The sequence below is a fragment of the Paraburkholderia caballeronis genome, assembly GCF_900104845.1.
In the GTDB taxonomy this organism is placed as follows: domain Bacteria; phylum Pseudomonadota; class Gammaproteobacteria; order Burkholderiales; family Burkholderiaceae; genus Paraburkholderia; species Paraburkholderia caballeronis.
Map to the genome: position 1 here is coordinate 1,202,933 of NZ_FNSR01000001.1, position 56,035 is coordinate 1,258,967.

General features: G+C 66.3%; 52 protein-coding genes, 4 tRNA genes, 2 pseudogenes and 1 riboswitch (1 of these 59 only partly in view). Of the genes and pseudogenes, 29 read left to right on the top strand and 29 right to left on the bottom strand.

Translation table 11 applies throughout. From position 1 onward, the window contains the following. Positions 1–139: 139 nt before the first annotated feature. Together BLV92_RS05335 and BLV92_RS05340 are read right to left on the bottom strand one after the other, a co-directional pair. Positions 140–1,501, bottom strand: coding sequence for a cytochrome-c peroxidase (locus tag BLV92_RS05335; protein ID WP_090542918.1), 1,362 nt, complete (start codon positions 1,499–1,501; stop codon positions 140–142). Between the two features lie 106 nt (positions 1,502–1,607). Then, positions 1,608–4,130 (bottom strand): alkaline phosphatase family protein, encoded by a 2,523-nt coding sequence (locus tag BLV92_RS05340; protein ID WP_090542920.1) that lies wholly within the window; start codon positions 4,128–4,130, stop codon positions 1,608–1,610. Positions 4,131–4,700: 570 nt separating this feature from the next. Between BLV92_RS05340 and map the strand changes: the two genes are divergently transcribed. The 6 genes from map (at position 4,701) to BLV92_RS05370 (ending at position 8,904) form a co-directional block, all read left to right on the top strand. Further along, on the top strand, positions 4,701–5,486 hold the full coding sequence (gene map, locus BLV92_RS05345; protein ID WP_090546846.1) for a type I methionyl aminopeptidase: 786 nt from the start codon (positions 4,701–4,703) through the stop codon (positions 5,484–5,486). A gap of 120 nt (positions 5,487–5,606) precedes the next feature. Further along, complete coding sequence (locus tag BLV92_RS05350) at positions 5,607–6,143, top strand: GNAT family N-acetyltransferase (protein WP_090542922.1); 537 nt, start codon at positions 5,607–5,609, stop codon at positions 6,141–6,143. A 211-nt stretch (positions 6,144–6,354) separates the two neighbouring features. Continuing rightward, a complete protein-coding gene (gene minC / locus BLV92_RS05355; RefSeq protein ID WP_090542924.1) occupies positions 6,355–7,194 on the top strand; it encodes a septum site-determining protein MinC in 840 nt (279 codons plus the stop codon). A gap of 67 nt (positions 7,195–7,261) precedes the next feature. After that, positions 7,262–8,077 (top strand): septum site-determining protein MinD, encoded by an 816-nt coding sequence (gene minD / locus BLV92_RS05360; protein ID WP_090542926.1) that lies wholly within the window; start codon positions 7,262–7,264, stop codon positions 8,075–8,077. A gap of 14 nt (positions 8,078–8,091) precedes the next feature. Then, positions 8,092–8,346, top strand: coding sequence for a cell division topological specificity factor MinE (gene minE, locus BLV92_RS05365; protein ID WP_090542927.1), 255 nt, complete (start codon positions 8,092–8,094; stop codon positions 8,344–8,346). A 246-nt stretch (positions 8,347–8,592) separates the two neighbouring features. Continuing rightward, entirely contained in the window at positions 8,593–8,904 is a 312-nt protein-coding gene (locus tag BLV92_RS05370; protein WP_090542928.1) for a YXWGXW repeat-containing protein, read from the top strand. 213 nt (positions 8,905–9,117) lie between these two features. On the opposite strand, the gene BLV92_RS05375 is transcribed toward BLV92_RS05370, so the two are convergent. Beyond that, positions 9,118–10,518, bottom strand: coding sequence for a chloride channel protein (locus BLV92_RS05375; RefSeq protein ID WP_373681891.1), 1,401 nt, complete (start codon positions 10,516–10,518; stop codon positions 9,118–9,120). A gap of 173 nt (positions 10,519–10,691) precedes the next feature. Between BLV92_RS05375 and waaC the strand changes: the two genes are divergently transcribed. Both waaC and BLV92_RS31985 read left to right on the top strand, forming a co-directional pair. Next, a complete protein-coding gene (gene waaC / locus BLV92_RS05380) occupies positions 10,692–11,717 on the top strand; it encodes a lipopolysaccharide heptosyltransferase I (protein ID WP_090542932.1) in 1,026 nt (341 codons plus the stop codon). A 257-nt stretch (positions 11,718–11,974) separates the two neighbouring features. Continuing rightward, positions 11,975–12,133 carry a hypothetical protein gene (locus BLV92_RS31985; protein WP_167626997.1) on the top strand — a complete coding sequence of 53 codons (159 nt, stop codon included), beginning with the start codon at positions 11,975–11,977 and terminating at the stop codon, positions 12,131–12,133. A gap of 16 nt (positions 12,134–12,149) precedes the next feature. On the opposite strand, the gene BLV92_RS05385 is transcribed toward BLV92_RS31985, so the two are convergent. From BLV92_RS05385 to BLV92_RS32320, 8 genes and pseudogenes are all read right to left on the bottom strand, one after another. Continuing rightward, on the bottom strand, positions 12,150–12,329 hold the full coding sequence (locus BLV92_RS05385) for a hypothetical protein (RefSeq protein ID WP_090542934.1): 180 nt from the start codon (positions 12,327–12,329) through the stop codon (positions 12,150–12,152). A gap of 165 nt (positions 12,330–12,494) precedes the next feature. Then, complete coding sequence (locus tag BLV92_RS05390) at positions 12,495–13,811, bottom strand: MFS transporter (RefSeq protein WP_090542936.1); 1,317 nt, start codon at positions 13,809–13,811, stop codon at positions 12,495–12,497. Between the two features lie 430 nt (positions 13,812–14,241). Then, positions 14,242–14,747: pseudogene (locus tag BLV92_RS05395) on the bottom strand (energy transducer TonB family protein). A 110-nt stretch (positions 14,748–14,857) separates the two neighbouring features. Beyond that, positions 14,858–15,070 (bottom strand): hypothetical protein, encoded by a 213-nt coding sequence (locus tag BLV92_RS05400; protein WP_090542938.1) that lies wholly within the window; start codon positions 15,068–15,070, stop codon positions 14,858–14,860. A 128-nt stretch (positions 15,071–15,198) separates the two neighbouring features. Beyond that, positions 15,199–15,621 (bottom strand): hypothetical protein, encoded by a 423-nt coding sequence (locus BLV92_RS05405; protein ID WP_090542940.1) that lies wholly within the window; start codon positions 15,619–15,621, stop codon positions 15,199–15,201. A gap of 426 nt (positions 15,622–16,047) precedes the next feature. Then, a complete protein-coding gene (locus BLV92_RS05410; RefSeq protein ID WP_090542942.1) occupies positions 16,048–16,719 on the bottom strand; it encodes a DUF4760 domain-containing protein in 672 nt (223 codons plus the stop codon). Between the two features lie 141 nt (positions 16,720–16,860). Continuing rightward, positions 16,861–17,256 carry a hypothetical protein gene (locus BLV92_RS05415; protein WP_090542944.1) on the bottom strand — a complete coding sequence of 132 codons (396 nt, stop codon included), beginning with the start codon at positions 17,254–17,256 and terminating at the stop codon, positions 16,861–16,863. 57 nt (positions 17,257–17,313) lie between these two features. Then, the gene (locus BLV92_RS32320) at positions 17,314–18,195 is read right to left on the bottom strand and encodes a hypothetical protein (RefSeq protein WP_177197973.1); all 882 of its coding nucleotides are present in this window, start codon (positions 18,193–18,195) and stop codon (positions 17,314–17,316) included. 674 nt (positions 18,196–18,869) lie between these two features. Between BLV92_RS32320 and BLV92_RS05430 the strand changes: the two are divergent. After that, positions 18,870–19,130 (top strand): annotated as a pseudogene (locus tag BLV92_RS05430) (transposase); the annotation flags it as partial. Positions 19,131–19,858: 728 nt separating this feature from the next. Here the strand turns inward: BLV92_RS05430 and BLV92_RS05435 are convergent. From BLV92_RS05435 to rph, 4 genes are all read right to left on the bottom strand, one after another. After that, positions 19,859–19,948 (bottom strand) — tRNA-Ser (locus tag BLV92_RS05435). A gap of 54 nt (positions 19,949–20,002) precedes the next feature. Next, positions 20,003–21,220, bottom strand: a complete 1,218-nt coding sequence (hemW, locus tag BLV92_RS05440; RefSeq protein WP_090542947.1) for a radical SAM family heme chaperone HemW — start codon at positions 21,218–21,220, stop codon at positions 20,003–20,005. Continuing rightward, entirely contained in the window at positions 21,217–21,849 is a 633-nt protein-coding gene (rdgB, locus tag BLV92_RS05445) for an RdgB/HAM1 family non-canonical purine NTP pyrophosphatase (protein ID WP_090542949.1), read from the bottom strand. Before rdgB ends, hemW begins: the two co-directional genes overlap by 4 nt. Continuing rightward, entirely contained in the window at positions 21,842–22,591 is a 750-nt protein-coding gene (gene rph, locus BLV92_RS05450; RefSeq protein ID WP_090542951.1) for a ribonuclease PH, read from the bottom strand. Before rph ends, rdgB begins: the two co-directional genes overlap by 8 nt. 285 nt (positions 22,592–22,876) lie before the next feature. Between rph and BLV92_RS05455 the strand changes: the two genes are divergently transcribed. The 5 genes from BLV92_RS05455 (at position 22,877) to BLV92_RS05475 (ending at position 27,834) form a co-directional block, all read left to right on the top strand. Further along, positions 22,877–23,803 (top strand): YicC/YloC family endoribonuclease, encoded by a 927-nt coding sequence (locus BLV92_RS05455; protein ID WP_090542953.1) that lies wholly within the window; start codon positions 22,877–22,879, stop codon positions 23,801–23,803. 12 nt (positions 23,804–23,815) lie between these two features. Beyond that, positions 23,816–24,508 (top strand): guanylate kinase, encoded by a 693-nt coding sequence (gene gmk / locus BLV92_RS05460; RefSeq protein WP_090542955.1) that lies wholly within the window; start codon positions 23,816–23,818, stop codon positions 24,506–24,508. A gap of 38 nt (positions 24,509–24,546) precedes the next feature. Then, positions 24,547–24,750 carry a DNA-directed RNA polymerase subunit omega gene (rpoZ, locus tag BLV92_RS05465; RefSeq protein WP_006025620.1) on the top strand — a complete coding sequence of 68 codons (204 nt, stop codon included), beginning with the start codon at positions 24,547–24,549 and terminating at the stop codon, positions 24,748–24,750. A 91-nt stretch (positions 24,751–24,841) separates the two neighbouring features. Continuing rightward, entirely contained in the window at positions 24,842–27,208 is a 2,367-nt protein-coding gene (locus BLV92_RS05470; RefSeq protein ID WP_090542957.1) for a RelA/SpoT family protein, read from the top strand. A 137-nt stretch (positions 27,209–27,345) separates the two neighbouring features. Continuing rightward, a complete protein-coding gene (locus BLV92_RS05475; RefSeq protein ID WP_090542959.1) occupies positions 27,346–27,834 on the top strand; it encodes a phage protein NinX family protein in 489 nt (162 codons plus the stop codon). Between the two features lie 93 nt (positions 27,835–27,927). On the opposite strand, the gene BLV92_RS05480 is transcribed toward BLV92_RS05475, so the two are convergent. After that, positions 27,928–28,004, bottom strand: a tRNA-Arg gene (locus BLV92_RS05480). A 70-nt stretch (positions 28,005–28,074) separates the two neighbouring features. Continuing rightward, a tRNA-Arg gene (locus tag BLV92_RS05485) sits at positions 28,075–28,151 on the bottom strand. A gap of 113 nt (positions 28,152–28,264) precedes the next feature. Here BLV92_RS05485 and greB point away from each other — a divergent pair. Further along, on the top strand, positions 28,265–28,831 hold the full coding sequence (gene greB, locus BLV92_RS05490; RefSeq protein WP_090542960.1) for a transcription elongation factor GreB: 567 nt from the start codon (positions 28,265–28,267) through the stop codon (positions 28,829–28,831). 104 nt (positions 28,832–28,935) lie between these two features. Here the strand turns inward: greB and BLV92_RS05495 are convergent, their stop codons facing one another. Beyond that, entirely contained in the window at positions 28,936–30,108 is a 1,173-nt protein-coding gene (locus BLV92_RS05495) for a porin (protein ID WP_090542962.1), read from the bottom strand. 538 nt (positions 30,109–30,646) lie between these two features. Beyond that, complete coding sequence (locus tag BLV92_RS05500) at positions 30,647–30,877, bottom strand: hypothetical protein (protein ID WP_090542964.1); 231 nt, start codon at positions 30,875–30,877, stop codon at positions 30,647–30,649. A 399-nt stretch (positions 30,878–31,276) separates the two neighbouring features. Between BLV92_RS05500 and BLV92_RS05505 the strand changes: the two genes are divergently transcribed. Continuing rightward, entirely contained in the window at positions 31,277–31,480 is a 204-nt protein-coding gene (locus BLV92_RS05505; protein WP_028205165.1) for a cold-shock protein, read from the top strand. Between the two features lie 259 nt (positions 31,481–31,739). Then, entirely contained in the window at positions 31,740–32,903 is a 1,164-nt protein-coding gene (locus BLV92_RS05510; protein WP_090542966.1) for an exonuclease domain-containing protein, read from the top strand. Between the two features lie 38 nt (positions 32,904–32,941). Here the strand turns inward: BLV92_RS05510 and BLV92_RS05515 are convergent, their stop codons facing one another. The 5 genes from BLV92_RS05515 to BLV92_RS31395 all read right to left on the bottom strand — a co-directional run bounded on the left by BLV92_RS05515 (position 32,942) and on the right by BLV92_RS31395 (position 37,113). Further along, a complete protein-coding gene (locus BLV92_RS05515) occupies positions 32,942–33,532 on the bottom strand; it encodes a chorismate mutase (RefSeq protein WP_090542968.1) in 591 nt (196 codons plus the stop codon). Between the two features lie 225 nt (positions 33,533–33,757). Next, positions 33,758–33,907 carry a hypothetical protein gene (locus BLV92_RS31990; RefSeq protein WP_166676750.1) on the bottom strand — a complete coding sequence of 50 codons (150 nt, stop codon included), beginning with the start codon at positions 33,905–33,907 and terminating at the stop codon, positions 33,758–33,760. Positions 33,908–34,425: 518 nt separating this feature from the next. Beyond that, on the bottom strand, positions 34,426–35,271 hold the full coding sequence (locus tag BLV92_RS05520) for an amidohydrolase family protein (protein WP_090542970.1): 846 nt from the start codon (positions 35,269–35,271) through the stop codon (positions 34,426–34,428). Next, positions 35,268–36,425 (bottom strand): FMNH2-dependent alkanesulfonate monooxygenase, encoded by a 1,158-nt coding sequence (gene ssuD, locus BLV92_RS05525; RefSeq protein WP_090542972.1) that lies wholly within the window; start codon positions 36,423–36,425, stop codon positions 35,268–35,270. Before ssuD ends, BLV92_RS05520 begins: the two co-directional genes overlap by 4 nt. A 451-nt stretch (positions 36,426–36,876) precedes the next feature. Continuing rightward, positions 36,877–37,113, bottom strand: a complete 237-nt coding sequence (locus BLV92_RS31395) for a hypothetical protein (RefSeq protein WP_134047043.1) — start codon at positions 37,111–37,113, stop codon at positions 36,877–36,879. Positions 37,114–37,163: 50 nt separating this feature from the next. On the opposite strand from BLV92_RS31395, the gene BLV92_RS05530 reads away from it, so the two are divergent. The 11 genes from BLV92_RS05530 to BLV92_RS05580 all read left to right on the top strand — a co-directional run bounded on the left by BLV92_RS05530 (position 37,164) and on the right by BLV92_RS05580 (position 49,701). Then, a complete protein-coding gene (locus tag BLV92_RS05530) occupies positions 37,164–37,655 on the top strand; it encodes an RNA polymerase sigma factor (RefSeq protein ID WP_090542974.1) in 492 nt (163 codons plus the stop codon). 62 nt (positions 37,656–37,717) lie between these two features. Next, positions 37,718–38,671 carry a FecR family protein gene (locus BLV92_RS05535; RefSeq protein WP_167626998.1) on the top strand — a complete coding sequence of 318 codons (954 nt, stop codon included), beginning with the start codon at positions 37,718–37,720 and terminating at the stop codon, positions 38,669–38,671. A gap of 300 nt (positions 38,672–38,971) precedes the next feature. Then, the gene (locus tag BLV92_RS05540; RefSeq protein WP_167626999.1) at positions 38,972–41,167 is read left to right on the top strand and encodes a TonB-dependent siderophore receptor; all 2,196 of its coding nucleotides are present in this window, start codon (positions 38,972–38,974) and stop codon (positions 41,165–41,167) included. Between the two features lie 99 nt (positions 41,168–41,266). After that, positions 41,267–41,911 (top strand): energy transducer TonB, encoded by a 645-nt coding sequence (locus BLV92_RS05545; RefSeq protein ID WP_090542979.1) that lies wholly within the window; start codon positions 41,267–41,269, stop codon positions 41,909–41,911. 28 nt (positions 41,912–41,939) lie between these two features. Next, positions 41,940–42,662 carry a MotA/TolQ/ExbB proton channel family protein gene (locus BLV92_RS05550; protein ID WP_090542981.1) on the top strand — a complete coding sequence of 241 codons (723 nt, stop codon included), beginning with the start codon at positions 41,940–41,942 and terminating at the stop codon, positions 42,660–42,662. A 1-nt stretch (position 42,663) separates the two neighbouring features. Next, on the top strand, positions 42,664–43,074 hold the full coding sequence (locus tag BLV92_RS05555) for an ExbD/TolR family protein (RefSeq protein ID WP_090542983.1): 411 nt from the start codon (positions 42,664–42,666) through the stop codon (positions 43,072–43,074). 15 nt (positions 43,075–43,089) lie between these two features. Next, positions 43,090–44,394 (top strand): thioredoxin family protein, encoded by a 1,305-nt coding sequence (locus BLV92_RS05560; RefSeq protein ID WP_090542985.1) that lies wholly within the window; start codon positions 43,090–43,092, stop codon positions 44,392–44,394. A gap of 46 nt (positions 44,395–44,440) precedes the next feature. Further along, entirely contained in the window at positions 44,441–45,907 is a 1,467-nt protein-coding gene (tldD, locus tag BLV92_RS05565; RefSeq protein WP_090542988.1) for a metalloprotease TldD, read from the top strand. 22 nt (positions 45,908–45,929) lie between these two features. After that, complete coding sequence (locus BLV92_RS05570; protein WP_090542990.1) at positions 45,930–47,696, top strand: ABC transporter ATP-binding protein/permease; 1,767 nt, start codon at positions 45,930–45,932, stop codon at positions 47,694–47,696. An 80-nt stretch (positions 47,697–47,776) separates the two neighbouring features. Beyond that, entirely contained in the window at positions 47,777–49,147 is a 1,371-nt protein-coding gene (gene pmbA / locus BLV92_RS05575; RefSeq protein ID WP_090546848.1) for a metalloprotease PmbA, read from the top strand. A gap of 71 nt (positions 49,148–49,218) precedes the next feature. Then, a complete protein-coding gene (locus BLV92_RS05580) occupies positions 49,219–49,701 on the top strand; it encodes a DUF2239 family protein (protein WP_090542992.1) in 483 nt (160 codons plus the stop codon). Positions 49,702–50,026: 325 nt separating this feature from the next. Here BLV92_RS05580 and BLV92_RS05585 read toward each other — a convergent pair. The 3 genes from BLV92_RS05585 to pepN all read right to left on the bottom strand — a co-directional run bounded on the left by BLV92_RS05585 (position 50,027) and on the right by pepN (position 54,044). Continuing rightward, positions 50,027–50,102: transfer RNA gene (locus BLV92_RS05585), tRNA-Thr, on the bottom strand. A 62-nt stretch (positions 50,103–50,164) separates the two neighbouring features. Beyond that, a complete protein-coding gene (locus BLV92_RS05590; protein WP_090542993.1) occupies positions 50,165–51,181 on the bottom strand; it encodes a class 1 fructose-bisphosphatase in 1,017 nt (338 codons plus the stop codon). A gap of 172 nt (positions 51,182–51,353) precedes the next feature. Next, on the bottom strand, positions 51,354–54,044 hold the full coding sequence (gene pepN / locus BLV92_RS05595) for an aminopeptidase N (protein ID WP_090542995.1): 2,691 nt from the start codon (positions 54,042–54,044) through the stop codon (positions 51,354–51,356). A gap of 312 nt (positions 54,045–54,356) precedes the next feature. On the opposite strand from pepN, the gene BLV92_RS05600 reads away from it, so the two are divergent. Then, positions 54,357–55,064 (top strand): DUF4136 domain-containing protein, encoded by a 708-nt coding sequence (locus BLV92_RS05600; RefSeq protein ID WP_090542997.1) that lies wholly within the window; start codon positions 54,357–54,359, stop codon positions 55,062–55,064. 54 nt (positions 55,065–55,118) lie between these two features. Here BLV92_RS05600 and BLV92_RS05605 read toward each other — a convergent pair whose 3' ends face one another. Together BLV92_RS05605 and guaD are read right to left on the bottom strand one after the other, a co-directional pair. Further along, positions 55,119–55,691, bottom strand: coding sequence for a TMEM165/GDT1 family protein (locus BLV92_RS05605; protein ID WP_090546849.1), 573 nt, complete (start codon positions 55,689–55,691; stop codon positions 55,119–55,121). Positions 55,692–55,747: 56 nt separating this feature from the next. Next, positions 55,748–55,922, bottom strand: a riboswitch (yybP-ykoY riboswitch). A 39-nt stretch (positions 55,923–55,961) separates the two neighbouring features. Then, positions 55,962–56,035, bottom strand: the end of a protein-coding gene (gene guaD, locus BLV92_RS05610; RefSeq protein ID WP_090542999.1) for a guanine deaminase. Its footprint extends 1,258 nt past the window's final position; 74 of the gene's 1,332 nt are visible here — the last part of the coding sequence; its start codon lies off the right edge, out of view; its stop codon occupies positions 55,962–55,964.

The window sequence follows — 56,035 nt, forward strand, 5'->3', positions numbered from 1 at the left end:
GACCTTGGTGCGACCCTGGTGCGACGAAGCCGCGCCTGTCGTCGCCGCCGCTGGGTGCGCCGGTTGGCCCGAAGGCGGCGGCAGGTCCGCGTCGCGGGCACCCGCTGCCGGGCACCCGCCGCCGGTCGCCCGCAGCCGTTCAGCGGGCTGCGACCTTCGGCCCGCCGGCGGTCGCCGAATAACCGTCGTTCAGCGTCTTCATGAACGCGATCACGTCGCGGATCTCCGCTTCGTTCAGCGCCGGTTTCGAGCCGGCGCCGCGATCGAACGGCGCGTCGACGTGATCGATGTTGTCGCGATACGCGGGCGGCAGGTCGTCGTACTGGTCGATCCGGCCGTCCGCGCGCTTCGGATACCACTTCTGCGGCGCGATGTCCCGCTCGACGTAGAAGTGCATCACGTCTTCGAGCGTATGGAACCGGCCGTTGTGGAAGAACACCGAGCGCGCCGCCGCGTTGCGCAGCGTCGGCGACTTGAACAGCCCGCAGAAGTCGGTTTCGTTCGTGAGGTCGCGCCGGTACGGCCCGCACAGGCCGAGGTCGAAATACTTCGGATCGTGCGTCGCCGGCACTTCCGGGTTGCGCGGTACGCCGAGCGACGCGTACGAGAAGTCCGCGAACTGCGCGGGGCGGCCGCCCGGCCCCGGCGTATCGATATGGCATTTCGCGCAGTTGCCCTTGTTCGGGTCGTTGAACAGCGCGTAACCGCGCAGTTCCTGCGCGGTGAAGTCCGCGTGGCCGGACATCACCGCGTCGAACTTGCTGGTGTACGGATGGAAACTCTCGTCCTCGGTCTCGAACGCTTCGAGCGCGTTGCCGATCCGGTCGAACGCCTGCTTCGGGTTCGCGAAGATCTCCGCGCCGAACACCTGGCGGAACGTGTCCGCATACGGGCCGCGCGCGAGCTTCGCGACGACGGCCGACGGGTCGGTGTTCGCCATCTCGTTCGGGTCGAGCATCGGCCGCGCGGCCTGCTCGTGCAGCGACGCCATCGAGCCGTCGCGCATGAAGCCGCCGGTCGGGCCTTCGTCCTGGGTGTCCTCGGACGCCGGGTTGTAGAAGTGGCGCGTGAAGAGCGGCGTGAACGTCAGGTAGCGCAGCGACGGCACCGTGCGCGTGCCGGGCCGGTGCAGGTCCGGACCGCCCAACTGCACCGCGAGGCCGTTCGGCGGCCCGTATGCGTGGTCGGGGCTGTGGCAGCTCGCGCAGGACATCTTGCCGGACGCGGACAGCGACGGGTCGAAGAAGATCTGCTTGCCGAGCATCGCCTCGGCGCTCAGCTTCGCCGGCACGGCCGGGTAGCGTATCCAGCGCTGCAGCGGCTTGCCGCCCGAGACTACCGGCGCGACTGCGGGCGGGTGGGGGTGCGCGCCGTTTGCCGCGGCGAACGCCGCGCCGGGCTGCGCGGCCTTCAGCGGCGCGGTTGCCGCCGCCGCGGCCAGCGCGGCCGCCAGGGCGATGCCGGTCCATCTGCTGGCCGGCCTGAAACCGTCTCGAATCATGTGGGCTGCTTCGTGTTGCATTGAAAATGGCGGAGCCGCGCTCCGCCATCGATCGGGGCGCCGCGTCGTGCCACGCACGCGGCGCCCGTCGTTGCCGCCGGTGCGGTCAGAAGCTGAACATCGGCATCAGGTCGCCGATCGCGGTGCTGTTCGCCGGCAGATACGCGTTCTGCTGCGACGCGACCGGGTTCGGCAGGCGGTCGCGGCTGCGCTTCGACAGCGGCGGCAGACGCCAGTTGCGCTCGATGAATTTCAGCACCGACGCGTGATCGTAGTACGTGTGATCGACCATCCCGGTGCGCGCATACGGCGACACGACGAGCATCGGAATGCGCGGGCCGTCGCCGAAGAAGTCGAGGTTCTGGATCGGGCCGGTGTCGAAGTGGCCGCCGCCTTCATCGGTCGTCACGAGGATCGCGGTGTTCGCCCACAGCGCCGGGTTCGCCTGCACTTCGCCGACCACGTGCTGGAGGAACGCTTCGAGCGTCGCGGGCGCCGAGTAGCCGGGGTGGCCGCTGTCGAGGTTCTTCGGCACGACATACGACACGGACGGCAGCGTGCCGCCGGTGATGTCCCGGTCGAGCGACGTCAGGTCGTTCAGGTTCGCGTTCAGCGCCGGGTTCGTGATGACGTTCGTCGATGCGACGAGCGGATCGCCGATGTTGTTGTACTGCGCGGCCTGCGCCTCGCCGACCGCGGCCGCCTGCGGCAGCGTCACGCCGGCCTGCGCGGCCAGCGCCGTCAGCAGCGCGGCTTCGGCGGTCACGTCGGCCGCGTCGCGCGCGCCGGTGTACCACTTCCACGACACCTTGTGCTGCGCGAGCGATTCGGCGATGGTCGGCACCGTCTGCGGCGGATAGTTGAAGTTGTTCGGGCCGATCGGCGCGGGCGTGCCGTCCGTCTCGTAGCCGGGGTTGTAGTTGTTCACGAGGTAGAACTTGCCCGGCTCGCAGTTGCTCGGCACGTTCTTCGTCGCGAGGTAGCTCAGGATCGTGCCGACGCCCGGCTGCGACGCGTCCGAGCAGTTCACGTACGAACCGCCTTCGTAGCCGTCCTGGGTATAGAAGTTCGGGGTTCCCGACAACGGGTTCGGGTTCTCGATCTGGTTCGCGGGCGGCGTCGCGACCGCGCCGGCGCTGTTGAACCACGGCATGTCGCCGGTCGCGATCTGGAAGAAGTTCATGCCGGTGCCGCCCATCACCGACTGGTGATAGTTGTCGCTGATCGCGAACTGCTGCGCGAGCGACTTGAAGTACGGCGCGTCGCCGGCGGACATGTTCATGAAGCCCATCAGCTCGCCGCCCTGCGCGGGGTTCTGCGGCGTGATCTGCAACTGCGACGAGTCGTCGGACACCGTGTCGCCGCCCTGGCCGACCGTCGTCGCGACCCACGTGAACATGTCGAGCTTCGAGTTGTCGCCGCCGGTCTGCTGCCACATCTGGAAGAAGCGGTGCACGGGGTCGCCGGTGCTCGCGTACAGCGTGATGCCGAACGCGGGCGGGATGTTGTCGGACGTCGCGTACGGCACGTACTTGCTGATCTGGAACGGGCCGTTCGGCAGGTTCGCCGGGAAACGCGCGTCGGGCGTGCCGCCGGCCGTCGTCAGCGTCGTCGGGTTCAGGATGCCGGTCGTCTCCGGCTGCGGCAGCACGGAGAACGGCGACGAGCGCGTCGGGTTGATCGTGTACGCGGTCTGCGTCGCGCCCTGGTTCTGCGCGGCGCGCGAGAAGTTCGGGCCGGGCGAGCCGTCCGCGTTGATGATCCCCTCGGACAACAGGTTCTTCACGGTCTGGCCGGACGGCGGCACGTAACCGCCGAACAGCCCGTCGAACGTCTGGTTCTCGCCGACGATCACGATCACGTGCTGGATCGGCGTGGTCGTCGGGCCGTTGTTCAGCGCGAGCGCGGCCGCGACCGGGCCGGCCTGCAGCGGCGCGGGCATCGCGCCGGTCAGCGGCAACTGCACCGCCTGGTGCGTGCTGCTGTTGCTGCCGCCGGTGCCGACGCCGACGTTGACCGTGTTGGTATGCACGGTGAAGTGCGCGATGTCGAACAGGTTGTCGAGCGGGTTGCTGGAGTTCGCCTCATACGACGCGTTGCCGAACGGGTCGGAGACGGCGTTCGCCGGCACGCCGAACGCGGTGTACAGCGGCTGCAGCACGCCGTTCACGTCGGTGGCCGCCTGCTTGATGCTGGTCGACGAGATTTTCGCGCCGCTGATCTGCGTCGCGGTCGGCGCGCTGGTCAGCACTGCGCCGAACAGCCGCTGCGTGACGATCGTCGTGAGCGGGTTCAGGTTCGCGATCGCCGCGCCCGACGACGCCGGGTCGATCACCGACGACAGCACGGTCGGCGTGCCGTCGGCGTCGGTCACGGGGACCGTCAGCACGAACGGCGCCTTGCCGGTGACGACGACCGAGTAGTGGCCGTTCGAATCGGTGACGGCCGATTGCGCGGCCTTGCCGGTGCTGTCGGTGAGCGTGACCGGCACGCCGACGACCGGGATGCCCTGGGCGGCGACGCCCGAGACGGTGACGGTGGACGACGACGGGTGGTCGTCGGAGCCGCCGCAGCCGGCGAGGCTCAGAAGGGCCGCCGAGCAGGCGAGCGTGAGTGCGCGCAGTTTCATGGTCTTGTCGATGTGCAGGGTGGGGTGATCGAGTTGTCGTTGTCGGGGCGCTCTGCCGCTGTGCGTTTTTGGGGGGCGGAGCCTCGCTGCCGCCCAATACTTGCAGCGCCATATGACACTGATGCGTAACCGGGGCGATGACGGCCTCTAACGGGCGACGATTTGCGCGCGGCGAGGAGCGTGTTGCGTGCGGGCGTCGGCCTGGGGCAACGGTCGGGCGGGGCGGTGACGCCGGTTTGATCGTCTTGCGCGGGGCCTCGCGAGTCGGTCAGCGGGGCGGCACAAGTCTCGTTTCGTCTGATTAATCAAGCTATTGATTCGTAAGAAGTTGTCGGCAGTGGGTCGCCCTCGTGCCGGTTCGCGCGGTGCCCGTCCGGCCGATGTCTTTGCCCGGAGCGCCCAGGTCCGCCCGCGTGCGGCCGCCCCGCCGTGCCATCGCAGCCGCGCGCGTCGGCTGCGTCCCGCGTCGTCGTTCCGGGCCGCACTCTGTACAATCGCTGGATCGACAACTCCGGCGGCGCCCGCTTTTCGCGCCGCCGCGCCATTCCCGTTTTCCGTTTCCAGTCCACGATGGCCATTACCTACAAGTCAGCCGCCGACATCGAGCGTCTGCGCATTTCCGGCCGTCTCGCGGCCGACGTGCTCGCGATGATCGGCGAGCACGTGAAACCCGGCGTCTCGACCGACGAACTCGACGCGATCTGCAACGACTACATCGTCAACACTCAGAAGGCGGTGGCGGCGAACGTCGGCTACCTCGGTTTCCCGAAGACGATCTGCACGTCGGTGAACCAGGTGGTCTGCCACGGCATCCCGAACCGCGCCGAGGTGCTGAAGGACGGCGACATCATCAACATCGACGTCGCGGTAATCAAGGACGGCTACTTCGGCGACACGAGCCGCATGTACTGCGTCGGCACGCCGAGCAGCGTCGGCCGCCAGTTGATCGACACGACCTACGAGGCGATGCTCGCCGGCATCCGCGAGGTGAAGCCCGGCGCGACGCTCGGCGACATCGGCCACGCGATCCAGCGCCGCGCGCAGGCGGACGGCTTTTCGATCGTCCGCGACTACTGCGGCCACGGCATCGGCAAGGTCTATCACGAGGAGCCGCAGGTGCTGCACTTCGGGCAGCCGGGGCAGGGGCTGCGGCTGAAGCCCGGCATGGTGTTCACGATCGAGCCGATGGTGAACGCGGGCCGCGCGGGCACCGCCGTGCTGCGCGACGGCTGGACCGTCGTCACGAAGGACCGCTCGCTGTCGGCGCAGTGGGAGCACATGGTGGCCGTCACCGACGACGGTTACGAACTGCTCACGCCATGGCCCGACGGCACCGGCGACTACGAAGCGCCATGACGCCCGGTGGACGGGCTTGCGGCGGACGCGGCGCGCGCCCGTTTTCGTTAAATAAGGATTTGACTCTCGCGCCGGTTCGGTTAAAGCTACGCGTTAGTGCTTTATTGGGTATATGACTGCATGAGTCCGTCACTGACCGTTCGCCGTATAACCGCCGATCAGGGTGCCGTGCTCCGTCAGCTTCGCACTGCTTCGCTGCGGGACGCGCCCCACGCGTTCGGCGACACCCACGATGGCGCGCTGTCAGACGACCCGGACGTCTTCGACGCCGCGGCGGCGCAGCACGCGGTCTCCCATACCGACACGTCGTTCATCCTGTACACCGAAGGGCATCCTGCCGGCCTCATCAGCGCGTGCTTCGAGAGCGCGGCCGCGCATCGCGCGTTCGTGCAGGCGTTGTGGGTCGCGCCGGCGGTGCGGCATCTGCGCGGCGGCGAGCTGCTCGTGAACACCGCGATCGAATGGCTCGCGAGCGAAGGCGCGACGCTGATCCACGCCTGGGTGCCGGACGCGAACGTCACCGCGATGCGTTTCTACGAGCGGCTCGGTTTCGCCGCGACCGGCGACCATGCGCGCAGCCGGCAGGTGCCGGACCAGTGGGAAACACTGCTGATGCGCGAGGTCCGCGGCCGCGCGGCGCTCGCCTCGGTGCAATAACGTCGCCGGCATTCGCGTCGCGCTACGGTTGCGTCGCGCGTCGATTTCGCGCCGGTCCCGCATCGATTCACCGGTTCATCCGCTGCGGCGCGCGCATCGTCGCGCGCCGCGCGTCCATTCGTCCTCTCCGTGATCGCTCGTTGCCGCCATCAAAAATAATGGCCGGCCGGAGCGACGCCTGTAAAATACGCAAAATTTTTCGCCGAGCACCATGTCGCCCAGGAAATCGCCATATTTTGAACTGAAGAGCGGTTCAGTCGATACGCTACTGTTCGTGGTCAAGACGACCGAGCTGGACGCGATGCGCGTCGAGCTGACCCGACGTTTCGAGGCGACGCCCGAATTTTTCGCCAACGATGTCGTCGCGATCGACGTGCGTCGTCTCGGCGACGGCGAACAGGTGCCGCTCGGCGACATTGCGAAGCTGCTGGAAAGCGTGCGGATGCGTCCGGTCGGCGTCGTCGCGCACCCGGAGCAGCATGGCTGGGCGGCCGAAGCCGGGCTGCCGCTGCTCGAAGCGCGCGACCGCCGCGCGAATGCGAACGCGGCGAAGCCGTCCGCCGAAGAACCCGCGGTGCCGGAAGCAACAAGCGTTGCCGCCGCCGACGCCGCGCAGGCCGACATCTTTTCTTCCGTGGACGCCGATTCCGACGCTGCGGCCGCCGACACGTCCGCGCCGGTCGCGCTCGAAGCCGGCCGTGCGGCGCGCGCCGAACCCGCGCTGATCGTCGATCGCCCGCTGCGCTCGGGGCAGCGGATCTACGCGAAGGGCGACGTCGTCGTGCTCGGGCTCGTGAGCAACGGCGCGGAAGTGATCGCCGAAGGCAACATCCACATCTACGCGCCGCTGCGCGGCCGCGCGCTCGCGGGCGTGCACGGCAATCACGACGCGCGCATCTTCTGCACGTGTCTCGAAGCGGAACTGATCTCGATTGCGGGCATCTACCGTACGACCGAGAACCCGCTGCCGGCCGACGTGCACGGCAAGCCGGTGCAGATCCGCCTCGACGACGACGAAAAGCTGCTTATCGAACCGCTACGGCTTACCTGAAGTGCCACACTCGAACGGGCACGCAGGGCGACCAAACTGACGAATCTGACGAACACAAGGTAAGGGAATGGCAAAAATCATTGTGGTGACTTCGGGCAAGGGTGGCGTAGGCAAGACGACCACGAGCGCGAGCTTCGCGTCGGGCCTCGCGTTGCGCGGCCACAAGACCGCGGTCATCGACTTCGACGTCGGCCTGCGCAACCTCGACCTGATCATGGGCTGCGAGCGGCGCGTCGTGTACGACCTGATCAACGTGATCCAGGGTGAGGCGAACCTGAACCAGGCGCTCATCAAGGACAAGAAGTGCGAGAACCTGTTCATCCTGCCGGCGTCGCAGACGCGCGACAAGGATGCGCTGACGCAGGAAGGCGTCGAGAAGGTCATCAACGACCTGATCGCGATGGACTTCGAATACATCGTCTGCGATTCGCCGGCGGGCATCGAGTCGGGCGCGCTGCTCGCGATGCACTTCGCGGACGAGGCGCTGGTCGTCACGAACCCGGAAGTGTCGTCGGTGCGCGACTCCGACCGCATCCTCGGTATCCTGTCGTCGAAGACGAAACGCGCGATCGAGGGCAAGGAGCCGATCAGGGAGCATCTGCTGATTACGCGCTACAACCCGAAGCGCGTGAGCGAAGGCGAGATGCTGTCGCTCACCGACATCCAGGAAATCCTGCGCATCGAGCTGATCGGCGTGATCCCCGAGTCCGAGGCGGTGCTGCATGCGTCGAACCAGGGTCTGCCGGCCGTGCATCTGGACGGCACCGACGTCGCGGAGGCGTACAAGGATGTCGTCGGCCGCTTCCTCGGCGAACAGAAGTCGCTGCGCTTCACCGACTATCAGAAGCCGGGCCTGCTGCAGCGCCTCTTCGGCAACAAGTAACGGAGGCGCACGTCATGTCGATTCTTTCGTTTTTGCTGGGCGAGAAGAAAAAATCCGCGTCGGTAGCGAAGGAACGCCTGCAGCTGATCATTGCTCACGAGCGGGCCGGCGGTCATCCGCCTGCCGATTATCTGCCGGCGTTGCAGCGCGAGCTGGTCGCGGTGATCTCGAAGTACGTGAAGATCTCCGATGACGACATCCGGGTGAGTCTCGAACGCCAGGACGATCTCGAAGTGCTCGAAGTGAAGATCGAGATTCCGCAGGCCTGACGTCGCGCCGCGCGTGTGGTGCGCGGCGCTTCGTTCGCGGTTCCTTTTCCATCGACGCCGATGCGGCTGGTTTCCGGTTGCATCGGCGTCGCGCATGGTGCGCGTCGCGATGGGCGCGGCTCGCAACAATCGGTTTCACTTCACCCCCACTCGTAATACGGCCCTTGTCAGCCCATCGCGCGGCTCGCGCATTGAGCGGATAACGCCATCGTCGGCGTGTTCGTTCGAACTGAAAAGGTGACCCACATGAACAAATCCATCCGTGTGCTGCTCGCGAAGGCCGCATTCGTCGGCGCCGGTATCGGCGCCATCGCCGCTCCCGCATTCGCCGACGTGATCGTCGTCGCGCCGTCCGCGCCGCCGCCGCTGCGCGCCGAAGTCGTGCCCGGACCGCGCGCCGGTTACGTGTGGGACCGGGGGCATTGGCGCTGGGACCGCGGCCACTACGTGTGGATCGCCGGGCATTGGGAAACCGTGCACGCCGGGCGTCACTGGCTGCCGGGGCATTGGGTGCATGCCGGCCCGAACTGGCGCTGGGTCGGCGGCCGCTGGGCGTAACGCGGGCCGGTTCGCGACGCGGGTGGCCTATCGCGCGACGTGACGTATGGCTGGTGGCGTTCACGTCGCGTGGGTCTTTCGCTTATCGGATGCGGGCGATGACGATGGACGCTACGCTCGACACCGGTCGGTGCTACAGGGCGACGCAATCATGAGTCGAAGACTGTCGGCCGGGGGCATCGCCATGCCCTATCGGCCCGCGTCCGCCGTGATCTACTGATGCGGCGTTCCGCCAGCTTCACCGCGCTCCGGCTCTGCTTCGCCGGGGTTCAGCACTTCGAGCGCGTCGGGCACCTCGGGCGACGCAGCGGGTTCCGGCTCGGGCGGCGGCGTCGTATAACGCAGCGACAGCGTTTCATAAAGCGGCGGCGCGAACAGCCGCGACACGCGGCTCGCGATCAGCGCGGTCGCCATCAGCGAGATCACGAGCGCGTGGCCGTCGATCATCTCCATCACGATCACGAACGACGTGATCGGCGACTGCGTGACCGCCGCGAGATAACCGACCATCGCGAGCGCGATCAGCATCGGCAGTTGCATGTCGCTGAACACCCTGTGCAGCAGGTTGCCGAAACCCGCGCCGATCGACAGCGACGGCGCGAAGATCCCGCCCGGGATGCCGGGCAGATACGAGCCGACCATCGCGGCCATCTTCAGGAACGGGTATGCGAGCGATAGCTGTTCGTGGCCGTCCAGCAGCCCGCGCGCCTCGGAATAACCGCTGCCGAACGTCGAGCCGCCGGACGCGACGCCGATCACCGCGATCGCGAGTCCGCACAGCGCGCCGAACGCAACCGGCCGTTCGCCGTGCAGCTTGCGCAGCGGCGCGGGAATCCAGCGCGCGGTGTTCAGCAGCAGCCAGCAGAACAGACCGCCCGCGATGCCGGTGACGACCGCCGTCAGCGCGACCGCCGCCGCGAGCAGGTCGGGGAAGTGCGCGCCGATCTCGATCGTGCCGAAGTACGTGTAGTTGCCGTTCAGGCCGAGCGCGATCACGCCGGCGATGATGATCGCGGTGATCACGACGCCGCTCGCGCGCGCCTCGAAGCTGCGCGTGAGTTCCTCGATCGCGAACACGATGCCGGCGAGCGGCGTGTTGAACGCGGCCGACAGGCCGGCCGCCGCGCCCGCGAGCACGAGTTTGCGCTCGATGGCCGCGTTCGAGCGCGGATAGAGGCGGCGCAGGTTGAACATCAACGCGGCGCCGACCTGCACGGTCGGCCCTTCGCGGCCGATCGTGAAGCCGCCGAGGATGCCGAGCAGCGACACGCCGATCTTGCCGGCGAGGATGCGCAGCGTCAGCAGCCGTGCGCCGGACTGCGTCGTCCGCGTATGCAGCGTCGCGATCACCTGCGGGATGCCGCTGCCCTCCGCGCCGCGAAAGAACCGGCGCGTGAGCCAGACGGACGCGGCCCCGACCGCCGGCGTCACGATCAGCGGGAGCCAGGCATGCTCGTGGCGCAGACGCAGGAACGTGTCGTAGCCCCAGTCGATCAGCCGCGCGTAGAACACGGAAACGAGTCCGACGGCGATCGCGCCGAGCCAGAGCACGCCGTACTGACGCCACAGGCGCCGCGCGCGCCGCACGACGAACGGGAGGAGGTCTGGCCGCATGCCCGGCATCTCGGTGATCGACGGGGGAAAGGGCCGATTATAGCGGCCGTCGGGACGGCTGCTGCCTAAGGCCTCGGCCAGACGCGGTCGCCGCACCCCGCGAAATGTAGTGGCGAGTCGGCGTCCGGTAATATTGCAGAATTCGCACCGCACTCCGAACCAGCGAGCTGGAAATGAAACGAATCCTGGTGATCAAGGTCACGTCGCTGGGCGACGTCGTCGAGGCGTTGCCCGTGGTCGCCGACATTCGCCGCGCGTTTCCCGGCGTCAGCGTCGATTGGGCGGTCGACGAGTCGTTTGCCGACGTCGTGCGCTGGAACGCGGGTGTCGACCGCGTGCTGTGCGCGCCGCTGCGGCGCTTCAAGCGCGCGCGCGGCGGCGGCGACCTGCTGGAGATCGTCCGCGCGATCCGCGACCTGCGCGCGGAGCGTTACGACGCGGTCATCGACATCCATGGCGTGTACAAGAGCGCGATCATCGCGCGGCTCGCGCGCGCGCGGCGGCGCTTCGGCTACCGCGCGGACGATCTCGGCGAGCGCGGCGCGGCGTTCGCGTACAACGGCCGCTTCGGCCCGCGTCCGGACTGCGACGCGTGGCACGGGATGCGCGTGAGCGCGGGCGAGGCGCTCGGTTATGCCGTCGATACGCCGCCCGACTTCGGCCTGCGCGTGCCGCGCGACGGCGAGCCGGCGCTGCCGCCGCCCGACGGCCCAGTTGCGCTGCTGTTCCATGCGACGTCGAAGGACGAGAAGAAGTGGCCGGTCGAGCACTGGGGCGCGCTCGGCCGCGAACTGACCGCGCGCGGGCTGCGCATCGAGCTGCCGTGGGGCTCCGATGCCGAGCGCGCGACCGCGGCGGACATCGCGGCGCTCGTGCCGGACGCCGCCGTGTTGCCGCGCCTGAGCGTCAGGCAGCTTGCGCGGCGGATCGAGGACGCGTCGCTGGTCGTCGGCGCGGACACCGGCTTCGTGCATCTCGCGCATGCGCTGATGAAACCGACCGTGATGGTGTTCGTTGCGACATCCCCGTTTCACTGCGGCGTCGCCGCGCCCGGGCGCTCGATCTCCGTCGGCGACGGCGTTTGCGTGCCGTCGGTCGCACAGGTGCTCGATGCGGTCGAACGCGTGCGCGACGGCCGCCGCGACGAAACCTCGACCCAGCCCGGCAACGTCGTTCCGCTGTTCATCACGGCCGCATGACGGTCGCATAAACGCCCGCAGCGCTCTTTTGCGCGCCTTTTGCATTACACGTCTGTTAAATGTGTCGCGGCCAATTGGCGTCCGGACCCGTGACGCCGTGCTGGCCGGGGCTTCGGCGCGCGATCTGTAACACCGGGCGAATAGCCGCTTACAGATTGCAACGCCGCCGCTGTGCGCCATCGTGTTCAATCGGTTCGTGCGAGGCCGCGGTTATCGCGGCGGCCGAACCGACGACATGAACTCGATGGGAGAATGAAGTGAAACGACCGACGTTGACCCTGATCGCGGGCGCATTGCTCGCGTCGATGCTCGGCGGGTGCGTCGTGGTGCCGGCAGGGCCGGGCTACTACTACGGCGGCGGCGGGTATTACCACGGCGGGTACTATCGCGGCGGTGGCGGCGGCTACTACCGTTGATCTTCTGTGCGTCCGCTCACGCGAGCAGCATCTCCAGCGTGACGACGGCCGCGATCGCCGCCGCGTTCGCGGCGAACGCTTCGAGCACGATGCTGCGCCAGCTCGCGTTGCGCAGCCGGAACGCCAGCAGCAGCGAGATGACGAGCGCGAGCGCAATCATCAGCACGATATCGGCATTGCCCAGACGGATATTCATGTTCGGCTCCCGTGACCGGCGGCGCGACGGCCGGCCCGTTCGGAGGGAGCCGCATTCGCTGCCTGTATCGCGAAGCATAAACCCGCCTCGGCGGACGCCAAAAATAAAAACGGAGCCTCGCGATCCGCTCGCGAGACTCCGCTTTTCCATCGGCAGACGCGGCGCTTACATCAGGTTCGTGTCGCGCGTCTCGCGCATGCAGAGCACGCCGATCAGGCTGACGAACGCCGCCGTCGACACATACGCGCCGACCCACGTGAGCCCGCCGCGCGCTGCGAGCACCTGCGCGATGTACGGCGCGACCGACGCGCCGAGAATTCCGCCGAGGTTGTACGCGACGCCCGCGCCGGTGTAGCGCACGCTGGTCGGGAACAGTTCGGGCAGCAGCGCGCCCATCGGCGCGAACGTCGCGCCCATCAGGAACAGCTCGATCACGAGGAACAGCAGCACGAGCGGCAGCGAGCCGCTGCCGAGCAGCGGCGCCATCGTGAAGCCCGACAGGATCGCCGCGACGATGCCGACGATCAGCACCGGCTTGCGGCCGAAGCGGTCGCTCGCCCACGCGGACAGCGGCGTCGCGAGCCCCATGAACACGACCGCGATGCACAGCATCCCGAGGAACGTCTGCCGCGGAATGTGCAGCGCGGACACGCCGTACGACAGCGAGAACACCGTCGAGATGTAGAACAGCGTGTAGCAGACCACCATCGACAGCGAGCCGAGCAGCGTCGGCCAGCCGTGCTTCGCGAGCAGCGTCAGCACCGGCACGCGCACCCGTTCCTTGCGTTCGACGGCCGCCTTGAACGCCGGCGTCTCCGCGATTTTCAGGCGCACGTACAGGCCGAGCGCGACGAGCGCCGCGCTGACGACGAACGGCACGCGCCAGCCCCATTCGCGGAACTGCGAATCGGACAGCGTGAGCGCGAGGCCGAAGAACAGGCCGTTCGACGCGAGGAAGCCGACCGACGGCCCCAGTTGCGGAAACATCCCGAACCAGCCGCGCCGGCCCGCCGGCGCATATTCGGTCGCGAGCAGCGCCGCGCCGCCCCATTCGCCGCCGAGGCCGATGCCCTGGCCGAAGCGCAGCACGCACAGCAGGATCGGCGCGATGCTGCCGAGCGCGTCGTAACCGGGCAGGAAACCGATCAGCGTCGTCGACAGGCCCATCACGAGCAGCGACGCGACGAGCGTCGACTTGCGGCCGATGCGGTCGCCGAAGTGGCCGAACAGGAACGAGCCGATCGGCCGCGCGACGAACGCGATGCCGAACGTGACGAACGCCGACAGCGCCTGCGCGGTGGCCGATCCGTGCGGGAAGAACACCGGGCCGATCACGAGCGCGGCGGCGGTCGCGTAGACATAGAAGTCGTAGAACTCGATCGCGGTGCCGATGAAGCTCGCGAAGATCACGCGCGCGGTGCTGGTCTGCCGCGCGACGCCCGATGGGTCGGCGCGGGCCGGCGAAAGCGGGGAGGTGGACATGCAGGAGTCTCCGTTGTCGTGACGCGCGTCGTATGTGGAGCGTGCGCGCGCCTTTGTTCAGGGTTCGAAGTCCGGCGGCGCGTGAACGTTCGCGGCGCATCCCGAAGCGACCGCCTCGCGCGGAGGTTCGCTTCGGGATGCGGCTGCGGGCGGAAACGCGGAAGTCCGGTGCCGGCGACGATTCGACAGTATGCATCGCGCGACGCCGCGCGTGCGCACGGCAACGCGACCGGGCGGGGCGCGATACGCCGCGAAGCGGGCCGCGCACGGATCGGCGCGGCGGGTTTCGCGGTCGGGCCGGTCGGCCGACGGCGGGTGGCGCGCGACGACCGGCGACGCCGGGCAGACGCCGGCGTGAGGGGTAGCAGGGGATTATAACGATCGGCCGGTGCGCGCAGCAAGGCGACGGGCTCGCGCGGCGGCGCGCCGTTCAGTCGAGCGTCTGCGCCTGTGGCGTCGCGAGCGTGCGCAACTGGAACTGGCCGTCGTCGTTGAACAGCCAGTCCTCCATCAGTTCGAGACGGCCTCGCGCGTCGAGCAGCCGGCCCGGAGAGGCGGCGGCAGTGGGGACGCGCGGCGCAGCGTCGACAGCGCGGTGGTTTCGGCTTCGTCGTCGCCATTGGTCCGGTACACCGACGATTCGACGACCCGGCCGTTGCGATCGACGGTGAACGCGACGACGACCAGCGACCGCAGCATCGCCTGCGGGGCGCCGTGCAGTACATAGGACGGGTTGCGGTCGAGGATGCGCTGCGCGACGTCCGCGCGGTAGCGGTCGAGCGCGGCGCTGCGAACGGCGGCGGGCGGCACGCCGGTGACCGGACGCGGCGGCGGCGTGATCGTGCACGCGGCTGCGAGCACGGTTGCCGCAACGACGACGGTGACGTGTCGGCCAGGGCTGGCGTGATGGCGGCGGACAGGAACGGGGTGGCTCATGGACCGGCGAGGCCGAATGCGGGACTGTTGAAGCTTAGCCGAAACGGTGCCGGATACAACGCGAAGCCGATCCGCGGCGGACGCGGCCGCGGAGGTGAGTGAGAACCGACTTACTCGACCGGGAATTGCGCGCAAGGGTCGTTGACGACCGTGGCGCACGCGTACGAATACTCGCCGCTCTTCAGGAAGAGCGCCTTGCCGTTCGCGAGTTCGAGCCGCAGATCGGGCGAGCTTTCGTACGCGATGAAGGCGGTGCAGACCGCAGCGGCCAGGCACACGAAGGAAAAGGCAATCTTTTCAAGGAGTTGGAAACGTTCAGGCATGGCAGTATCTTCCCGGGGATGCGGGATTTTACCGCACACTAGGGTTTTTACCTAGGTAATTGAACGGATAGGGCATGGACCGCGGTGTGCGCGCAACGCGAATCGCGTGACGGCCGATCCGGAGCAGGTCAACTTCGGGCGCGTACGGTTGCCCTAAGCTGCGCGTCTTCGTTCAGACCGGCAAGAGGCGTTCGTCCGTCGATTGCTCGCCCCCGCTGCGCGCGCAACTCGAATGCATCGCGCGCAGGACGCGGGGCGACCAGGCGGTCGAGGATCTCGAATCGGAAGCCTGGCTGATCGCAGGCAACATGCAGCGTGAAGCGGGCGCACTGCCCGAACCGGAAGACGAGGGGCTCCAGCGGGAAATCGTTTCGCCGCTTCGAAAAGCGTTCGGGCAGTTCGTCAATCGCGAACTGCGGTTCGCGGTGATGCTCGATGAGGAGCGGACCGGCGACGACGGAGACCGGCAGGCGCGGGTGCGCAAGCTGGTCGAACGCTTCGCGGAGGCAATCGCGTATGCACGCGCGCTCGATCGCTGCGATGGCGATCATGCGTCGCTTGCTTCGTGTCTCGCGCGTCTCAGCGGCGAGTTGCGCTCGTGTCTGAGCGACGCCGAAACTGTCTATCACGGCAGCATTCGTTGTTCGACAGAATTTATCCCGCCGCATTTCATGCCGATGGCAGGACGATCATGTGGATCACGTCCCCGGTGGGGGCGGATGCGGCGCAACGCATGCAAATGGGCGCGGCTGGCGCAACTGGGGATTTTTTGCCGCGTCGCCGTTTTTGCCCGTTAACGGATTAACGGCGGAGGCAGGTCGCTTGAACGAGGACTGGCGGAGGCCGTGTCCGCCAATCATCCCGGTGTGACAAGGGTTTTCTGGTCGGTATGTGTTGCTACCCACCAACCGACCCACCAAAAAATAACAGTGCGGCCTGCATTCCATCGGAAGTCAAATCCGGCTACGTATCCACCCTTAGCGGCGCCCCGTCAGCCAAAGTCGTTTGGGCGATAACGCTGCTTCGCTTTTGAGAAACTCATTGATTTGTTGAGACGTCCGGTACGGGGTTCCGCCGGTTGTCCGCCGTTCGCGGACGACGAGCGCCTGAAAAAGGTCTTCGAGTTTCGAATGCAGATCAGGCGCGTCGTCGTCAATACGCCAACGCACACGATACGCCCTAGTTTTCTGATAGTACGGGACGATCCACCCATCGAAGTATTCGTACACGGCCTCCAGGTCGATCGCGTGCCGGGACACCAGGAACCCTATCTGTTCGAGGAAATCGAGCAGTTCGCCCACGGCATCAGCATCCGTGTCCTCGCTCTCTTGTAATGCCCGGGCCGCGTCCGCTCTTGTCTTCCGCATCTGCGGCGAGTCGAATCGCTCCTCAAGCTTCAGGATGAGGTCGATACGCATCGTGTAGCGCGCCCTGTTTGCCTGCCACGTGAACACGCAGATTGCGACAATTACACCGACGCCCGGTGCGACCTTCTGGACGAAGTCACCGACACCGTGTGTCCGGAGGAAGCAGCCGAGCGGAGTCCAGTACGCGCCGATAATTGCGCCGAGGACAAACAGTCCGAACGCTGCCAACGACAGCACGTACCTCTTCCACGCGTCGCGCAAATGAGCAACAGTGATCTGCAATGCCCTTGCAAGAGGAGCATGTCATGTTGTTGTCCTATTCTTGCTGCGCGGGGCGTGCACGGAACTTTAGCCTGTCTGTTGCCGTAACTGCTCTGTTCGCAAAGAAGTGGGCAAGCGCCGCAGCTCTTCGCCGTGCCGGGTTCAGTCAATTTCCTGCAGACCCTGGCATAGCGCGACGACTTCGGCGCCGACTGACGGCTCCAGCACGAACAGGATGGATTGTTTTTCGGCAACGGTTGCCGCGATCAACTGGGCCTTCTCGTCGGTCATTGAGGCTCGATAGTCATGCTGGCTGTTCGCCCAACTCACATAGGTGCGAATCTCGTCAGGAGTGAACGTGTGCGACGGCGAGATCAGCAGTCGCGACACAACATTCTGTTGATTGAAATCGTTGACGCGCACGGCGGTGACGTTGGAGAACATCATCTTTGGCGTCGATCCGTCGGCGCACGTGAAACTGAGCAGGAGCGCCGCATCGGCGCGAGAGTATGCGCAGCCGACGAGCTCGGCGTCGTGGTAGTTGTGTCGGGTTTTCATGATGACCAGGTACGGGTGTAGGTGCGATCGCTGGATGGATGATTCCGCAGCCGGGTATCAAGGGAGCGGCGAAAATCGCACGCCGGGGCCGCGAATGGGGAAGGGGCCGCCATTGTCTTCCCAGTTGTGCGCGTGTGGAATGCCTTGTCCGTGATCGTGATCGAAATCAAAATCGACGACAGGAAAACCTCCCTGGCCGTACATGCGCATTTGGCCGCTGCCCGGATTCGTGAACCAGCTTCCGGCTGTGCCCATGTTGGGTGTGAGGTTGCCAGCGAGGTCCATCGCGTCGCCTGACAGTGCACCTTCAGCATATTCGAACGGCCGCGCATCGCCCAGCAGGGACAGCGCGCCGCCCCCGGCATCTGGGTATTTTTCGGTCCAACCGGCCGCCTGAAACATCGCATCGAGCGTCGGCGAGATGCCGGCCATCTTTGCCATGAAGCCCGCATTGATGCCGTCCATCATCGCTACCGTCTCGGCCCAGATCGAGCGCTCGGCGTTCATCCGTTCGAGTTGCGCCTGATAGCGACCCTTCACTGCCACGGGCGACGTTTCGCCGTAGTCGGACACGCCCCAAAACGATGTGGATGCGGCCGTTTTTGGTGGCCATGCAATGCCGCCGCGGACAGGCTCCTCGGGAATGACCGCGACACTACCGCCTCGCACCATATTGTGCAGCGTCTGTACAACGTCGAGATCAGAGCCAGACTTTGCCAACCTGTCATGCCAGTGGAAATTCGCGCCGAGAAACTGGCGCACGCGCTCCACCAGCCTGGTGTCCTTCGCCCACACGTCGGGGTAGGCGGCCAGTGTGAATTGCTTGCCCTTCTCGGCCGCTTCCCGCCTTTTCTCCTCGGGTTCTAACGCCATGTATCGGTCATCGCGCCGGTACAGCATGTAGCGGTGCCAAGAATCTGTTTTGAGTTCGGTGCCCATCGGTGCCCCTGTCGCTTGTGACGGCGTAAACCTAGCAGACCATCGGGAGCCTATGTTTTTGGGATATCGATCACAAAAGAAAAAACCGACATCACGGGTCGGCTGCTTCGTGCCGGTCTGTCCCGGCTGTCCTTTCGTGCGAGTGGGTGCGCCAGCATTTCCAGGCCGGCCGTAACCGACTGTCATGACCCGTTTCGGCCGCTCGCGGTTCGATATCCAATGGCGCCTTCCGGAGCGCACCGGTCGTCGCGCAAAATATCCACCCGGTGGGCCAAGGGATAACTCTGCATAGTTCGTGGTTCAAACCGTGCAGTCGAATTGTCCTCGGCGAGGATCTTCTCGCGAGGCATGTTTATTTGTCCGATGGCGCGGGCTGGGGTTCGAGCGAGATTGCCTGCAGCAACAGATCGAACAACGCAGCGAACTTCGTGAGGATCAGGTCGAACTCAGCTTGACAGTTCTCGTCGTCGATATTTAGCTTTGCGATTAGCTTTTCGTACTCTGTTCCTTTTCGATGTGCGATGCCGGTTGAGCGCACAGACTGCATGCCTCGAAGAAACGCTGCAAGTTGTCCCGCATCGAGGTTGAGAGGTGGCCTCGCAAATTCGGACAATCGGATAAGTGGAACGCTCGGGGCCTGAGGCGGCGATAATGCCGACAAAGGAACCTTGAAGATGACGAAGAGAAGCCGACGGACGCACTCAGCCGCGTTCAAAGCGAAAGTGGCGATGGCGGCGGTCAAGGGTGAGCGGACGCTAGCCGAACTGGCGCAGCAGTTCGATGTGCACCCGAACCAGGCCACTGAATGGAAGCGGCAGTTGCAGGAGCGTGCCGCCGACGTGTTTGGCGCAGGGGGCACGGCGTCGAGCGAGCCGCAAGTCGATTTGAAGGAGCTACATGCGAAGATCGGTCAGCTCACGCTGGAGAACGCTTTTTCATATGGCCTGTTTTTGCAAGCGGGACGAGCACCGTTCTCGCTGCCGCGATCTCGAACGTCAACGTATCCGACCTGATGGGTAACGCGGCACACGGGCTGTTTGTCGACGATGGATCAAGCTCATATCCGCGGACTGGTTACCGCATTTCATCTTTCCGTCACGGGGCTGCCTCGCTCTTAATAACGGAGATCACGCAGTTGCGTGCTCACAAAAAAGTCTCGAGGATTCCCCTCATCGTGCCCGGTGCCGCGTTACCGATCAGGTGGAAGAAGTCAGTTCTGCAATAGCCCCTCCGTATTTCAGCGGATGGATGAGGGAGTTGCTTGAATGCTCAGGTTGGTTGCAGTCGCGTTCCGATGTCCCAGATGAAGCCGGATAGTTCGCGGGCGATGGCTGCACACGTCTTGTTCTGATGAAGACCACGTGCCCGCAGTCGGCGAAATCTGTGACAGAGCCGAAGCTGCGCTTTCCACGCAATCTCGATGATGGATTGAGGTTGGCCTTCCAAGCGAGGCTGAAGCGATTCACCGATTCTCGCCGGCAGCCGGTAGTTCCATGCTGCTTCGACAAGTGTCGGCGTGGCGAACGCTCGAAGGCTCCCTGACGCGGCAAGAGAAATCGCCGGGGTAGCCGTGAAACTTTGCCCGGTGATGGGCTAATTGATGGGCTGAGAAAAACAAAAACCCCGTAAGTCCTTGAACTTACGGGGCTTCAGCTGCCTTCATTGGCGGAGGCGGTGAGATTCGAACTCACGGAAGGGTTGCCCCTTCGCCGGTTTTCAAGACCGGTGCATTCAACCACTCTGCCACACCTCCGAAGGCGCGCATTGTAACCCGAAACCCCGCGCCGCCGGCAGCGTCGCGAGCGCGTTACTCCGCATCCTTCAGGAACAGCTCCTGCAGATCGTTGAGGAACCGCTGACCCAGCGGTGTCGGCGCAATCCGCTCGTGGTCGCGCGCGATCAGCCCGCGCCGTTCCGCGTCCCGAAGCGCCGGCTCGATCGACGTCATCGGCAACCCGGTGCGCTCGACGAACCGATGCACCGGAAAGCCCTCGACGAGCCGCAGCGCGTTCAGCATGAATTCGAACGGCAGATCGCGCGGCCCCACTTCATGCTCTTCCTGGACCGGCGTTCCCGCGCGCGCCTGCTCGATGAACGTCGCCGGATGCCTGTAGCGCGCCTGCCGCACGATCCGCTCCGGGAACGACAGCTTCGTATGCGCGCCCGCGCCGATCCCGAGGTAATCGCCGAAGCGCCAGTAGTTCAGGTTGTGGCGGCTCTGCCGGTGCGGCTTCGCATACGCGGACACCTCGTAGCGCGCGTAGCCGGCCGCCGCGGTGCGCTCGTGGATCCAGTCCTGCATGTCGGCCGACGCGTCGTCGTCCGGCAGCGCGGGCGGGAACTTCGCGAACAGCGTATTCGGCTCCATCGTCAGGTGGTACAGCGACAGATGCGGCGGCGCATACGACAGCGCGGTCTCGATGTCGGCCTGGCATTCGGCGAGCGTCTGCTGCGGCAGCGCGAACATCAGGTCGAGATTGAAGTTGTCGAAGGTCCGCGCGGCCACGTCGACCGCATGGCGCGCCTGCGTCGCGTCGTGGATGCGGCCGAGCGCCTTCAGGTGCGCCTCGTTGAAGCTCTGGATGCCGACCGACAGCCGGTTCACGCCGCTCGCGCGGAACTGCGCGAACTTGTCGGCTTCGAACGTGCCGGGGTTCGCTTCCATCGTGATTTCCGCGTCGGCATCGAGCGGCAGCAGCGCGCGCACGTCCGACAGCAGCCGGTCGAGTCCGTGCGCGGACAACAGGCTCGGCGTGCCGCCGCCGATGAACACGGTATGCACCTGCCGTCCCCAGACGAGCGGCAGCGCCTGTTCGAGGTCGGCGCGCAGCGCGTCGAGGTAGTCGTCCTCGGGGAAGCGCTCGCCTTTCCACTCGTGCGAGTTGAAGTCGCAGTACGGACACTTGCGCACGCACCACGGAAAATGCACGTACAGCGCGAGCGGCGGCAGCGCCGTGAGTCGAATGCGGCCCGGCATGGTGAACGCGGGGATCACGCCGGCGCCGGTCGTCGGGGCGGGGCTCACGCGTCCTCCGTAAGCCGCGCGAGCAGTTGGCGCAGCGCGATCGCGCGATGGCTCGATGCGTTCTTCACCGCCGGATCGAGTTGCGCGGCGGTCGCGCCGAGTTCGGGGATGAAGAAGTACGGGTCGTAGCCGAAGCCGTTGTCGCCGCGCGGCGCATCGAGCACCTCGCCGTGCCAGCGGCCTTCGGCGATCAGCGGCTCGGGATCGTCCGCGTGGCGCACGAGCGCGAGCACGCAGTAGTAATACGCGCGGCGATCCGCGTGTGCGTTCAGGCGCTCGACCAGCAGCGCGTTGTTCGCCGCGTCGCTCTTCTCGCCGCCGGCCAGTTGCGCATAACGCGCCGAATGCACGCCGGGCGCGCCGTGCAGCGCGCGCACGCACAGGCCCGAATCGTCGGCGAGCGCCGGCAGGCCGGTGAGCTTCGCCGCGTGCCGCGCTTTCGCCAGCGCGTTCTCGACGAAGGTCGGATGCGGCTCTTCCGCTTCCGGCACGTTCAGCGCGCCCTGCGGCACGAGTTCGATGCCGGCCGCGCCGAGCAGCGCCGCGAATTCGCGCAGCTTGCCCGCGTTGTTCGACGCGAGCACGACGCGCGACAGCGCGCCGTCCGCTGCGTTCACGGTGTCAGCCATGCGCGATCTCCAGCGCCGCCTTCTGCTTGCCGATCAAGTCACGGATGCCGCTTTGCGCGAGGTCGAGCAGCGCGTTCATCTCGTTGCGCGAGAACGGCGCGCCCTCGGCGGTGCCCTGCACTTCGACGAGGCCGCCGGCGCCGGTCATCACGACGTTCATGTCGGTATCGCAGCGCGAGTCCTCCGCGTAATCGAGGTCGAGCACCGGCTGGCCTTCGTAGATGCCGACCGAAATCGCGGCGACGTAATCGGTGATCGGCGAGCTTTCGATGCGGCCGGTCGCGAGCAGCTTCGACACCGCGTCGTGCGCGGCGACGAACGCGCCGGTGATGCTCGCGGTGCGCGTGCCGCCGTCCGCCTGCAGCACGTCGCAGTCGAGGTTCAGCGTGCGCGGGCCGAGCGCTTCGAGGTCGAACACCGCGCGCAGCGCGCGGCCGATCAGCCGCTGGATCTCCTGGGTGCGGCCGGTCTGCTTGCCGCGCGCGGCTTCGCGGTCGCTGCGCGTGTGGGTGGCGCGCGGCAGCATCCCGTACTCGGCGGTGAGCCAGCCCTGGCCGCGGTCGCGCAGGAACTCGGGTACGCGCTCGGAGACGCTCGCGGTGCACAGCACCTTCGTGTCGCCGAACTCGACGAGCACCGATCCTTCGGCATACTTCGTATAGTGGCGCGTGATGCGGACGTCGCGGAGCTGGTCGGCAAGGCGGCTGCTCGGGCGGCCGGGGCGCGGGATGGATTCGGTCATCGTCGGTTGTGCGCGAGGCACGAGGAGGGGAAAGCGCAATTTTACCGTCTCCGCCGGTTGCGGACAGGCGAGCGCGGACGCGGCCGGGAGCGGACCGGCGCGCGACGGGCGTCGCCCGCGCCCGGCGGGGCGCGCGTTCAAAAATGGGATAATGCCGGTTCTCCGCCCCGCGTCATGTCTGTCCCGGCACGTTCCGGTACCAAGCGCCGGGCGCCTCGATTCTTTCGCCGCGCCGCGCCTCGATTCGCCGTCGAGGCGCGGCGCGGCCCCTTCGCGAGACGAACCATGATCTACAGCATGACCGGCTATGCAAGCGCGACGCGCGAGCTTGCCGCGCCGTCGGGCACCGGCGGCGTGAGCGTGTCAGTCGAACTGCGCACCGTCAACTCGCGCTTTCTCGATCTCAACTTCCGGATGCCGGAAGACGTGCGCGTCTGCGAGCCGACGCTGCGCGAGATGCTGATGACGAAGCTGTCGCGCGGCAAGGTCGATATCCGGATCAACGTGCAGCGCAGCGAGCAGGCCGCGAACGCGGGCGCGCTGAACCGCGACGCGCTCGACCAACTGGCGACGCTGGAGCGCGCGGTGCTCGAAGCGTTTCCGGACGCGGGCAGCCTGCGCACCGGCGAGATCCTGCGCTGGCCGGGCGTGCTGGCCGAAAGCGGCGTCGCGCCGGAGACCTTGCGCGACGCGGTGCTCGGCTGCGGCAAGCAGGCGATCGCCGACCTGATCGACGTGCGCGCGCGCGAAGGCGCGCAACTCGCGAACATGCTGATCGCGAACGTGACGGAAATGGAAACGATCGTCGCGAAGATCACGCCGCTCGTGCCGGAACTGATCGTCAAGCATCAGCAGAAGATCGTCGAGCGCTTGCAGGAGGCGCTCGGCATCGCGGCGCCCGAGAGCGGCAACGTCGGTGGCGTGTCGCGCGAGGAGATTTCCGAGCGCATCCGCCAGGAAGTGACGATGTACGGCATCCGCATCGACATCGCGGAAGAGCTGTCGCGCCTCACCGCGCACCTGAACGAAACGCGTCACGTGATCGAGAAGGGCGGCAAGGTCGGCAAGCGCCTCGACTTCATGATGCAGGAGCTGAACCGCGAGGCGAACACGCTCGGCTCGAAGGCGGCGGCGAAGGAACTCGCGGACGCGTCGATGACGCTCAAGCTGCTGATCGAGCAGATGCGCGAGCAGGTACAGAATCTCGAATAAGGAAGTCAGAACATGACCGGCCAGACCAGCGAAGCGAAGCCGCGCAATCCGTATGCGGGCGTTTATCCGGGCAACCTTTTCATGGTGGTCGCGCCGTCCGGCGCGGGCAAGTCCACGCTCGTGAACGCGCTGCTCGCGGAAGACCCGGCGATCCGCCTGTCGATCTCCTATACGACGCGCGCGCCGCGTCCGAAGGAACGCGACGGCGAGCATTACCACTTCACGTCCGTCGACGATTTTCTCGCGCGCCACGCGGTGGGCGAGTTCCTCGAAAGCGCGGAAGTGCACGGCAATTATTACGCGACGTCGCGCGTGTGGATCGAAGACCAGATGAAGACGGGCCATGACGTACTGCTCGAAATCGACTGGCAGGGCGCGCAGCAGGTGAAGAAGCAGTTCCGCAATGCCGTGGAGATCTTCATTCTGCCGCCGTCGCTCGATGCGCTCGAAGAGCGGCTGAAGAAGCGCGGCCAGGACGAGCCGAACGTGATCACGCGACGCCTGCTCGCGGCGGGCAGCGAGATGGCGCACGCGGCCGAGGCGGAGTATGTGGTGATCAACGAGCACTTCGATACCGCGCTGAAGGAACTGCGCTGCGTGGTGGCCGCGACGCGGCTGCGTTTCGCGTCGCAATATGCGCGGCATACAGAGCTTTTCGTGCAGCTTGGCATTCACCTGCCGCAGCCCGGCGTGTCGGGCACATAAGGTAGAATGGAACCCTATAGAGAAAGAAGGAACCCGACATGGCCCGCATCACCGTCGAAGACTGTCTGAAACAGATTCCGAACCGTTTCGAACTGGCGCTTGCCGCGACCTATCGCGCGCGTCAGCTCGCACAAGGTCACACGCCGAAGATCGAAAGCCGCGACAAGCCGACCGTCGTCGCGCTGCGCGAAATCGCTGCCGGCCAGGTCGGCGTCGAAATGCTGAAAAAGGTGCCGGTTTAACTAACGGCCTGTCGCATTCGCCTGCCATGTGATTCATACTGCGTGCAGGCCAGTCGCACTCACCAACGGTTCACCTGATACGGAGGGGAACATGAGCTCCGCACCCTCGCCGGCCGCCACGGAAGTGGACCAGGAAGCCGACTCCGCGACGCCTGCACGCAACTACATCGACGCGGTCCTCGAACAATCGTTTCGCCATCTGTTCGGGCCGACCGCCACGCCGGAGCAGCCTCGCAAGCACGGCGTCGTCTCGATCGCCAATCTGACCGCTGCGCTGTCCGGCTATATGTCGCCGGACGAGATCAAGGAAGTCAAAGCCGCGTTCCACTTCAGCGACGAGGCTCACCTTGGGCAGTATCGTCAGAGCGGCGAGCCTTACATCACGCATCCCGTCGCCGTCGCGGAAATCTGCGCCGGCTGGAAGCTCGACGCGCAGGCGGTGATGGCCGCGCTGCTGCACGACGTGATCGAGGACCAGGGCGTCACGAAGGCCGAGATCGCCGAGCGTTTCGGTCCGAAGGTCGCGGAACTGGTCGACGGTCTGTCGAAGCTCGACAAGATGGAGTTTCGCAACCGCGAGGAAGCGCAGGCGGAAAACTTCCGCAAGATGCTGCTCGCGATGGCGCGCGACGTCCGCGTGATCCTCGTGAAGCTCGCGGACCGGCTGCACAACATGCGCACGCTCGGCGCGGTGCCGATGGAAAAGCGCCGGCGCGTCGCGCGCGAGACGCTCGACATCTACGCGCCGATCGCGCATCGGCTCGGCCTGAACAACACCTATCGCGAGCTGCAGGACCTGAGCTTCGCGAACTTCAATCCGCATCGCTACGCGACGCTCGAAAAGGCCGTGAAGGCCGCGCGCGGCAACCGGCGCGAAGTGGTCAGCAAGATTCTCGAAGCGGTGCAGCGCGCGATCGCGGATGCGAAGATCGACGCGGAAGTCACCGGCCGCGAGAAGACCATCTTCAGCATCTACAAGAAGATGCGCGACAAGCAGTTGTCGTTCTCGCAGGTGCTCGACGTGTACGGCTTTCGCGTCGTCGTGGAGACGGCGCTCGAATGTTATACGTGCATCGGCGCGCTGCATGCGCTGTACAAGCCGGTGCCGGGCAAGTTCAAGGACTACATCGCGATCCCGAAGGTGAACGGCTACCAGTCGCTGCATACGACGCTGGTGGGGCCGTTCGGCGCGCCGATCGAGTTTCAGGTCCGCACCCGCAAGATGCACGAGATCGCGGAAGCGGGTGTCGCCGCGCACTGGCTGTACAAGAACGGCGGCGCGGACCTGAACGACGTGCAGAAGCGCGCGCATCAGTGGCTGAAGTCGCTGCTCGACATCCAGAGCGAAGCGGGCGATTCGAGCGAGTTCCTCGAACACGTGAAGATCGACCTGTTCCCGGATGCGGTCTACGTGTTCACGCCGAAGTCGAAGATCATGGCGCTGCCGCGCGGGGCGACCGCGCTCGACTTCGCATACTCGATCCACAGCGACCTCGGCAACCAGTGCGTCGCGGTGAAGATCAACAACGAACTGCTGCCGCTGCGCACCGAGTTGAAGAGCGGCGACATCGTCGAGGTGATTACCGCGCCCTACTCGAAGCCGAATCCGGCGTGGCTCGGTTTCGTGCGCACCGGCAAGGCGCGCTCGGCGATACGCCATTACCTGAAGACGATGCGGCTGACCGAGTCGGTGCAGCTCGGCGAGCGGCTCGTCGACCAGGCGCTGAAGGGCTACGGCTACCAGCTTTCGGACGTATCGCCGGAGGTGTGGGACAAGCTCGTGCAGTGGACCGGCAACAAGGACCGGCAGGAAATCTTCGCGGACATCGGCCTCGGCCGCCGCGTCGCGGCGGTGATGGCGAAGCGCATCGAGGTGCTGATGAACGGCCAGGATGCGGACGACGACGACCATCCGCCGCGCGACCCGGCCCATACGCCGCATGCGCCGCCGGTCGTGATCACCGGCACCGAAGGGATGTCGGTGCAACTGTCCGCCTGCTGCCGGCCGATTCCGGGCGACGACATCATGGGCTACATCGGCATCGGCTTGGGGATGGCGATCCATACGACCGACTGTCGCGTCGCGCAGCGGATCCACCGGCGCGACCCGGGCCGCTGGATCGACGTCGCATGGGCGCCGCAGCCGGGCCGGCTGTTCGACGTCGCGGTGAAGGTGCTCGTGAAGAATACGAAGGGCGTGTTCGCGCGTGTCGCGGCCGACATCACGTCCGCCGATGCGAACATCGTCCACATCGCGATGGACGAGGATCTGTCGCAGGAGTCGAACCTGCTGCGCTTCGTGATCCAGGTCAGCGACCGCGTACACCTCGCGAACGTGATGCGTCGGGTTCGGACGAACCCGGATGTCATGCGTATCGCACGCGAGCGGCCGAGCGACGATACGCATCACCGTCACGACGGCGGCATGCGGATCGACCGGGAGCGGGCGGACTACTGAGGTCCGAGAGCGGGCGGGGCGGCGGATGCCGTCCGCTTCGCTCGTCGCGCGCGGCGGGTTCCGCTCTTGCGTCGTCAGATTCCCGATTGCCTGCTGCGGCAGGCTGACCGTTTCCGATCCGATGCAAGGAGCACGCGATGAACGTAGCTGACCTGACCGGCATCACGCTCGACTACTGGGTGGCCCGCGGGCTGCCCGACTTCGTACGCGAAATCTATTTCACTGACAGCGGCGCAAAGGTCGCGGTGCGCGGCAACGATCGCGGCCGGCCCTGGGATGGCCGTTTTACACCGTCGACGTCGTGGGAGGCGGCTGGCGTCGTGCTGGAGCGCGCGACGCGCTTCGAGGTCCGCGCGCGGCGCGCGGGGGAGCCGGTGCGCTGCCAGGCTGAATTCGACGGTGACGGACGGGTTGTCGACGGATACGGCGAATGCGTGCGGCTGGCGCTGCTGAGAGCGTTCGTGACGAGCCGGTTTGGAGAGCGTGTCGGCGAGATGATGCGTCATCCGCAGGTGCTGTTCGGCGATCGCGTCGAGCCGGTTTCGGAGCCGAGCGCGGTCGGCGACGTCGCCGACGTGCCGACGCCGGACGGTCGCATCGGTGACATCGGGTCGCCGCCGCGCTGAGCACGAGGGGCGCGAACTGACTTGTCCGTGGCTGCCGGGAAAGAAAAAGGCCTTCCTGACTTGCGATCAGGAAGGCCTTTCACTTTCACAATATGGTGCGGCTGGCAGGATTCGAACCCACGACCCCTTGGTTCGTAGCCAAGTACTCTATCCAACTGAGCTACAGCCGCATACCGGAGACGGTACTACGCATCCCGGTGAAACAAAAGGGCCTTCCGGTGAGGAAGGCCCTCGAAAAGATGGTGCGGCTGGCAGGATTCGAACCCACGACCCCTTGGTTCGTAGCCAAGTACTCTATCCAACTGAGCTACAGCCGCACGCAGAAGTGAGATTATAGCAGCGCTTCGAAAAAAGGGAAGAGCGGGGTCGCGATTTGTCACATTGGCGACTTCGTGTAATCTGCATCGGATATCCAACGCAGTCACAGATCATGAACAAGGCTTTTGTCAAAGAATCCGCCGACAACGATGACGACGATCTCGATGCTGGCCAGCCGGAGATTCCCGCCGGCGCGAAGAACTACATCACGCCGGCCGGTTATCAGCGGATGCGTGGTGAGTTGCTGCATCTGATCGACGACGAGCGGCCGGAGGTCGTGAAACTGGTGTCGTGGGCGGCGTCGAACGGCGACCGGTCGGAGAACGGCGATTACATCTACGGGAAGCGGCGGTTGCGCGAAATCGACAGGCGCATTCGCTTCCTGACCAAGCGGCTCGATCTGGCGGAGGTCGTCGATAGCAGCCGGCAGGAGAACGTCGATCAGGTGTTTTTCGGGGCGACCGTCGAGTATGGGACGGAGGACGGCGAGGTCCATACGGTGACGATCGTCGGCATCGACGAGGTCGATCTGGAGCGCGGGCATGTCAGCTGGATTTCGCCGATTGCGCGCGCGTTGCTGAAAGCGAAGATCGGCGATCAGGTGACGCTGCATACGCCGGTTGGGCCACAGGCCATCGACGTGCTCGATGTGCGGTACCCGGCGGCTGGTGGCGCGTAGCGCTCGGCCAGGTCGATTTGGCCACAGTCGCGCAATAGGCGGCGGTGAAGATAAAAAAGGCGCCGCAAGCGGCGCCTTTTCGATACTGCGGTACTGCGTGTTGCTTAGAAGCGGTGGCGGATACCAGCCGTCACAGCAACCTGGTCCTGACGCGTCGAAGCCGAGCTCAGGCCGTTCAGGAACGCGCCGATGTTGTCCGAGTTCGAGCTGACGTGCTGCCAGTTACCTTGCAGGTACACGTCGGTACGCTTCGACAGAGCGTAGTCCGACTGCAGGCTGACCGTGTTGTAGTTCGGGTTCACGCCGCCGCCGAAGTCGGCACGGGTGTACGTGTACGCGCCGGCCAGGCTGATCGCCGGGGTCAGAGCGTAGCGGATGTTGCCTTCAAAGTTCTGGAAGCGTGCGCTGTTGCCATTGAAAGCAACGCCGGAACCCTTACCCGATTGCGTGCTGGAAATGCCGCCACCGAGCGTGTCGCCCAGGTTCGTCTGCGTGTACACGAAGCCCGCCGTTGCCGGGCCGAACGTGTAGTTCACGCCGCCGCCGAACGTGCGTTGGCGACCAGCCAGGAACGTCCATTCGCCGGTTTGCGCGCCAGCTGCGGAAGAAGCCGGGCCGTTGCCGTTGGCGAACGCGCCGGCCGGCACGTCGTTGTTCAGTTGCAGGTAACCAGCCGCGAACGCCAGGGGACCCCAGTTGTACGACGCGCCGAAGCTGTACGCACGGTTGTTCGCGAATTCGCTGCTGTTCGAGAACGAGTACGTGCCGCCGAACTTGAAGCCCGCATAGTTCACGCTCGAGTACTTGATCGTGTTGTTGAAGCGGACCGAGTTGTTCAGGTTGTCGTTGTCATACGGGTGGGCCGCGATCGTGCCGCCGTATTGCGTGCCGGTGTTCGACAGCGGTGCAAGGTAGTCGACGACGCTGTCGTACTGACGGCCGAGGGTCACGGCGCCGTATTGCGTGCTCGACAGACCGACGAACGCTTGACGGCCGAACATGCGGCTGCTTTGGCCCGACGTGCCGTTGGCGATGTTGAAGCCGTTTTCCAACGTGAAGATTGCCTTCAGACCGCCGCCCAGGTCTTCAGCACCACGCAGGCCCCAGCGGCTGCCGTTGAGCGTGCCGCTCTTTTCCTGCCAGGCGCTGTGACCGTTCTGGTTGTTCGTGTAAGTGATGCCGGCGTCGATCAGGCCGTACAGCGTGACGCTGCTTTGGGCATGCGCTGCCGTTGCAAAAACGCCCGAAAGGGCCGCGACCATGAGAGTCTTTTTCATCTTTGTAAACTCCGAGAACAGGGATGGGTTTGGGGAAACCCAGGCTTGTAGAGAAACCGCTACGCAAGCGCAGCGAGAGGCGTAAATGCGCGTCGGATGGACTTCCCTCCGACAGGCGTGCCGGTTTCCGGACAGGCAAAGTGTAGAGAGACCGCTCGGGAACGGGGCATTCCGAAATCCGCAATAAAGTATTTCTATTGCGGAAATTGTTTTGAAATCGCGCTCAAGCCTTGCTGGTAAAGGGATCGAGCGGGATATCGAGATGGCGGTGCGAAGGTGTCAACCGATCAGCGTTGTGCGATTACTACAGCAAAGTTGCGTTCGGTAACAATCCGTCGCGACTAACGCGTCATTATTGCGGTGCAGGTAACAGATGATTGTGCCCCGCACAGTTAATATTACGGCACGCCGCCCGCTATACTTAAGACGCTGCTTTCCGAAGCAGACTTTTTCGTTGACGAAAAAGATCTCCAAACCTTTGTCAGCGCGGCCTCTAGCCGCGCTTTTTTTTGCTTTCGAACGGGCTGGATGTTTTCGTTCAGCGGCGACGCATACTGTTGCGGCACGCTGCGGTTTCAGGTTCCGGCAGCACGGTCCAATCTTCCATTACATAGTGACGGGCGTCCATAGGGGAACACAGCAGGTTCTGCCAGTGGTCGCCGTGCCACGAAGTGGCAGTGGCCGCTGCGCCGGTGGTGCCGGCGAACGATAACGCGGATGCATCGTTTCGCACGACCCAGGCCATCAGATGCCGCAGGGCAGTCAGCATGACTAATCTCCCGAATTACGCTGGATAGCAAAAATATTGAACTGAATGTTTTACTTTAACAACCGGTAAAAACACTTACGTTTGACACTAATTGTTACATTTAGCAAAACTTTCTTAAACTTCTATCCAGAACGGATAAGCGACAAACACGAAACCTGTTCGCTTTTGTGCATTTTTCGACGCGTCTTTTGATGCGTGCCGGCTTTATCGGCGTATCAGTGGAGGTGTTATAAAAAATTCGCTTGACTGCCGAAACTCGTTCCCCGTATAACAACAACACTGATTTTTCGGCCCGTTTGCGCATCCCGCGCGGCTCGTATTATCTGCTGGACCGAGAACAGTTTTTATCGGCGTACGGGTTTAAGCCCGCGTCATTAAAATCTCGAGGGAAACTGAAATATGGAAACCGGTATCGTCAAATGGTTCAATGATGCGAAAGGCTTCGGCTTTATCACGTCGGACGCCGGCGGCGACGATCTGTTCGCGCACTTCTCGGAAATTCGGGCCGATGGCTTCAAGTCGTTGAAGGAAAACCAGCGTGTTTCCTTCGACGTTAAGGTCGGCCCGAAGGGCAAGCAGGCTGCGAACATCCAGCCGCTGTGAAGTGACGCAGCGCGGGTGCCTCATGCGCCAGCGCCACTGCCACGAAGAAAAAGCCCCGTTCATCCGGGGCTTTTTTATTGGCGTCCGATCGGGCGAGCCGACAGGCGCATGTATAAGCAGGGTTCTCGACGCGGGCCGATTGATCCAGAGCGCCGCTGAATACTTAAGTGCTTAAAACCGCCCCCGCTACACTCTGCCGCCGCGCCGGAAGTGGTGCATACTTTGCCCGTTTCCCGCCTGTGGCATCAATCCGTCGTTCATGTCCGAATCCTTTCTTCCCAATACCGTCGGCGCAATCGATGCGCCGATCGCTTTCGTCGATCTCGAAACCACCGGTGGCTCAGTCGGCGAGCACCGCATTACGGAAATCGGCGTTGTTGAAGTCGTGAATGGGGAGGTGTCCCGCTGGAGCACGCTGGTCGACCCGCAGCAGCCGATTCCACCGTTCATCCAGCAACTGACCGGCATCACCGACCGGATGGTCCGCGGTCAGCCGACGTTCGAACAGGTCGCACCGGCGCTGTTCGAGCGGCTCGGCGGCAAGCTGTTCGTCGCGCACAACGCGAGTTTCGACCGCGGATTCCTCGGTGCCGAATTCGAGCGCATCGGTTTTCAGTTTCGCCCGGACGTGCTGTGTACGGTGCGTCTGTCGCGCGCGCTGTTTCCCGCGGAGAAAAGGCACGGCCTCGATGCGCTCGTCGAGCGTCACGCGCTGGTGCCGCAGGACCGTCACCGCGCGCTCGCGGACGCGGATCTGCTATGGCAGTTCTGGCAGCGACTGCACGCGATCGTGCCGCTCGACACGCTGCGCGCGCAGATCGATCGCATGACGCGCCGGCATCGGATCGCGGGCGACATCACCGACGATCTGCTCGATACGGCGCCGGCCGGGCATGGCGTTTATGCGTTTTACGGGGAGGGGGATGCTGCGCTTTACGTCGGACGCAGTGTCCGGGTGCGTCAGCGGGTGCGTGCGCATCTGTCCGGCGACCGCCGTTCGGCGCGCGAGCTTCGGCTTGCGCAGCAGGTGCGGCGCGTCGAGTGGCGCGAGACCGGCGGCGAAGTCGGCGCGTTCTTGCTGGAAGCGCAATGGATTGCGGCGCTGCGTCCGACGTTCAATCGTCAGCCGCGCGTATCGAGGAGCGACCCGACTTCGGCGCCGTGGCCATTCGACGGTGCGGTGCTCGTCGAAGAAATCGACGGCGCAACGGCGGCACGCCATTTCCACGCGATAGACGGCTGGTGTTATCTCGGCCAGGCCGGGACGGCCGCGGAGGCGGCGGTGCTGGCCGATCGGCACGCGGAGCGGCCGTTCGAACTATCGACGTATCGCATCCTTCGCACGCATCTCGCGCGCGGGTTGCAGGTGCAGCCGGTAATGCGCGCCGTGCCGGAAGGTGCGGCGATCACCACCGCAGCCTGAAAACCGGCAACCGCGCCGGCCGTTGCAGGGCGTGCGGATCAAGCCACGCCGCCGACTCCGCCTGATTCGCATACGTGCCCGAGCGCGCGGGTTAGCGCATCGGTGCGGACCGAGTCGTAACGGGTCAGCGATTTCCAGTTCGAGATGCTTCGTGCGACACGCGTCGGGCAGTCCGGCGCCGTGCGCATCGCCTGCACGCGAGCGAGCCCCGCGATCAGTTGAGGTGTCAGCCGGTCGAGTTGCGGCCGGATCACCGACGACAGATCGGGCGGCGGTCCCGCTGGCGGCTGCGACGCGCGCCACGTTTCGAACAATGCCGTCTGAACCGCGCTGTTCGCTTCGATCTGGTCGGCAAAGAACGTATGCGCGAACGACGGATCGACGCCCGCGCTGATCGCGCGCTTCTGCACATCGGCAAGCAGCGCCTGCTCTCTGACAGAATCGGTGATCGACCGGCGGTTGACCCACTTCCAGTGCGCAACCGGTTCCGCGAGCGCGAGCCGTTGCGAGACCAGTGCGACCAGGTTCGTCAGTGCGGTGTCGTCGCCGTCGGCCTCGGCTGGCGCCGTCTGGAGTGCGGCCAGAAGCGCGGCACAGCACAGCGCGCCGGCGCGAAGAAGAGCTTTCATTGGAGCGGAGAGGGGCATTCAGGGAGAGAACGAAAGGCGAAGGATACCGCGTGTCGGTCGCTTCGTTTCTTCGTTTGAATTACTGCCAGACGTGCGCATCGGCTCGCGACAGCCAATCAGTGAGGCAACCGTACCGTGCCGCAAGCCACAACCGCGTTCAGGCGGGCTGCACGCAACAACACGGCGGTGCGCATCCCGCACGCCGTCCCCGTATTTACAACCCCGTTACTTCTGTTCGTGCGCCTTGCGTTGTTCGTCCAGAAACGCGCGGACGTGCGCCGGCAGTTCGTCGCCGAGAAACTCGACGGCCACCGGTTCCTTATCCGGGCTGAACACCTGGTCCGGGGTCGGAATCCTTGGTGGTTTGGCGTCCATGATCTTTCTCCTAAGTGAGTCGATTATCCGACTCCGTTATCCCGTAGCGCCAGTGCCCGTGACGGTAACGGTGCTTTTCAGCGCCGGCTGTTGCTTCGACCGCACATCGTCATATAGACGTTGCCGGTCGCGCATATAATCGGCTGGTTGCGTAGTGGGCCGCGCAATGCCCGGCGAATCGCCGGCGCGCGTCGCGGTGAAGGCAAATTTCATTCCGCACCGCCGCATTCTTTCCCGATCAATGCCTGCTGGGTATCGTGTGCATGCCGATACCGCGTCGACCGTCACTCCATTTCCGCTTAACGGGCATTCCCGCGTCTGCGTTGACGAAGCGATGCGGCGCAATGTCATGCGCGCGTCGCCATTGCAGCGACGCTTTTATTTCACGGGTTAATTAGTTGCGCTGCGAGGCGTGGGATAGCGAAAGAGAAAAGCCCAGCCACGAAGGCTGGGCTCGACATTCGGGCTGCGTCGCCTCATCGGCGATAACGCACTTCTGCGCGTATCCGCTGTAATGGTTACAACCCGAAGAGTCTCGCCGCGTTGTCGAAAAAGAGCCGTTCGAGCAGCGAGTCCCGAAAGCCCGCCGCTGCGAAGTCGTCGATGCTCTGCGTGATCGGCCGGAACGGATACGACGAGCCGAACAGCAACTGGTCGCCGAGAAAACCGTTGGCCGCCTCGACATACGCGGCGCTGCCCGCGACGAACAGATACATGTCCGGCACCAGGTACACGTTCGGATAACGGAACGCGAGCCCCAGCGCCTGCTGCACGTTCGGCCAGAAGCCGTGATAGCAGATGATCGGAAGCCGCGGAAACGCGCGCGCCACCGCAGCCACCGGCGCGGGATCGTTGAAGCGCGGATCGGGTGTCGTCGGTCCGGTCATCAGACAGACCGGCACGCCAAGCTCATTGCATCGTTCATAGATCGGCCAACAGGCCGGATCGTCCGCGAAGCGCGCGGGTTTCCCGAAGCCCGGTTCGAGATCAATGCCGGCAAGCCCGAGCGTATTCACCGCGCGTTCGACTTCGGCCAGCGCCTGCTGCTCGCCCAGCAGCACGGGATCCACCGCGCCGATGCCGATCAGCTCGTCGTGCCCGATCACGATCCGGTGAATCAGATCGTTCGGCAGATGCTGATCCGGCGTATGCCGGCCGACTACCACCGCGCGATGCAGGCCCGCCGCGCGGACCGCGTCGAGAAACCCCTGCGGCGTGCGCGACGCCGCGTAATGCTCGTCGTCGCCGCGCGTGCCGACGCGCCGGTTCAGCCAGCGCGCCGTTTCGTTCTCGACGCTGCCCGGCGTCGCCCCGAAGAAGTCATGCAGATAAGCCGGGCGGCAGCGCATGTCGATGACTTTCACGCCGGCTCCGTCTCGCGCGCGCGTTCGTCCGGCGACTGGATCGAGCCTCCGTCGAACGCGCCGCCGGTCTGCGCGCGATTGCCCGACGTCACCGGCCGCTTGCCCGGCAGCAGCGGGAACACGAGTTCGGCGAAGCGGATCGACTCTTCGAGGTGCGGATAACCAGACAGCACGAAGCTGTCCGCGCCGGCGTCCACGTATTCCTGCAATCGCGCGGCCACCGTCTGCGGATCGCCGACCAGCGCCGTTCCCGCGCCGCCGCGCACGAGCCCGATCCCGGCCCACAGGTTCGGGCTGATTTCGAGCTTGTCGCGCCGGCCGCCATGCAGTTCGGCCATCCGCCGCTGACCGATCGAGTCCATTTGCGCGTAGTGCTCCTGTGCGCGGCGGATATCGTCGTCGTCCAGTTTGCTGATCAGCCGGTCCGCCGCTGCCCACGCTTCGTCGGCCGTCTCGCGGACGATCACGTGCAGCCGCACGCCGAGTTTGAGCTTGCGGCCGCGCTGCTGCGCGCGCCGCTGCACGTCCGCGAACTTTTCGGCGACGGCGGCCGGCGGCTCGCCCCACGTCAGATACGCATCGACGTGTTCCGCCGCGAGTTCGTGCGCGGCCGGCGACGAGCCGCCGAAGTACAGCGGCGGATGCGGCCGCTGCACCGGCGCGAAGTAGTTGCGCGCGTGCTGCACGTGGACGTGGTCGCCGTCGAAGTCCACGGTCTTGCCGGCGAGCAGGTCGCGCCACACGCTGAGGAATTCGCCGGCCGCCGCATAACGTTCGTCGTGGTCGAGAAAGATGCCGTCGGCTGCGAGTTCCGCCGCGTCGCCGCCCGGCACGACGTTCAGCAGCAGCCGGCCGTTCAGCGCCTGGTCGAGCGTCGCCGCCTGGCGCGCGCTGACCGTCGGGCCGCTCAGCGCCGTGCGCAGCGCGACGAGCAGCTTGATGCGCTTCGTCACCGGCACGAGGCTCGCGGCGGTGACCCACGGGTCGAGGCAACTGCTGCCGGTGGGAATCAGCAGGCCGTCGTAGCCGAGTTCTTCCGCGGTGATCGCGATCTGCCGCATGTAGGCGTTGGTCGGCGCGCGGCCGGAATCGGACTTGCCGAGATAACGCGTGTCGCCCGACGTCGGCAGAAACCAGAAGATATCGAGGCTCATCAATGCTCCATAAAACGTGAACGGAAGGCGGGGGCCGGGCGGGCGGATCGCGCGAGGGGTGTGTCGTCGGCGCGGTCCGGGGCGGCCGGGTATCGGGCCTGGGCCTGGGCTTGGGCTTCGATTGGAGCAGCGTCGCCGGGCCCGCCCAACCATCGAATCGGAAATTGCTTGGATGCGTTTGCGGATTAGTCCGCCGGCATTGGCTTGCGCGGAAATCGGGGGTGTCGGGTTCGTTGACGTGTATCAATTGCGATCGGTGTCGCCGATACGTGGGCCTCGCGCCTGCATCCCGGTTCGTTGCCAACGCGCGATTAGTTTGGTCGCAACGCCAAAGACGCGGCCCGGCGACTAATGGAAAACGCCAATGACATTCCGTGCCGCTCGGTGGAAACCCTGAAACCCGCGGCACCGATAGTTGTTCTGACGAGTCGTGAGAAAGCCTCAGCGCAAATCAAAAGAAATGACTCGGCTTGAATGGAGTTTGCGCAGTAATCCGGTTTGCATTGCGGACGGAAGAAAACGACCCTGCCCGTGCGCACCGGTCGGGCAGGATTTTTTCCACCGTGGATTTCGCGCGCGCATCGAAAGAAAGATTTTTTGCGCGAACGCGCGCCGCTACCATAGCCGGAATATTGACGGAAGGCTTGCACGCACGCGCACGCAAAGGCACGATCTGCGGCCTGACCATCGACCTACCTCTTCGATACAAGTCTTGACCCGGGTGACGGAGCGACGCGCATGAGCAGCCTCATAGAAGAACTATTGCGGGGTTACGCCGATCTGCGGCGCTATCTGGCGCGGGAGTTGAACGCGGACGATGCCGCCGACATCGCACAGTCGTCGTTCGAGCAGGCGCTGACCTACACCCGGCAGCACGACGTGCAGTCGCCGGCCGGCCTCGTGTTCAGCATCTCGCGGAACCTGCAGATCGACGCCGCGCGTCGCCGGCGGAGCCTGCCGCAGCTATCGGTCGAAGACGCCGGCATCGAAGTCGATCAGATCGGCGCGTCGGACGTGACGCCGGAGCGCGAGTACGCGGGCCGCCAGCGGCTGGAGCGGCTGATCCAGGCGATCGACGGGCTCGCGCCGCGCTGCCGCGAGGCGTTCGTGCTGTGCAAGTTCCACGGCCTGTCGTACGAGGAGGCGGCCGAGGAAATGGGCATCAGCGCGACGGTCGTGAAGAAGTATCTGGTCCAGGCGCTGAAGGATTGTCGCAGTGTGCTGCTGTAACATGTGGGGTCCGAGCGCCGCTCGTTTTCCGGTTGCATGAGATGCCGCTGACCCAGGCAGAAATGGATGAAGCCGACGACCTTTTCGTATCGCTCGCATTCGGCAGCGGTCACGAAAAGGCGCAGGCCCGTTCTGCGCTGGAACAGTGGGCCGGGCAGGACCCGGCCCGGCTGCAGTATCTCGCGACCCACGAAGCGGTCGATCGCGAGGTCGATTCGCACTCGGCCGACCTGCGCAGGCAGTACGTGCGTCACGTCGAGGCCGTGGCGCAGCCGTCGGGGACGATGGCCGGACGGCGCGCGGCGACCTGGGGTGCATCCGCCGTCGTGCTTGGCGCGCTCGTCACCGCGGCGTGGGTCGTCAATCCGGTGCTGTCGTCGCAATCCTTTTCGTCCGCGATCGGCGAGCAGGCCGACGTCGAACTCGATGACGGCAGCCGGGTGCTGCTGAACACCGATACCGCCGGCGTGTTCGAGAACCGGTTGCGGTCTCGCGAAGTGCGGCTGCAACACGGCGAGGCGCTGTTCTCGGTCGTGCATGGGCGGCTGCGGCCGTTCGCGGTGCTGGCCGGCGACGCGAGCGTGCGCGACATCGGCACGCGTTTCTCGGTGCGCACCGTACCGGCCGGCGTGGTCGTCGCGGTGCTCGAAGGACGCGTCGAGCTTGCGCTCGCCGGCGCCGCCGCGCCGGTCACGCTGGACGCGAACCAGGCGGCCAGGACCGACGGCACGCAGATCGTCGCGATACCCGGCAGCCAGCCGGTCGAGGCGCTCGTCAGCTGGAAGGACCGGCGGCTGCAGTTCGACGGCACGCCGCTCGCGGACGTCGTCCGCGAACTGCAGCGCTACCGGAAAACGACGATCGTGCTCGCGGATGCGAACGCCGCGGCATATCGCGTGACCGGCGGCTTTTCGAGCGTCGATCCCGATCTGCTGCTGAAGACGCTGCCGGGCGTCGTCCCCGTCACGGTCCGGTTCCAGCAGGACGGCACGGCCGTCATCGCGTCCCGCCGCTAGGCGATTCGTTTTTCTCACCCTGCCGGGCAACCCGCCGTCAGGGTGCCGCCGTCCCCGCTCTCCCGCCGATATAAAGATTCGATGGCGTCGGCCTATCCGATAAGAATATTTTCGCCGTAGCCCCTGGTCCGATTGCCGCCGCCGTTCGCCTTTATCTACCGAGCGAGCCGATGTGCAATGAATGCATCGGCGTGACGAAAACACAACGACAGAGGCAGGGGAGCGATGCGGCAGCCTGAAAGAACCACGGCGGAATGGATCCGCGCCTGTTCATTGGTAGTAATCCTAATAACGTCGAGCGTGCCGGCTTTCGCGCAGTCCGCGATCGAGCTGCCGGCGCAGCCGCTCGCCAATGCGCTGTCGCAACTGGCGCGCAATGCGGGCGTCAACATCCTCGCGCCCGACAGCCTGGTCGCCGGCCGCGATGCGTCGGCGCTGTCCGGGCGGATGACGGTGCGCGACGCGCTCGAACGGCTGCTGCGCGGCACCGGCCTGCAGGTCGAGCAGCGCGACGACAAGACCTATGTGATCGTCGCGCCGCAATCGTCCGCGCCGAAGAAGCCGGCGCCCAAAGCGGACGCCGTGCTGCCGACGATCACCGTGAGCGGCAGCGCGTTCGCGGAGGAGCGCGGGTTCGTCGCCAGCTCGACGACCACAGCGACGCGCACCGACACGCCGATCGCGCTGACCGCGCAGTCGATCCAGGTGGTCACGCAGGATCAATTGCGCAGCCAGCAGACGCAGTCGGTCACGGACGCGCTCAACATGGTGAGCGGCGTCACCGCGAAGAACTCCGGCAGCGGCTCGCCGTCCGTGCAGGTTCGCGGGTTCAACGCGCCGACGATGGTCAACGGCTCGCGCGACACCGGCTCCAGCAACTCGCTGAACACGCCGATGGCCGGCATCGACCGGATCGAGGTGCTGAAGGGCGCCGATTCGATCCTGTCCGGGCAGATGAATCCCGGCGGCGTCGTGAACGTGACGCTGAAGGAGCCGACCGCCGAGCCCGTGCGCGAACTGACCGTGCAGACCGGCTCGTATGGCCAGATGCTCGGCGCGATCGATCTCGGCGGACCGCTGACGCAGGACCGCAGCCTCACGTACCGCTTCGTGCTGTCCGGCGAGCGGACCAGCAGCAGCTTCGGCGACTACGGCGGCAGCAAGAACCTGTACGTCGCGCCGTCGATCGGCTGGAAGTCGGGCGGCACCGAGGTCGTCGTCGGCTACCGGCATCAGGTGCAGGACCAGCCAGCGGTGCCGGTCACGATGCTCGACATGAACGGCCCGACGTCGCTGACGGGGCGGCCCACGCCGCTCGCGAATACGCTGCTCCAGTCGGATGCGCTGTCGGTCAGGTTCACGCAGAAGCTGGGGACGCTCTTCCAGTTCGAGAGCAAGTCGCAGTATCAGTCGTCGAGCCAGAAGGTCGATCACTTCTTCGCGCCGATCGGCAGCATGGGGGATTCGCTGCTCTATGCGGTGAGCGCCGGCGAGCAACGCTCGTTCGGTTTCGACACCGACAATCACATGCAGGCGAAATTCTCGATCGGGCCGGTGAAGCAGACGCTGCTGGCGGGTTTCGACTACAGCGAATACTGGACGGACTCGAACCAGTTCAGCAGCATCGCGTTCGCGCCGTTCCCGACGCCCGTCCTGCCGATCGACGTCGACGGCCGGCAATACACCGATTACCTGAAGCAGTACGCGACCAACGCCTATTTGCAGGATCAACTGACGTGGGGGCGGCTGCACGTGCTCGCCAGCATCGCGCGCGGCACCGCGTGGGGGACGAACGTCGCGTCCGTTTCCGCCTGGTCGCCGAACTTCGGCGTGCTGTACGAGCTGACCGACAACGTGTCCATCTATGCGAACGCGCTGCGCAGCTTCACGCCGCAGATCGGCCAGCAACTGCTGGGCGGCGGCACGCCGCCGCCGACGATGGGACGCTCCGTCGAAGCCGGCTTCAAGTTCAACTTTCTCGACGACCGCCTGAACATGACCGTCGCCGCGTTTCGCAGCGCCGTGTCGAACCAGTTGATCTCGATCCCCGGCTCGACGTTCTACACGCTCGGCGGCGGCCAGGTGACGCGCGGCATCGAGGCGAGCGTGACCGGGCGCGTGATGCCGGGGCTGAACGTCGCCGTGAACTACACCTATAGCGCGGAGCAGCAGACGTCGGACGGCACGAGCCTCACGCCGCGCCACAGCGGCAGCCTGTGGGCCACGTATGACCTGCAAGGCGAGCAATGGCACGGCTGGGGGGCGGGCGTCGGCCTCCAGGCGCGCAGCCGTTACCAGATCGGCGGCTTCGGTTACCCGATCCCCGGCCAGATGCAGACCGACATGACGCTTTACTACAAGGCGAAGCAATGGTCGGCCACGCTCGGCGTGAAGAACCTGTTCGACCGCGTGCTGTACCAGAGCCAGGCGTTCGGCGCATACGTCGGATTGCAGACGGAGCGGGTGTTCTACCTGACCGGCCGCTACAACTTCTAGGAATCGCCGATGGACGTCTCGTTACCCGCGCTTCATGCCCGCGCTTCCGGCCCGCTCCGCACGGACCGGTGGGCCCGAGCGGTCGCCGTCACCGCCGCCGTGCTGCTTCACGTCGGCGCGTTGGTGGCCTGCCTGAACGTGTACACGCGGATCGGCCAGCGCAGCGCCGCCGCGCCGGGTTCCGGCCTGCGCGTGACGCTGGTGGCGGCGACGCCCGCACCGCCCGCGCCCGTGACGCCGCCCGCCCCGCAGCCCGTGAAGCGGACCCCGCCGCCGCGCCGCGCGCCGGTGCTCGCGACGCGCAGCCCGAGTCCCCGCACGGTGGCCGCGCCCGCGCCGGAACCCGAGGTCGCGCCGCCGTCGCCGGTTCCGGTCGCGGCTACGCCGCCGCAGCCGTCGGCTCCCGCGCAGCCGGCCGCCGCCGCGCCGCAGCCGCCGTCGCTCGCGCTGCCGGGCGCGGACAGCATCAAGGACGTCGGCCGCGTGTCGTGCGACATCCCGAGGCCGGTTTATCCGCCGCGCGCCAGGCGCCTCGGTCACGAAGGCAGCGTCGTGCTGCGCGTGACGATCGATCCGGCCGGCCGGATCACGCAGGCCGACGTGAGCCGCGGCAGCGGCTTCGACGAACTCGACGCCGCCGCGCAGCGCGCGATCGTCGCCGGCCGCTGCGAACCTTACGTGGACAACGGCGCCGCAATCGCCGTCCACGCGCTGCAACAGCTCGACTTCCGTCTGGATGACTGAGCTTCTTCTTGATGATCGAGGAAATGCCATGAATGTCGGTATCTGGGAAATGTGGGACCGCGGCGATGTGATCTCCCACGGGATCGCGGTGGTGCTGATCGTGATGTCGATCGCGTCGTGGGCCGTGCTGCTCTACAAGGTCGCGCAACTGCTGCGGATGAAGGCGCAGGGCGCGCTCGTCGCGCGGCGCTTCTGGAAGGCGGAATCGCTGGAGGACGGCGCGGCGCAGCTCGGCAAGCCGAGCGAGGGCAATCCGTACCAGCGGCTCGTCGAGGCCGCGCGCGAGGCGCGCAAGCGTCACGACGATGCGTCGCTGCAGGAGGCGCTGTCGCCGGACGAATGGCTCCAGCGATGCCTCGGCGTCGCATTCGAGGAGCAGGCGGGCCGGATGGCGACCGGGCTCGGCGTGCTTGCGTCGGTCGGCAGCACCGCGCCGTTCGTCGGCCTGTTCGGCACCGTGTGGGGCATCTATCACGCGCTGCTCGGCATCAGCGCGGCGGGGCAGTCGAGTCTCGCGCAGGTCGCGGGGCCGGTCGGCGAGGCGCTCGTGATGACCGCGCTCGGCCTGTTCGTCGCGATTCCGGCCGTGCTCGGCTACAACGCGGTGTCGCGCGGCAACCGCAGCGTGCTGCATCGGCTCGCGCGCTTTCGTCACGAACTGCACGCGTATCTGATCAGCGGCGAGCGGCGCCGGGCCGACGCGAAGCGCCGGCCCACGCATCACGAACTCGTCGCGGCCGGGGAGTGCTGACATGGCCTTCTCGACCGACCGCGACGACGACGTGATGAGCGACATCAACATGACGCCGCTGATCGACGTGATGCTGGTCCTGCTGATCGTTTTCATGGTGACGCTGCCGGTGCTCACCCATGCGGTGAAGCTCGATCTGCCGGGCGCGAGCAGCCAGCCGAACGACACGCGGCCCGCGCACGTGACGGTGAACATCGACGCGTCCGGCGCGCTTCGCTGGGACGACCAGCCGGTGGCGCGCGACGACGTGGACGCGCGGCTCTCGGAGGCCGCCGCGCGGCAGCCGCAGCCCGAGATCCAGCTCTATGCCGATCGCGCGGTGCGCTACGACGCCGTTGCCGATCTGCTGTCCGCCGCGCAGCGCGCGGGCCTCACGAAGATCGATTTCGTTACGCAACCCAAAACACAATGATTCAGGAGTGAACGCATGACGATTGCAGACACGACCCAGGCGACTTTCGCGGCCGACGTCGACAGCGACGTGCCGGTGCTGGTGGATTTCTGGGCGCCGTGGTGCGGGCCGTGCAAGGCGCTGACACCGCATATCGAGCAACTGGCCGCCGACTACGACGGACGGCTGAAGGTGCTGAAGCTGAACATCGACGATGCGCCCGACGGCTGGGCGCACTTCGGCGTGCGCGGCGTGCCGACGCTCGCGTTTTATGCGAACGGCAAGGAGCACGGCCGCCTGACCGGGCCGTCGACGACGCGGCTGCGCGTGATGGTCGAGAAGTGGTTCGGCGATCTGGGGCTGGACGTGCCGGTTGCGTTGGGCGCGGCCGGTGGCGACGCGGCGGTTCGCGAACCGGCCCGCGCAAACGCGCAGCCCGCGGAGGCAAGTCGCTCGACATGGCGCAGTTTCGGCGGCGACGCAGCCGCGAAAGCCGCGTGCCTTGAGCGTCTGCGCGACGGAGCGCCGAACGGCTATCACCCGTCGGCGCTGATGGCGGGCGAAGGCCACGCGTTCGAAGCGGCGGTCGGCGCGCCGGAGAAGCTGGGGCAACTGCTCGACATGCTGTACTGGATTCAGTCCGGCCGCGATCCGCTCGCGACGGACAGCACGAAGCAGCAGGTGCTCGAACTCGTCGACGCGATGCCGGTCGGCGCGGATCTCGGCCCGGTCGCCGACGACGTGCTGTATGAACTGGGGTTCGCGTCGCGCTGGGAGATCACGCAGTATTTCGCGAACCCGCAGAGTCGCGCGCTGGTCGATCAGATCGCGGCTGCGCACCGGCTCGCGCATTCCGGCGAGGCCGTCGCGGTCTCCGAATGGGCGGCGCTGCAACGCCGCGCGGTGCTGCTCGTCGATCACGGTTGCGATGCGGACGTGAGCCAGGCAGTCGAGAGTTTCGCCGCGCCGATCGCCGAATGGACCGCGCGGATGCTGCCCGCGATCATCGACCGCGCGACGCACGACGAATCGCGATACCCGGAATGGACCGCGCCCGAGCGCAGCCGGATCGACGCGATCCAGGAGGCCGATCGCGACCGCATCCGCGCCGAACTGGGCGACTTCCACGGCGACGGGGACGAAGCGCGCAGCGCCTGGATGGCGAAAGCGGCGGAGCTTCATGCGCAGTTCGACCGGCAGCGCCGCGCCGAACAGCCGGAACTCTACGCGCGCTACGAAGGCTGGCTCGGATTCGAAAAACACACGCTGATGCAGATCTGCGCGGACGTCGCCGCGTCGCTGCGCGCGCGGCTGCTCGCCAGCGCGCCGTCCGTCCGATGACCGTCCACGGCTTTTGCCATTCCAACCGATTCCGCCGCATCGCCCCATGAACCTCATCGAACCCGTCATTCATCACCTTGCGATCGCGAAGGACGCGCTGCTGACGCCCTACGGCCTCGACGAAGCGGTGCTCACGCGCACGCTCGGCGAGATCTTCACGCATCGCGTGGACTACGCGGACCTGTACTTCCAGGCCACCCGCAGCGAGGCGTGGAGCCTCGAAGAAGGCATCGTGAAGTCCGGCAGCTTCAGCATCGACCAGGGCGTCGGCGTGCGCGCGGTGTCCGGCGAGCGCACCGCGTTCGCGTACTCCGACGACCTGTCGCCCGACGCGATCCGCCAGGCCGCGATCGCCACCCGCTCGATCGCCAAGGCCGGCGGCGGCAAACAGAAGATCAAGGTCGCGTCGTCGCTGAAAGGCGTTTCCGGGCGCGACCTGTACCTGAGCGCCGACCCGCTCGCGTCGCTCGACGCCACCGAAAAGGTGAAGCTGCTGGAGCGCATCGAGCAGATGGCGCGCGGGCGCGATCCGCGCGTCACGCAGGTGATGGCCGCGCTCGCCGGCGAATACGACGTGGTGCTGGTCGCGCGCAGCGACGGCGCGCTCGCCGCCGACGTGCGCCCGCTGGTGCGCGTGTCGGTGACGGTGATCGCCGAGCAGAACGGCCGGCGCGAGGTCGGCAACGGCGGCGGCGGCGGCCGCTTCGACTACGGTTATTTCACCGACGACGTGCTGTCGAAATACGTCGACGACGCGGTGCACGCGGCGCTGGTGAACCTCGACGCGCGGCCCGCGCCGGCCGGCGCGATGACCGTCGTGCTCGGGCCGGGCTGGCCGGGCGTGCTGCTGCACGAGGCGATCGGCCACGGGCTCGAAGGCGATTTCAACCGCAAGGGCTCGTCGGCGTTCGCCGGACAGATCGGCGAGCGGGTCGCGGCGAAAGGCGTGACGGTGGTCGACGACGGCACGCTGCCGAACCGCCGCGGCTCGCTGAACATCGACGACGAGGGCAACCCGACGCAGTGCACGACGCTGATCGAGGACGGCATCCTGAAGGGCTACATCCAGGACTCGCTGAACGCGCGGCTGATGAAGATGCCGGTGACGGGCAACGCGCGGCGCGAGTCGTACGCGGCGCTGCCGATGCCGCGGATGACGAACACCTACATGCTGAACGGCGACAGGGACCCGGCGGAAATCCTCGCGTCGGTGAAAAACGGCCTCTATGCGGTGAACTTCGGCGGCGGGCAGGTGGACATCACGAACGGCAAGTTCGTGTTCTCGGCGTCGGAGGCTTACATGATCGAGGACGGCAAGATCACGTACCCGGTGAAGGGCGCGACGCTGATCGGCAGCGGGCCGGAGTCGCTCAAGTACGTGAGCATGATCGGCAACGACATGCGGCTGGACCCCGGCGTTGGCGTATGCAGCAAGGAAGGCCAGGGCGTGCCGGTCGGCGTCGGCCAGCCGACGCTGCGCATCGACCGCATGACGGTCGGCGGCACGGCCTGAACAACGGACGGGAATCTCGCACATGCTGCCGACTGGAACGATCAAGAACCCTAAGGATTACAGCCTGAACTGGCGTTTCGTCAAACGCCTGATCGGACTGATCCGCCCCTACTGGACCCGCCCGGGCGCATGGCGCTCGTGGCTCGTGTTCGGCATCTGCATTTCATACACGCTGACGGAGGTCGCGCTCGGCGCGCAGGTGTCGCTGCTGACGCAACGGATGACCGACGCGCTGGTCGCCCGCCAGCAGGTGCCGTACTGGCATCTGTTCGTGCTCGTCACGCTGATCGGCATCGTGATCAACGGCGGCGTGCTCGGGCAGTGCTTCAGCTTCGTCTACGACTGGATGACGCTGCACTGGCGCGCGTGGCTCACGCGCCATCTGCTGCAGAACTATCTGCGGGCGCGCACCTATTACCGGATCGAGGAGGACGGCGACACCGACAACGTCGACCAGCGCATCCAGCAGGAAACCGGGCCGTTCTGCGAGACGCTGACGCTGATGCCGAACGTGCTGCTGTACACGCTGACGAGTTTCGGCGCGCAGGGATGGATCCTGCGGTCGATCTCGCCGACGCTCTTCTACGGCGTGGTCGCGTACGGCTTCCTGACCGCGCTGATCACCGCATGGCTGTATCGCCCGTATATCCGCCTGAACTTCGATTCGACCGTCGCGGAGGCCGACCTGCGCTTCGGCATCCTGCACGTGCGCAATCACGCGGAGACGGTCGCGCTGTATCGCGGCGAGCTGGCCGAGGCCGCGAGCGTGGACAACCGCCTCGTGCGGGTGGTTCGCATCGCGCTCGCGACGCTGCGCTACCGGCTGCTGATGAACGTCGCGCAGACCGGGCTCGGCGTCGTGTGGACGGTGATGCCGGTCGTCGTGCTGGTGCCGCTGTATTTCGCCGGCTCGATCAGCTTCGGCGTGATTACCCAGGGCACGGTGTCGGCCGCGATGCTGCTTGGCGGCATCCAGCGGCTCACGCAGTTCGTGCCGATGTTCGCGACGACCGTGCCGCACGTCGTGCGGCTCGCGCAGATCGCCGAGAAGTCGCAGGCGGTGCTGCGGCGCGCGGGCGACCAGACGGCCGCGATCCAGTTTCGCCGCGGCCCGGCGGTGCAGGCCGAGCGGCTCACGCTGCATACGCCGGGCCGCGAGCGCACGCTGCTGCGCGGCCTGAGCGTGCGGATCGACGCGGGCGAGCATCTGCTGGTGATGGGGCAGACCGGCGTCGGCAAGAGTTCGCTGCTGCGCGCGATGGCCGGCCTGTGGCGCACCGGCGAAGGGACGATCACGATGCCCGACGCCGACCAGGTGCTGTTCCTGCCGCAACGGCCGTACATGCTGCTCGGCAGCCTGCGCGAGCAGATCCTGTATCCGGCGACGCAGAGTTCGCTGAGCGATGCGCAGTTGCAGGCGCTGCTCGAACGCGTGCGGCTGCCGGATCTCGCCGCGCGGCACGGCGGATTCGACGCGGTGATCGACTGGTCGCGCGTGCTGTCGCTCGGCGAGCAGCAGCGCATCGGCTTCGCGCGCGCGCTGGCCGCGCGGCCGCGCTACGTGTTCCTCGACGAAGCGACCAGCGCCGTCGACGTCGCGACCGAGGCGCTGCTGTACCGCGAACTCGAAGCGAGCGGCGCGACGTTCGTCAGCATCGGCCACCGGATCTCGCTGCTCGCGTACCACGCGCAGGTGCTCGAACTGCATACGGAAGGCGTGTGGCGCGTGATGAGCGCGCGCGAGGCGCAGGAGGAAGCGGACCGGCTGAAAGACGAGGATCTGCTGTGATGGACGGCGGCTACATGGGCAATTCAACTTCGCGCTTCGGCGGCGAAGCGATTCGAACGCATCGGAAACAGGACAACGACATGAAGGCGGCTACGCCAGAAGCGGCGAGCGCGCTGGCTCGCGGACAGGACGAACTGAAGCAGCTCGCGACCGACGTGCTCGGTTACGCGAAACGGATCGGCGCGACCGGCGCCGTGGCGCACGTGACGGAAGGCGAGGGCCGTTCCGTTTCGGTCCGGCTCGGTGAAACGGAGACGATCGAGTTCAGTCGCGACAAGCGCATCGACGTGACCGTGCTGATCGGCAACCGCAGCGGCAAGGCCGGCACGTCCGACTTCTCGCGCGCCGCGCTGAAGGATACCGTCGCGGCCGCGTATCACATTGCGCGTTTCGCCGCCGACGATCCGGCAGGCGGGTTGACCGAAGAAGAGTGGTTCGAACGCGCGCCGCCCGATCTCGATCTGTACCACGCGTGGCCGCTGCCGGCTTCCGATGCGACCGCACTCGCGCGGCGCGCCGAAAGCGCCGCGTTTGCCGTCAGTCCGCTGATCTGCAATTCGGAAGGCGCGAGCGTGTCGAGCCGCGGCCAGCAGTTCGTGCTGGCCACGTCGAACGGCTTCATCGGCGGTTACGCATCGTCGCAGCACATGCTCGCGTGCGTGCCGATCGCGGGTAGTGACGGACTGATGCAGAAGGAGCCGTGGTACGTCTCGGCGCGCTGCCCGGCCGATCTCGCGACGCCGGAAGCGGTGGGCCGGTACGCGGCGCAGCGCGCGGTCGCGCGCATCGGCGCGAGACGGCTCGACACCTGCAAGGTGCCGGTGCTGTTCGACGCGCCGCTCGCGACGGGATTGCTCGGCTCGTTCGCGCAGGCCGCGAGCGGCGGCGCGCTGTACCGCAACGCGTCGTTTCTCGTCGGCGGCCTCGGCAAGCGCGTGTTCGCGCCGCACGTGCAGATCGTCGAGGACCCGCACATCCTGCGCGGGTTCGGCAGCGCGCCGTTCGACGACGAAGGCGTGCGCACGCGGCGGCGCGACGTGGTGCGCGACGGCGTGCTGTCCGGGTATTTCCTGTCCACCTATTCGGCGCGCAAGCTCGGCCTGTACACGACGGGCAACGCGGGCGGCGCGCATCACCTGACGCTGCGCAGCACGCATACGCACCCCGCCGACGATCTCGACATGATGCTGAGGCGGCTCGATACCGGCCTCTTCGTGACGGCGCTGATCGGGCAGGGCGTCAACACCGTGACCGGCAGTTATTCGCGCGGCGCGGCGGGGTACTGGGTCGAGCGCGGCGTGATCCAGTATCCGGTTCAGGAGATCACGATCGCCGGTTCGTTGCAGGACATGTTCGCGCGGATCGTCGCGGTCGGCGCGGATTCGTTCGTGCGTGGTGCGATGGAATCCGGGTCGGTGCTGATCGAGCAGATGACTGTCGCGGGGCAATAGGCGATGGGTCGCATGCGTGGTATCGATTGCGGGAGCGGCGGATCCTGCGAGTCGATGGGCGGGCCAAAGCGATGATGAAGGCGCGTCCCGGTCCGTTCACCGCGTTCGACGGCGACAGATGGCTTGCGTCGGGGACGCTCGTGATCGTCGTCCGCGCGGTGAGGCGGGCCATCGAGCGCGGGGCTTCCGACGATACGATCCTGGTCTTCGACGACAAGACCGGGTGGCTGATCGACACGGCGATCTGGATGCCGGGCGGGGAGGTCGATGACGCTTTCGTCCAGCCGGCCGAAGAGGGAACGCCGGTTGCCGGTGCGAGTGTCGAGCCGGAGCGGCTGGCGGTGCGCGAGCCCGCCGGCAAATCGCGCGGCCGGGGGCGTCCGAAGCTGGGCGTGGTGTCGCGCGAGATCACGCTGCTTCCGCGTCACTGGGAATGGCTCGCCGCGCAACCGGGCGGCGCGTCGCTGACGTTGCGCAATCTGGTCGATGGCGCGATGCAGGTTTCGGGTGCCGTTGAATCGTCGGATTGTGGGGCGAGGGGGGGTGGTGCCTGACGGTTTGTTCGAGTGAGCATCGACCCACCGGGCTCAGGCAGAACTAACTGCCACGTACAGTCACGACCGCGCTCGCGGTGCGCATGATCCATGCGACGTCGAGTTTTCCTTCCGGCTCGGCGGACTCCGTTGGCTTCCAGTTGACCGCGCAGTTTCAGCAAAGGCAGCAACGACGAAACCGGCACAACGCGCACGAACGCGCCGGCTGTTTCCCGTGCGATGCCATCGGCGCAGGCTCCATGCGCGAGTGCGCGCCAACACCAAAAGAACCCCGCGAAAAACAAAAAGCCCAGTCACGAGGACTGGGCTTTTCGTCTGATTCTTTTGGTGCCGGAAAGAGGAATCGAACCCCCGACCTTCGCATTACGAATGCGCTGCTCTACCGTCTGAGCTATTCCGGCATCAGAGAAACGAGATTATAAGGACCAACCCGCCAGCTTGGCAAGCCCCCGCCACAAACTTTTTACTGCTTCGCGTCGCGGTGGTAGCCGGTCACGCGTTCGACCTCGTTTTTCGAGCCGAGGAACACCGCGACCCGCTCGTGCAGGTTCGTCGGCTGGATTTCCATGATCCGCTGCGCGCCGTTCGTCGCTGCGCCGCCCGCCTGTTCGACGATGAACGCCATCGGGTTCGCCTCGTACATCAGGCGCAGCTTGCCCGGCTTGTCCGGCGTGCGGCGGTCGGCCGGGTACATGAAGATGCCGCCGCGGTTCAGGATCCGGTGCACGTCGGCGACCATCGACGCGATCCAGCGCATGTTGAAGTTGTCGCCGCGCGGACCGTCCTTGCCGGCGTTCAGCTCGCCGACGTAGCGTTGCACCGGCTCGTACCAGTGCCGCGCATTCGACGCGTTGATCGCGTATTCGCGCGTGTCCTCGGGAATGCGCATGTTGGTCTGCGTGAGCACCCACGAGCCCAGTTCGCGGTCGAGCGTGAAGCAGTTCACGCCGTTGCCGGTCGTCAGCACGAACACGGTCTGCGGGCCGTACACCGCATAACCGGCGGCGACCTGCTTCACGCCCGGTTGCAGGAACGACTGTTCGGTCGCCTGCTGGCCGTCCGGGCAGCGCAGCACCGAGAAGATCGTGCCGATCGACACGTTCACGTCGATGTTCGACGAGCCGTCGAGCGGATCGAACACGAGCAGGTACTCGCCGCGCGGGTAGTTCGCGGGGATCGGGAAAAACGTCTCCATTTCCTCGGATGCCATCGCGGCCAGGTTGCCGCCCCATTCGTTCGCGTCGAGCAGGATTTCGTTCGACAGGATGTCGAGGTTCTTCTGGACCTCGCCCTGCACGTTCTCGCTGCCGGCGGTGCCGAGCGCGTCGCCGAGCGCGCCCTTGCTGACGTTGTAGCTGATCGCCTTGCACGCGCGCGCGACGACTTCGATCAACAGGCGCAGATCGGCCGGCAGGTTCTGATGTTCGCGCTGCTGCTCGATCAGATACTTCGTGAGGGTGGTGCGACGTTGCAATGCCATTGCGGGACTCCGGATACGCAGGGGAATAGCGCAATTCTACCTGCTCGGTCCGGGTATTTTTGATGGCGGCCCACGCGGCCCGCCGCGCCGGCGGCCGGAAAAAAACCGGCACGCGCGTGCCGGCTTCGTTTCGCGACGGCGCGCGGACGTGGCCCGCGCGTCAACCGCGCCGTCAGGCGAGCGCCTTTTCGACGATCTCCCGCACGTCGCGCGACTTCACGCCCGCAGCGACCTGCTTCAGCGCCGCATGCATCTGCTCGCGCAGCTTCGGCGTGAAACGCCGCCACAGTTCGAGCATCCGCGCGAGGCGCGCGGCGACCTGCGGGTTCAGCGCGTCGAGCGCCAGCACCTGCTCGGCCCAGAACGCATAACCGGACCCGTCCGCCGCATGGAACTGGGCGGGATTCGCGCCGCAGAAGCTGAACACCAGCGAGCGCGCGCGGTTCGGGTTCTTCAGGTTGAACGCGGGATGGGCCATCAGCGCGCGCACGGTGTCGATCACCGGCCGGCCCGCGCCGCCGCGCTGCGTCGCCTGCAATGCGAACCACTTGTCGATCACGAGCGGCTCCTTTTCGAAGCGTTCGTAGAAGTCCTGCAACGGACGCTGCACGAAGTCGCCGCCGGTGGACGCGGCCGCGCCGAGCAGCGCGGACAGCGCGGCCGAACGGTCGGTCATGTTGTTCGCCGCGTCGTATTGCGCGGTCGCGAGCCGCACCGCGTCGGCGGGATCGTCGAGTTCCGCGAGGTACGACAGCGCGAGGTTCTTCAGCGCGCGATGGCCGGCCGCGACCGGCGTCGCTTCGTATTCGCCCGGCGTCACGTGGCGCTCGTACACCGCGAGCCAGTCCGCCTTCAGCGCGTGCGCGAGACGGCGGCGCACGAACTGGCGCGCCGCGTGCACGGCGGCCGGGTCCGACTCGGCCATCTGCTCGGCGAGGTAGGTTTCCGACGGCAGCATCAGCGCGAGTTCGCGGAACGACGGCGACAGCGTCTCGTCGGTCAGCACGCGGCGGAACGCATCGACGACCGCGTCGTCGAGTTCGAGCGGCCGGCCTTCGGCGGCGCGCGTCGCGAGCGTGAGCAGTTCGCGCGTCGCGAGGCGCTGGCCCGCTTCCCAGCGGTTGAACGGATCGCTGTCGTGCGCGAGCAGGAACGCGAGTTCGTCGTTGCTGTAGTCGTACTCGACGATCACCGGCGCGGAGAAGTTGCGCAGCAGCGACGGCAGCGGCTTCACCGGCACGTCGACGAACGTGAACGTCTGCAATGCGCCGGTCACTTCGAGCACGCGCGTCGTGCCGTGCGCGTCGGCCTCGCCTTCGAGCCGCAGCGGCAGGTCCGCGCCGTCCGGGCCGATCAGCCCGATCGCAAACGGAATCAGCAGCGGTCCTTTCTGCGTTTCGCGCGCGGCCGGCGACGCGTCGCCGTAACCCTGCGCGACGGTCACCACGTAGCGGCGCTGCGCTTCGTCGTAGCTCGTCGTCACCGACACGCGCGGCGTGCCCGCCTGGCTGTACCAGCGTTCGAACTGCGCGAGGTCGCGGCCGTTCGCGTCCGCGAGCGCGTGGCGGAAGTCGTCGCAGGTCACCGCCTGGCCGTCGTGCCGCGCAAAATACAGGTCCATCCCCTTGCGGAAACCGTCGCGGCCGAACAGCGTCTGATACATCCTCACGACTTCCGAACCTTTTTCGTAGACGGTCATCGTGTAGAAGTTGTTGATCTCGACGTAGCTCTCCGGGCGCACCGGATGCGCCATCGGGCCGGCGTCCTCGGCGAACTGCATCTGGCGCAGCACGCGCACGTCCTCGATGCGTTTCGTCGCGCGCGCGGCTTCGTCCTGGTCGCCGCCGGACATGTCGGCGGAAAACTCCTGGTCGCGGAACACCGTGAGCCCTTCCTTCAGGCTCAACTGGAACCAGTCGCGGCAGGTCACGCGGTTGCCGGTCCAGTTGTGGAAGTACTCGTGGCCGACCACCGCCTCGATGTTCGCGAAGTCGGTGTCGGTCGCGGTCTCGGGATTCGCGAGCACGTACTTCGTGTTGAAGATGTTGAGCCCCTTGTTCTCCATCGCGCCCATGTTGAAGTCGCTGACCGCGACGATCATGAAGCGGTCGAGATCGAGTTCGAGGCCGAAGCGTTTTTCGTCCCAATGGATCGCGTGGATCAGCGAGTCCATCGCGTGGCGCGTCTTGTCGAGATCGTGCGGCTCGACCCACACCTGCAACAGTTTTTCGCGGCCCGAGCCGGTCGTGATCCGCTCTTCGAGCGCGACGAGCTTGCCCGCGACGAGCGCGAACAGATAACTCGGCTTGCGGAACGGGTCTTCCCAGCGAGCGAAGTGACGGCCGTCCGGCAGGTCGCCTGTGTCGACGAGGTTGCCGTTCGACAGCAGCACCGGATACGCGGCCTTGTCCGCGCGCAGCGTGACGGTGTAGGTCGCCATCACGTCCGGGCGGTCGAGGAACCACGTGATGCGGCGAAAGCCTTCCGCCTCGCATTGCGTGAAGAAGTTGCCGCTCGACACGTACAGCCCCGACAGCGTCGTGTTCGCGGCCGGATTGCACGCGCCGGTCAAGGTCAGCTCGAACGCGTCGGGCACGTTCTCGACGGTGAGGCCATGTTCGTGCGCGCGCACGTTCGCGAGCGGCTGGCCGTCGAGCGACGCGCCGACGAATTCGAGCTGCTCGCCCATCAGTTCGAGATGCGATGCATGCGCGGCGGCCGGATTGCGGCGCACGCGCAGCGTGCTCTTCACGATCGTGCGTTCGGGGGCGAGGTCGAATTCGAGCGCGACGGTGTCGATCAGGAAGGCGGGGGGCGCGTAGTCGGCGCGGCGGATCACGTTGGGCGTGGCGAGGTCGGACATGATGTGGAAGGGAAACCCGGAAACGCAACGATGCAGGGAACCGCACCCGGGTAGAAATGCCGCGCGGATGCGGAGGAGAGGACCATTGTACAAAGGCTTTCGGTGGCTGTGCGAAGCGTCGCCGGATGGCGCTGCGCAGGTGGGAGGCAGCCGCGCGCGAGCCGTCGCGCGCACGTTCGGCGTATCATCGGACGGCGGCGCGCAGCCGAGGTTCATCAAGGTTCATGCGCCGCGCGAGCCGGCCCGCTGCGGCGCAGCGGGTGAACGGGGAACAAGCCCAGAGAACAAGCCCGAAGGACGACGACCCGCATCATGATGCCCGAACGATGGACCCGTTTCGCCGTGACGATGCTGACGGCATGCGCCGCGATCCTGTCAGGCTGCACGACCTACGTGACAAGCCAGGTGACCGCGTTTTCGAACTGGACCGGCGGCAGCGACGCGACGCGCACCTATGCGTTCGCGCGCAGCCCCGCGCAGCAGAACAGCATCGAGCAGGCGACCTACGAGCAGCTCGTCGCCGACGGTCTCGCGACGCATGCGTTCCGGCTCGTCGCCGAGCCGCAGGCGCGTTATCTGATTGCGCTCGCGTACGGCTCGCGGATGGATCAGGTGAACGTGCCGCAGCCGGTTTTCTACAACGCGTGGGCGGGGCCGTACTGGGGGCCGTTTAATCCATGGGGGCCGTGGGGTCCGTTTCCGCCGACCTTCGTGAACCAGACGGTGCCGCTGTATTCGCACGTGCTCGGCATCCGGATCACCGAGCGCGCGAGCGGCCACGAGGTCTACAACGTGACCGCGCGCACGTCGGGCGACGAGCCGTCGCTCGTGCGCGCGATGCCGTATCTGGTGCGCAGCGCGCTCGCGGATTTCCCGCTCGCGAACGGCGTCGTGCGCACGGTGCGGCTGCCGTCGGGCAGCGGCGGCGGCGTGCCGAACGAAGTCGCGGTCGGGCAGGGCGCGCCGACCAACGCGACGCCGATGCCCGCGCCGGTCCCGCCACCCGCCCCCGCGAAATGACATCGCGCTGCGCGGCCGCCGGAGAAAGCGGCCGCGCAGCGGACCGCATCGTCGTCAGAAGCCGTTGCCGAACAGCGCGAACGCGCCGAGCACGACGAACAGCACCGCGGCGATCCCGTGCACGAGTTTCGTCGGCAGCTTGTGCGCGAAGCGGTCGCCGAGCAGGATCGCGGGCACGTTCGCGATCATCATCCCGAGCGTCGTGCCGGCGACTACCCCGAAGAAGTCATGGAAACGCGCGGCGAGCGCGACGGTCGCGATCTGCGTCTTGTCGCCCATCTCCGCGATGAAGAACGTGACGACCGTCGCGCCGAACACGCCGAGCCGCGAGCGGTTCACGTCCGCTTCGCCTTCGTCGAGCTTGTCGGGCACGAGGATCCACAGGCCCATCGCGACGAACGACGCAGCGAGCGCCCAGCGCATGATCGACGGCGTGATCAGCGAACCGAGCCATGCGCCGAGCGCGCCGGCGCCCGCGTGATTGATCAGCGTCGCGGCGAGCACGCCGAGAATGATCGGCAACGGCTTGCGATAACGGGCGGCGAGGACGAGCGAAAGCAGCTGGGTCTTGTCGCCCATTTCGGCGAGCGCGACCGCGCCGGCGGAGACCAGAAAGGCGTGTTCCACGTTTTGATGTTTCCTCGGGCCGAGATGAGTGCGAGCGACGACCCACGTTCCGCCGGGCCCTGTTACGGCGGTTCGTGGATCATCGGTCTCGCCAGGCCCAGAGGCTGCACCTGCCATGGCCGCGACGGCCAAGTCTGTTGACAGGTGCCCCCGCTACCGGTGCGCGGCCGCAAGGTTCGAGGAACCGTTGCGCGGCACGATGCGGGGCGGCTACTCCCCAATGAGGGGCGGATTATAACACGCGCTATTTCGCGCGCGACGCGGCGCGGATCATCCGCGCGGCACGCGGGAATCGAGGGAATCGCGATCGTCGCGGCCGTGCACGCGCTCGCCGGCCGCGTAGG

Excerpts from the sequence above, each read along its gene's own strand:
- BLV92_RS05600 (WP_090542997.1), top strand. The coding sequence starts at position 54,357 with ATGATGCCCGAACGATGGACCCGTTTCGCCGTGACGATGCTGACGGCA.
- minC (WP_090542924.1), top strand. The coding sequence starts at position 6,355 with ATGTCGCCCAGGAAATCGCCATATTTTGAACTGAAGAGCGGTTCAGTC.
- pmbA (WP_090546848.1), top strand. The coding sequence starts at position 47,777 with ATGAAGGCGGCTACGCCAGAAGCGGCGAGCGCGCTGGCTCGCGGACAG.
- BLV92_RS05475 (WP_090542959.1), top strand. The coding sequence starts at position 27,346 with ATGAACGTAGCTGACCTGACCGGCATCACGCTCGACTACTGGGTGGCC.
- BLV92_RS31395 (WP_134047043.1), bottom strand. The coding sequence starts at position 37,113 with ATGGTCAGGCCGCAGATCGTGCCTTTGCGTGCGCGTGCGTGCAAGCCT.
- BLV92_RS31990 (WP_166676750.1), bottom strand. The coding sequence starts at position 33,907 with ATGGACGCCAAACCACCAAGGATTCCGACCCCGGACCAGGTGTTCAGC.
- BLV92_RS05335 (WP_090542918.1), bottom strand. The coding sequence starts at position 1,501 with ATGATTCGAGACGGTTTCAGGCCGGCCAGCAGATGGACCGGCATCGCC.
- ssuD (WP_090542972.1), bottom strand. The coding sequence starts at position 36,425 with ATGAGCCTCGATATCTTCTGGTTTCTGCCGACGTCGGGCGACACGCGT.
- BLV92_RS32320 (WP_177197973.1), bottom strand. The coding sequence starts at position 18,195 with ATGGGCACCGAACTCAAAACAGATTCTTGGCACCGCTACATGCTGTAC.
- BLV92_RS05580 (WP_090542992.1), top strand. The coding sequence starts at position 49,219 with ATGATGAAGGCGCGTCCCGGTCCGTTCACCGCGTTCGACGGCGACAGA.
- BLV92_RS05590 (WP_090542993.1), bottom strand. The coding sequence starts at position 51,181 with ATGGCATTGCAACGTCGCACCACCCTCACGAAGTATCTGATCGAGCAG.
- BLV92_RS05340 (WP_090542920.1), bottom strand. The coding sequence starts at position 4,130 with ATGAAACTGCGCGCACTCACGCTCGCCTGCTCGGCGGCCCTTCTGAGC.
- BLV92_RS05405 (WP_090542940.1), bottom strand. The coding sequence starts at position 15,621 with ATGATCGCCATCGCAGCGATCGAGCGCGCGTGCATACGCGATTGCCTC.
- pepN (WP_090542995.1), bottom strand. The coding sequence starts at position 54,044 with ATGTCCGACCTCGCCACGCCCAACGTGATCCGCCGCGCCGACTACGCG.
- BLV92_RS05375 (WP_373681891.1), bottom strand. The coding sequence starts at position 10,518 with ATGCGGCCAGACCTCCTCCCGTTCGTCGTGCGGCGCGCGCGGCGCCTG.
- rdgB (WP_090542949.1), bottom strand. The coding sequence starts at position 21,849 with ATGGCTGACACCGTGAACGCAGCGGACGGCGCGCTGTCGCGCGTCGTG.
- BLV92_RS05370 (WP_090542928.1), top strand. The coding sequence starts at position 8,593 with ATGAACAAATCCATCCGTGTGCTGCTCGCGAAGGCCGCATTCGTCGGC.
- BLV92_RS05350 (WP_090542922.1), top strand. The coding sequence starts at position 5,607 with ATGAGTCCGTCACTGACCGTTCGCCGTATAACCGCCGATCAGGGTGCC.
- map (WP_090546846.1), top strand. The coding sequence starts at position 4,701 with ATGGCCATTACCTACAAGTCAGCCGCCGACATCGAGCGTCTGCGCATT.
- greB (WP_090542960.1), top strand. The coding sequence starts at position 28,265 with ATGAACAAGGCTTTTGTCAAAGAATCCGCCGACAACGATGACGACGAT.
- BLV92_RS05495 (WP_090542962.1), bottom strand. The coding sequence starts at position 30,108 with ATGAAAAAGACTCTCATGGTCGCGGCCCTTTCGGGCGTTTTTGCAACG.
- BLV92_RS05555 (WP_090542983.1), top strand. The coding sequence starts at position 42,664 with ATGGCCTTCTCGACCGACCGCGACGACGACGTGATGAGCGACATCAAC.
- BLV92_RS05415 (WP_090542944.1), bottom strand. The coding sequence starts at position 17,256 with ATGAAAACCCGACACAACTACCACGACGCCGAGCTCGTCGGCTGCGCA.
- minE (WP_090542927.1), top strand. The coding sequence starts at position 8,092 with ATGTCGATTCTTTCGTTTTTGCTGGGCGAGAAGAAAAAATCCGCGTCG.
- BLV92_RS05550 (WP_090542981.1), top strand. The coding sequence starts at position 41,940 with ATGAATGTCGGTATCTGGGAAATGTGGGACCGCGGCGATGTGATCTCC.
- minD (WP_090542926.1), top strand. The coding sequence starts at position 7,262 with ATGGCAAAAATCATTGTGGTGACTTCGGGCAAGGGTGGCGTAGGCAAG.
- BLV92_RS05510 (WP_090542966.1), top strand. The coding sequence starts at position 31,740 with ATGTCCGAATCCTTTCTTCCCAATACCGTCGGCGCAATCGATGCGCCG.
- BLV92_RS05470 (WP_090542957.1), top strand. The coding sequence starts at position 24,842 with ATGAGCTCCGCACCCTCGCCGGCCGCCACGGAAGTGGACCAGGAAGCC.
- BLV92_RS05455 (WP_090542953.1), top strand. The coding sequence starts at position 22,877 with ATGATCTACAGCATGACCGGCTATGCAAGCGCGACGCGCGAGCTTGCC.
- rpoZ (WP_006025620.1), top strand. The coding sequence starts at position 24,547 with ATGGCCCGCATCACCGTCGAAGACTGTCTGAAACAGATTCCGAACCGT.
- BLV92_RS05535 (WP_167626998.1), top strand. The coding sequence starts at position 37,718 with ATGGATGAAGCCGACGACCTTTTCGTATCGCTCGCATTCGGCAGCGGT.
- waaC (WP_090542932.1), top strand. The coding sequence starts at position 10,692 with ATGAAACGAATCCTGGTGATCAAGGTCACGTCGCTGGGCGACGTCGTC.
- BLV92_RS05570 (WP_090542990.1), top strand. The coding sequence starts at position 45,930 with ATGCTGCCGACTGGAACGATCAAGAACCCTAAGGATTACAGCCTGAAC.
- rph (WP_090542951.1), bottom strand. The coding sequence starts at position 22,591 with ATGACCGAATCCATCCCGCGCCCCGGCCGCCCGAGCAGCCGCCTTGCC.
- BLV92_RS05560 (WP_090542985.1), top strand. The coding sequence starts at position 43,090 with ATGACGATTGCAGACACGACCCAGGCGACTTTCGCGGCCGACGTCGAC.
- BLV92_RS05530 (WP_090542974.1), top strand. The coding sequence starts at position 37,164 with ATGAGCAGCCTCATAGAAGAACTATTGCGGGGTTACGCCGATCTGCGG.
- tldD (WP_090542988.1), top strand. The coding sequence starts at position 44,441 with ATGAACCTCATCGAACCCGTCATTCATCACCTTGCGATCGCGAAGGAC.
- gmk (WP_090542955.1), top strand. The coding sequence starts at position 23,816 with ATGACCGGCCAGACCAGCGAAGCGAAGCCGCGCAATCCGTATGCGGGC.
- BLV92_RS05505 (WP_028205165.1), top strand. The coding sequence starts at position 31,277 with ATGGAAACCGGTATCGTCAAATGGTTCAATGATGCGAAAGGCTTCGGC.
- BLV92_RS05400 (WP_090542938.1), bottom strand. The coding sequence starts at position 15,070 with ATGCCTGAACGTTTCCAACTCCTTGAAAAGATTGCCTTTTCCTTCGTG.
- BLV92_RS05390 (WP_090542936.1), bottom strand. The coding sequence starts at position 13,811 with ATGTCCACCTCCCCGCTTTCGCCGGCCCGCGCCGACCCATCGGGCGTC.
- BLV92_RS05500 (WP_090542964.1), bottom strand. The coding sequence starts at position 30,877 with ATGCTGACTGCCCTGCGGCATCTGATGGCCTGGGTCGTGCGAAACGAT.
- BLV92_RS05385 (WP_090542934.1), bottom strand. The coding sequence starts at position 12,329 with ATGAATATCCGTCTGGGCAATGCCGATATCGTGCTGATGATTGCGCTC.
- BLV92_RS05515 (WP_090542968.1), bottom strand. The coding sequence starts at position 33,532 with ATGAAAGCTCTTCTTCGCGCCGGCGCGCTGTGCTGTGCCGCGCTTCTG.